Genomic DNA, 57671 nt, shown 5'->3' with positions numbered 1-57671 from the left:
AAACAGACTTTGAGCCCTTGTTATCTTGATAAGGGAAGTGACGACGGAAGCAGTAGCGGCAGTTAATCGCACAGCCACCTTTCACTATCATCAGTGCACGATTTTTATATTTGTGCAGTAAGCCCGGGATTGCGTTCTCTTGCTCTTCCAGTGGATCGGCGGAATAGCCTTGGTGCACCTCAAACTCTTCACTTAGCGGTAAAACCTGTCTTAGCAAAGGATCGTGTGGGTTGCCTTTTTCCATTCGTTCGACAAAGCTAAGAGGTACCCGAAGTGCAAATAGCTCACGAGCAGCGAAGCCTGCTTGCCACGGTGTTGGGTCTATTTCCAATGCCTCAAGCAGTTTTGTCGGGTCAGAGATCGCATTCGATAGTTGTTTGAGCCAGTTTTGCTCAACAGATTCGACTTTTCGGGTTATGATATGCGGCATTGAAATTAACTCAAAGATGTGGAAGAGAAAATCATGGCGTCAGTAAGCACCAATGAATTCAAAGGCGGTTTAAAATTCATGTTAGATAACGAGCCTTGCTCAATTATCGACAATGAATACGTTAAGCCAGGTAAAGGCCAAGCGTTTAACCGTGTAAAACTTCGTAAACTGCTGTCAGGCAAAGTGTTAGAGAAAACATTCAAATCAGGCGAAAGCTTTGAGCTTGCAGATGTTGTTGACGTTGAACTAGGTTACCTATACAACGATGGCGAATTCTACCACTTCATGAACAACGAAACATTTGAGCAAATCGCAGCAGACGTAAAAGCAGTTGCTGACTCTGCAAAATGGTTAGTTGAAAATGACGTTTGTACTCTAACGTTGTGGAATGATAACCCTATCACAGTAACTCCACCAAACTTTGTTGAGATCGCAGTAACAGAAACCGATCCTGGCCTTAAAGGCGACACACAAGGTACTGGCGGTAAGCCTGCAACTCTAGCAACTGGCGCGGTTGTTCGCGTACCTCTATTCATCGCAATCGGTGAAGTTGTTAAAGTTGATACTCGTACTGGCGAATACGTTGGTCGTGTGAAGTAATTTGATTGTGCCCATCTTGTTTTGGATGGTTCAGTACAATGAAAAAGGTCGCTCATGAGCGACCTTTTTTGTATCTGAAGATCGGAGAAGGGCAGATGCGAGTAAACGAGATGCGAGATACGAAGAGCGGGAAGGGCAGATTCGAGTAAGCGGGATGCGGGATACGAAGAGCGGGAAGGGCAGGTTCGAGTAAACGAGATGTGAGATACGAAGAGCTTGAAGGGCAGATGAGAGTAAGCGAGATGCGGGATGCGGGATACGAAGAGCGGAAAGGGCAGATGCGCGTAAACGAGATGCGAGATACGAAAAACAAAAAAAAAGCAGAGCTGGATAACCTAGCTCTGCTTTCGCTTTTCTGCTCTTAAGCTTTTCGCATCTCGATTACTCGAATCCCGCATCTGCTTTAAGCTTTTCGCATCTCGATTACTCGAATCCCGCATCTGCTTTAAGCTTTTCGCATCTCGATTACTCGAATCCCGCATCTGCTCTTAAGCTCTTCGATACTCGATTACTCGAATCCCGCATCTGCTTTAAGCTCTTCGATACTCGTTTACTCGAATCCCGTATCTGCTTTAAGCTCTTCGATACTCGTTTACTCGAATCCCGTATCTGCTTTAAGCTCTTCGATACTCGTTTACTCGAATCCCGTATCTGCTTTAAGCTCTTCGATACTCGTTTACCCGAATCTCGAATCTGCTTTTAAGCTCTTCGCATCTCGATTACTCGAATCCCGCATCTGCTTTTAAGCTCTTCGATACTCGTTTACCCGAATCTCGAATCTGCTTTTAGATCATAAAGATGAAAATAACAGACAATGCGCTGATTAGGCCTGCAACGAAGTAGCAACCCACTTTACCCGCAACACCGACGTGGAACTTAAGGTCGTGCATGCCGTGGTGAAGACGGTGCATTGCGTGCCACATTGGCAGTGCCAGCGTACCGATGATGAATAGCGCACCGATAATGCTGGTGGCAAACTCAGACACACGCTCGTAGCTCATTGCGTCCGCATCGATGATGCCCATTGGCACTAAGATACCTAACACTAAAATCGTGATTGGTGTGATCATCGCGAACCAAGTACCGCCAGCGCCGAATAGGCCCCACCAGATTGGTTCATCAGAGCGTTTCGGATTGTGGTTAACAGGTTTTACTTTGTAATTTGTGTTCATAACGAAAGCTCCTTACACCACAACAAGAACGATTAAAGAAATAAAAGCCACCGCTGCCCACTGGGTCAGTACGATGATTCTTTTATCAACCAATTTGCCTTTAAGACGGATTGGCATTACTTGAGGCATCATGCTGAAGAAGGTCTGAGCGTGCAGCAAGCTGCCAAGCAGTGCCACGATATTAATACCGACAACAATAGGATTCGCCATGAAGCTCAACCAACCAGCCCAAGCTTCAGGGCCTTTCACTAGTGCACCCAAACCGAAGGTTAGGAACAGAGTGAATAGAATCAAAGGCAGTACAGTCGCTTCACGTAGCATGTAGAAGCGGTAGAACGGGTGGTTGCTCCACCACGTTCTCTTCATCTCACGAACATAAGGCTTACGATTGCTCATATTATGCCTCCTCTGCTGTTTTTACTTGCGATCCGTCTGGCTTGAACATCGAGATAACGAAGTCCATTGAAGACTCAACTTTACCTTGGTTCACTGCCGCTGCTGGGTCTACTTTCTTCGGACATACGTCAGAACAGTAACCTACAAACGTACAACCCCAAGCGCCGTTGTCGCCATTGATAAGCTTCATGCGTTCAGCTTTACCATTGTCACGGCTATCTAGGTTGTAGCGGTGAGCAAGAGCAAGAGCCGCAGGGCCGATGAACTCAGGGTTTAGACCGAACTGAGGACACGCTGCGTAACACAAACCACAGTTGATGCAGCCAGCGAACTGTTTGTACTTCGCCATTTGCTCTGGAGTTTGGATGTTAGTGCCGTCTTCTGGCTTACGGTCGTTACCAATGATGTAAGGCTTGATTGCTTCAAGGCGTTCGATGAACGGCGTCATGTCGACAATCAAATCTTTTTCGATTGGGAAGTTAGCCAAAGGCTCAATCTTGAAGCCATTCGGGTAGTCACGTAAGAAGCTTTTACATGCCAGTTTTGGCACGCCATCAACCATGATGCCGCAAGAACCACAAATCGCCATACGACAAGACCAACGGTAAGACAGGTCTTTATCTAGGTTATCTTTGATGTAACCGATCGCATCAAGTACTGACATGGTTTCATCAAACGGAACTTCAAAGGTTTGAAAGTGAGGTTCTGCATCGTGCTCAGGGTCATAACGCAGGATTTCAATTTTTTGGATTCGATTCGCTGACATTATGCTTGCTCCTCTTCGCTCTTCTTCGCATTCTCTTCTGCTGCTTTTTCAGCGGCAGCGGCTTTCTCAGCAGCTTCACCGTACAGACGAGCTTTAGGTTGAGATTTGGTGATCTTAACGCCGCTGTAGTCGATGGTTGGTGCTGCATCTTCGTTGTAGAAAGATAGAGAGTGTTTCAGGAAGTTCACGTCATCACGTTCTGTGCAGTTGTCGTCTAGACGTTGGTGTGCACCGCGAGACTCTTTACGAAGGATCGCTGAGTGAACCATCGCTTCTGCAACTTCAAGGCCGTAACCCACTTCGATAGCGTAAAGTAGGTCTGTGTTGAACACTTTGCCTTTGTCTTTAATGCTGATCTTCTTGTAGCGCGCTTTCAGTTCAGTGATTTTGTCGATGGTCTTTTGCATCAAGTCTTCTTGACGGTAGATACCACAACCCGCTTCCATGGTGTGACCCATTTCAGTACGGATATCAGCCCAGTTCTCATCGCCTTCTTGGTTTAGTAGACCGGCGATGCGATCTTCAACCGCTTTCACTTGCTTAGCGATAGACTCTTCATTCCAACCTTTGAATTCAGCTGCACGTTTCACAGCTTGTTCACCGGCTACGCGGCCAAATACTACGAACTCAGCCAGAGAGTTAGAACCTAGGCGGTTTGCACCGTGTAGGCCAACAGAAGCACACTCACCAACAGCAAATAGGCCTTTGATGCGAGTTTCACAAGTACCGTTAGTTTCAATGCCACCCATGGTGTAGTGAACGGTCGGACGAATTGGGATTGGCTCTTTTGCTGGGTCTACGTTTACGTACGCTTTTGCCAGCTCACAGATGAACGGTAGACGCTCTTGCAGATACTCTTCACCAAGGTGGCGAAGGTCAAGGTGAACTACATCACCAAGAGGGTGCTTGATGGTGTTGTCTTTCTGCTGTTCGTGCCAGAATGCTTGGGAAACTTTGTCACGAGGACCCAGTTCCATGTATTTGTTTTTCGGCTCGCCCACTGGAGTTTCAGGGCCCATGCCGTAATCTTGTAGGTAACGGTAGCCGTTCTTGTTGACGATGATACCGCCTTCACCACGACAACCTTCGGTCATCAAGATGCCAGTACCCGGTAGGCCTGTTGGGTGGTATTGAACGAACTCCATGTCACGTAGTGGCACACCGTGGCGATAAGCCATAGCCATACCGTCGCCGGTCACGATGCCGCCGTTGGTATTACAGTGGTAAACACGACCTGCGCCACCGGTTGCTAGAACAACCGATTTTGCTTTGATGGTAACAAGCTCACCTTCAGACATATGAATCGCGATAAGGCCTTGTACTTCGCCTTCTTCAACGATCAAATCCACCACAAAGTACTCGTCAAATCGTTTGATTTGGTCGTACTTCATCGAAGTCTGGAACAGAGTATGAAGCATGTGGAAGCCAGTTTTATCGGCTGCGAACCACGTTCTTTCTACCTTCATACCGCCGAATCGGCGTACGTTTACTTCACCGTTTTCTTTACGACTCCATGGGCAGCCCCATTGTTCCATTTGGATCATTTCGCGAGTCGCGTTTTCAACAAAGTATTCAACAACATCCTGTTCACATAGCCAGTCGCCACCGCCAACAGTATCGTTGAAGTGGTTATCTAGGCTATCTTCGTCTTTAATTACCGCTGCTGAACCGCCTTCTGCTGCTACCGTGTGCGAACGCATTGGGTAAACTTTAGAAATCAGTGCTACTTCCAAATCAGGATTAGCTTCAGCTGCTGCAATAGCTGTACGAAGACCAGCGCCGCCTGCGCCGATGACTGCGATATCTGTGGTAATTGTCTTCACAGTTATTCTCCAGTGTGATGCGGAGTATTCCGCTTGTTATTATAAAAAGCCTATTTAGAGCGCAGTAAACGGCATCAACCGATTATCATCTCTAAGCCTTAAGTGGTAGGTTCAGTGTATGAGAGGGTGTGATTTCAAATATTGATTTAATTAGGTTTTTGCTTCGGTAATGCATGTGGAGGCATAGAAATTCTAGGTTATGTGATTCTAATCACGGCAAGAGTTTGTTCGTTGCAAGAAGTAAAGAAACGTGTCGACAAATGTATCGATATTGAGTGCATTGATGTTGTTAATTGCTATTGACGTTCATCATCAATATCAGTGTGGTGGGTCGAATTTAAGAAAAGATGATTTTTGGCTAAACAAACGGTATCTTTCGATCCAGTTATTTCAGTGAGTCATTCTAAAATCATGAACCAAGCTAACTGGCAACCAGCTGCGCCGATCAAGCAGTTAAAACAACGTGCTTTACTGATTCGTCAGATCCGCGATTTCTTTTTTGAGCGTGATGTGTTGGAGGTGGATACCCCAGCCATGAGCCATGCTACTGTGACAGATGTGCACTTACATACTTTCAAAACTGAGTTTGTAGGGCCAGGGTATGCGGGGGGGCAAAAGCTGTTTTTCATGACCAGCCCTGAGTTCCATATGAAACGTCTTTTGGCGGCAGGAAGCGGCTGTATTTATCAGATAGCTAAGGCATTCCGCAACGAAGAGAACGGCCGTTACCATAACCCTGAGTTTATGATGTTGGAGTGGTATCGCGTAGGTTTCGACCACCATCAGCTGATGGATGAGATGGATGACTTGTTGCAGCTGGTGCTGAATTCTCGGGCGGCTGAACGAATGACTTACCAAAATGCGTTTCTTGACGTGCTGGGTGTATGTCCATTAGAAGGTTCAATGGAAGCGCTAAAGGTTTGTGCTGGTGCGTTAGGTCTGAGCGATATTGCTGACCCTGAACAAGACAGAGATACTTTGCTGCAGCTACTGTTTAGCATTGGTGTAGAGCCTAAAATTGGTCAAACAGTGCCAGCATTCGTTTATGATTTCCCTGCGTCTCAAGCGGCACTGGCTAAGATTAATCCAAACGACTCGCGAGTGGCTGACCGTTTTGAGGTGTACTTCAAAGGCATCGAGTTGGCAAATGGCTTCCATGAGTTAGATAACCCGCAAGAGCAGTTGCAGCGCTTTGAAGATGACAATGCTAAGCGTATCGAGATGGGCTTATCGCCTCAACCGATTGACCATCATTTGATTGAAGCGTTAAAAGCAGGCCTGCCAGACTGTGCGGGTGTTGCTTTGGGTATCGACCGGTTGATCATGCTTGCTATGGGGCATGATCATATCGATGAAGTCACGGCTTTCCCCTTCCCACGGGCTTAACATTGGTGAGTTAGCAGAAGTTAGCGAGCAGATCGATTAGCTGACAACCAGTGCCACTATCTTACTAGAATGCCAGTACCCACTACGGCAACAATGGCTCCGACCCAAGCATAGGCGTTTGGTCTCTGCTTGGTGTACAGCCATAGAATGGGCAGCAACATGATAGGTGTGGTTGAAGAGAGTAGAGCAACCATGCCGACATTTCCTTCTTGCAGTGCATATAAGATCAGCGTCATTCCCACCGCCATAGCAAGAAAACCGTTCACTGCGGTAATCGCGAATATATGACCATTCATCGGATTCAGTGCGCGTGAAAGCTTAGCGCCCGTTAAGCGAAATGCGGAGTGAGCAACAAAGGCGGTGATCATTCGAATCGCAGAGGCAGCTACGGGATCAATGTTGGTTTGCATCACGGGTTTGGCAATAATACCGCCCAATGCTTGGCAGATTGCGGCCGTGATGCCCAGAGCAACACCAATCCACACGGTGCCCTTGATGGTTTCAAGCTGGTTGTTTGCTTGGCCTCGACGACCAAAGAAGATTGCGGTTAATACGCCACTGAAAACCAAGGCCGAGCCAATTAGCTCGCCAGAGGTCATGCTTTCGCTAAACAGGAAGTAACCGAGAATCGCAGAGAATACGGCGTGACAAGAGAACAGTAAGCCAGCTTGGCGTGGGCCCATTCGGTTCAAACAGGCAAATAGGGCGGTATCACCAATGAAGATGCCAATCAGCCCTGATAGCATCATCGGTGTGACTAGATTGGCTTCGACCGTTGACCAACCTCCGGTAAACCAAGCCATACTCGATAAGATGACCGCAGTGCAGCCCATACGCCAGCGGCTATAGGCAAAAGAGCCTAAGTGTTGAGCAGGCTTTACGGACATTAGGCTTGCGATAGCCCAAAGAAAAGCAGCGGCGAGAGCCAACCATTCGAACCCCATCGATTAACAGTCCTTGTGTCTGGGATAAATTAGCTCATCAATATGCATCAAACCGAACTGAGAACAAAGCGATTCTTGATAAATGCACCGCTTTGCTCCTCAGTGATAGGTTTGCTCCAGCTATCCGTTTCGCTTGTTTGAGTCGCGAGGTTTTATACCTTGAAGCGCTCGACATCTCGACGCATCGACTCTGCTGCACTACTCATCTCATTTGAGCTATTGCGGCTGCTTTCCGCTTGTTGAGCTAGATCGTCAGAGGCATCTTTGATCCCTTGTGTATTGCGGCTGATGTCTTCGCTTACTGCTCGTTGCTCTTCGGCTGCGCTCGCTATCTGTAGTGCCATATCGTTGATTTCACTGATGGCTTGGGTGATTTTAGACAGGCTGTCGTGTGCTTGTTCTGCAAAGCCAACACTGTTTTCTGCCAGTTGAGTGCTGGTGGTCATGCTATCCACCGCATGTTCAGTATTCTTCTGTAGGGTATCGATCATCACGCGGATTTCTTCCGTCGAGCCATGCGTTCTTTGGCTTAGCACTCGAACTTCATCGGCGACAACGGCAAACCCACGACCTTGCTCGCCCGCACGTGCCGCTTCAATGGCAGCATTCAATGCCAATAGATTGGTTTGTTCAGCAATGCCTTGAATGGTGGATAGAATTTGGTTGATGCTTTGCGCGTTGTTTTCCAGCTCTCGGATAACATTGGCCGCGTCTTCTACTTGGGTCGCAAGGCTAGTGATGGCATCGCGGTTCTGTTGAATCACTTCTTGGCCGTCATTACACGCGGTTGCAGAGGCTTGAGAAGCGGATGCGGTTAATTCTGCATGGCTCGCCACTTCGGCTGCGGTAGCCGACATCTCATGAATTGCAGTCGCAATCTGGTTGATATCGTTTTGTTGATTCTCCACACGAATCGAGGATTGCGTTGCCAACTGGTTGGCTTTTTCGGCGTGGTTGTTTAAATCGTGGCTATGCTCAACGACACCTTTCAGCATGCTCTGCATTTGACTTAAGAATTGGTTCACCAGCTCAGCAAGCTTACCTATCTCATCCATGCGGGTGATATCGATTCGTTGAGTAAGGTCACCTCGACCTTGAGCAAGCTGGGTCAGCGCTTCTGACAAGGTTTGTAATGGGTAAAGCAGTCGATTGATGACCATGGTGCTAGCGATTGAAATCACGATGTACAGAATAAGTGAGGTTAGGGCGATGAATTGAATCGCATCAGTGACCGCAGAGAACGCCAGCTCTTTATCGATAACAATGCCCAGAGACCAATCGGTATTCGGCACGTTAGCAATGTAAACCAACTTATCTCCCTGACTCGGCCAAGCCAATGTGGTGATCGTTTGGTTCTGAATCAGTTGTGACACTCGGTTTGCGGTCAGCTCTGGATTTAAGCTTGTGAGTGGTTTTTGACTTAATGCTTCATCGCTGTACGCAACGATGTTGTTGTTACCATCCACCAAGAAGGCGAAGCCATCGTTATCCAGTTTTACGTTGAGAACCGTATCGATAATGCTCGTCACGGTTAAGTCCGCAGCCAGTACGCCCTGCTTTTGGCCGCTGAAGGCTTTCGCAAAGCTGATGACGATACTGCCATCGAAATCTTGATACGGTTCAGTAATGATCAGGTCTGATGCGGTATTCGCATCTTTGTACCATGGACGCGTGCGAGGGTCGTAGTCTGCTGGCCAACTTTCCGTTTTATCACCATAAGCGATCGTGCCATCGCTAAAACCCGCATAAACAGACAAGAACTGCCCGGCTTGTTTGGTGATCAATAATTCGCGGTCTGAGTTACTGTTGCTTGAAATGGTTGGCTCATTGGCCAGCATCATGTCACTGCGAGTCGAGAGCCAGTCGGCAATGTAGTTGGTCGTCCCTACACTGACATTCTTCATTTCTTGGTTGATCGCGACTTCAGTCTCTTGAGTTAGCTGGGTAACCGATATCCAAGCTTGGGTGCCACTCACGACGGCGATAATGATCGCAATGGCGATCTGAATTTTAAACTTAATAGTATGTCTCAAGGTCCATTCCTCTTTTATTAGACAAAAACCTAACTACAGTGACGTACTTGATGGTGAATTGATGTGTCTCTGATAGGCGTATAGTGCCGCTGTCTTAGGCTGAATGACTGTGTTTGAAATCATAAATTCTTAATATATTTACTCTGCTTTTTGTAAAACAGTGAAGTAAAATCACAGTTACCTGTTGATTGAAATGTTAGTTAATTGCTTGGGGTGGAGTGGTATAGATCGAAAAAAGCGCTAAATCTACATTCAGCGCTTTAGTTAGGATTAAAGGGGAACGTTAACGCTTACTAGGTGATGATAAACAGGGCGAGGTAGACCAATAGCAAGCCGACAATACCATCGGCGACTAGCTACAATACATCCCAGTTGATCAGTTTCAGACCTTCTTTACCCATGATGCCTGTCAAAGTGAAGACCGCCAGTGGAATGATAGAGACCACATAGGTGAGCTCTTTTTTAGGACGTACTACAGGACGTCGATAGACAAGTACCACATAACTGCGAGGGCGCAGGGCAAGACGAGTCGTTTCTTTGTCATCCATCACCTTGTATTTATCGGCCTCTTCTCCTTCCAATTCTGGAGCGGAGAGTTCGATAATTTTGCGTGGGGTAGATCCATCAAAGCGTAGACCAATATCGTTGACTTCATCTCCTGAGCACTGAGTTTTATTACGGTGTTTGTGTGATGGGATGGTAATACCAGTATCTTGGTCGACAGAAGTTTCTGGTTTCTTCTCAACCAAGTGCGCTTGTTGGGGGCCAATCTGGAGCTGTTTTTCAGATTGGCGATATACGTAGAAATTAGAAGTGGTGATGTTGTTTTGCCTGCAAAATTCACACGCTTTTAGTCCACTGATTTACGCATAGCTGATTCTTTGTGATACGTCTCTCTTTGTCGAAAGATCTGATCGCAGAGTCAGTTTTTCGTTCCCTTCTTTTTTATCCCGAGTTCAGGTTAACTCAACGCTCTCTATCAAGGCGGTGACCCTTCAGTTATTAGCGTTAATCTTAGTGTCATTTTATAGGCTATTTAAGTGCGCAATAAAATTAGCATTTTAATGAAAATACTTATTAATAATATGTTTACAGGCGAAAGTTGGTGTTAAAAAACACGATTTTTAGATTAATATTTTACTATTTCATACACCGATTAATACAAGGCATAAAAGCTCAGGGCTCAATGCTGTACGAGCCCCACTGATCTGCTCCAGTTAGACTGGACACCGCATTAAGCGACATATTGTTTTTCAAAGTTAACTGGACTTAGATACCCAAGGGCACTGTGCCTTCTTGTTCGATTATAATCAACTTCGATATATTCAAAAAGTGCTTGGCGCATCTCTTCTCGCGTCATTATCGGCTCGTATTGAACGGCTTCTACTTTCATTGAGTGGAAAAAGCTTTCAACACAGGCGTTATCCCAGCAATTTCCCTTCCTACTCATACTTTGTTTTAGATTATGGGCTGAGATTAAGTCTCTGTAATCTTTTGAACAATATTGGCTACCTCTATCACTATGGATAATTACCCCTTCGGGCATGCCTCTACGGAACAATGCCATTGATAGCGCATCACAGACCAGAGTCGCGGTCATTCTGGTGCTCATTGACCAACCAACTACTTGCCGTGAGTACAAGTCGATAACAACCGCCAAATACATCCAACCTTCGCTTGTCGCTAGATAGGTAATATCTCCAGCCCATTTTTGGTTTGGTGCTGTCGCATTAAAATCTTGCTCTAGCAAGTTCGGGGCAACAGGAAGCCTATGCTTGCTGTCTGTCGTACATTTAAACTTACGGGCTGCCTTCGCGACTAAGCTCTGGCGCTTCATGCTCGTGGCAATGGTTTTTACATCGTGCTTATTACCATTTGCCTCAAGTTCTTTTTGAATACGCCTTGCACCGTCGCGTTCCTTTTTATCATCAAAGACTTCTCGAACTTTGCTGTCAAGCTGCTTTCGGTGCTCGTTGCGTTGAGTGACTTTATGGCGATTATCAATCCAATAATAAAACCCACTTCGAGAAACCCCAAACACCTTAGCCATACGGACAATCCTATATTGCATAAGGTGTTCGAGCATAAACTCATAGCAATCTACTTTAGATTTTTCGCGAAGTAGGTGGCGGCCTTTTTTACGATATCTAGCTCTTCAGCTTGCTCAGCCAATAACCGTTTGAGTTTGGCATTTTCAGTGGCGAGTTCCCTTTCTCTATCGCTGATTTTCGCATCTTTTTTGACGGCTTTACGCCATCCATAAATTTGAGATTCATACAACGATAGCTGTCGTGCCGCAGCAGCGACACCGACTTTCTCTGCCAACTTAAGTGCTTCGGATTTAAATTCAGGAGCATGTTTGATTCGTGTTTTCTTAGTTGTCATTGTTCACCTCGTTAGTGATTGTACTCACTTAACTCAGTGTCCAAAACTTCTGGTGCAGATCACACATCGAAACGATGGCGATTCATGTGAACGACTTTCTTAATTGTAATGCTCTGATAGAAAATAAAAAAAATCATTATCTTTTAATCCTGTGACTGAATCCCCTTGGAGCTTTTTGGGGCAATGACGTCGGTCGAGTATGCTTTCATAAATGTATATTTAAAAATGCATCAAAGACGCTCTTGTTTTATTTGGATATGTTACCTATATTTTAGATTCACTATATTATCCACATCATTTATATATCTGAAAATATGAGAGAAATATGAGAAGAATAATATTGCTTACTAGTTTGTTTAGTGCTTCTTTATTAGCCGAAACGGTATCCCCTCAAATTTTTGTCGGTGTTAAGGGAGGGTACCAATGGGCTCTAGACAACAATTATCATCACTCAAATCCACACGGCGCCATTTTAGGCTTCTATAGTGGATTGCAGTTTACTCCATCTTGGAGTTGGGATTTAGGCTATCAACACCATGATAAACTAAAGGCGGATGCCACATCGATTACTGTTAAGACTTGGCTGATTGATAGTGCTCTTCGTTACGATTGGTATCTACAAGATAACCTAAGTGTGTATGGTAGACTGGGTGCTGCTTTTTGGAATATGGAAAAAACACAACGCTCTTTAAATAATAATGATGCTACAGGCGTATCTCCTCTTGGTGAGGTGGGGGTTAACTATCACTTTAACCCTAAGGCCCGGCTATCAACAGGCTATCAATACATTGACGGTATTGGTGATTCAAACTTGGGTCGATATGATAGTCATGCATTATTGGTCAGCCTAACCTACACGTTTGGCGATGCAAATCAACCAATGCTAGTAGAAACTGCGCCGATGAGTGCCGTTGAAGAAACCATCACTATAATCGCTTCCTCTCAACCCCAAGCTTTTTTACCCATCACTATAAATGTAACAACCGGATTTGATTCAGCAAGACTGAACCAAGAGTCTACTGAGCAATTAACTGAGGTCTCTTCAGTATTAAACTCTAACCCACAAGCTAAAGCCATTGTTGTTGGGTACACTGATTCAACAGGTCCCGCATCCTATAATCAAAAACTTTCTGAAGTTCGTGCTCAAGCGGTAGTGAGTCAACTGATTGAATTAGGAGTCAAACCGACACAACTTGAATGGAAAGGTGAAGGCGAATCTCAACCTATTGCAAACAACGATACCGCAGAGGGTCGGGCTAAAAATCGCCGAGTAGAAATCACCATTCCCAGCTTTCAGTTTCAAGAGTAGGTTTTACGATTATGAATAAATGTTTTAAAGCGATGCTTTCAATAGCAGTACTACCACTATTAAATGCATGCAACTCTGAAGGAGCATTCAGCTCTAAATCTGAGCCAACAGTTATTGAAATTGCGGTGACGCCTTCACCCGCTTTAGTACTCGAAGGGCGAACGCAGCAGTTAGTCGCGACGGCTAAATATGACAACAACACCGAAAGTGACGTCAGTGATTCCGTAACGTGGGAGGTTGTTGGAGACCCGACTATAGCGAGCGTATCCGCTTCAGGTATAATCACTGGTAACGTTTTAGGGGATACTGAGCTAACAGCCAGCAAGGATGGCATCACCAGCACCACGGTAAATGTGACAGTGTATAATTTAGCAGGACCTTATATTGATACCTTTGATACAGGTAGTGGCAAGTTATTTACCAATTCACCCTCAGTAGCCTATCTAGACAGCATTGACAATAGTGCTACTACCGATGGTACGTTTACTGAGATCGATATGGACGGCCCAGCTGGTGATTTTTACCAATTCACATGGGCTAACGTAGAGACACCGTGTAATATCTACAACACAAATAGTATTGGTGGACGAACTAACTGGCGTTTACCAAGTCGAGACGAGTTAGAAATGGAGTTATTTGATGTATACGACAATATGTTTACTGAGCGCGGTTGGCCGACCACCAGTAGATATTGGTCGACGACACCTGACGGTAGTTTCGCTTATTTTGCCGTGAGCCTTATTGATGGAGTCGTATCCGGCAACCTTCAAGGCGCCACGAACTACGTGTCCTGCGTCTCGAATCCAGAAAGTTGATCTTTTAGGCTGTAGACTTTCAAATCTAGTTTTGAAGAGCCAGAGTTATATCTGGTTCTTTTTAACTATCACTTCTCAGCTAACTCTAAAGCTGAAATAAAGATATACAACGGCTGTTTAATCCTCATATTCTCATTCATCACTTTCCAAAACGAGGCAATAAGTAATGCTCTTTTAGGACGCATTACTGGATGTCGATAGACAAGTACCACATAACTGCGAGGGCGCAGGGCAGACGAGTCGTTTCTTTGTCATCCATCACCTTGTATTTATCGGCCTCTTCTCCTTCCAATTCTGGATCAGAGAGTTCGATAATTTTGCGTGGAGCAGAACCATCAAAGCGTAGACCGAAAGTGCACACCTTTGTCGGAAATCATCACCAGCTCAAGTGCAATGATCAGTATCGAGGTGGCGAAAACCGGAACGGGTTCAAGTACCCAAAGCAGGGCAGCAAGTAGGAATATCGCTAGCAGGCGGTGTTGAATCAGCGTCAGGTCATCGATAGGTATTGAATCTATCGGCATGAATAGCACACCTAAGGGAATCGCAAAACAAATCAACAGCTTGACCAGAACGTCAATATTGAGTTTAGATATGTACAAAGACCCTATGAATAAAGCGTCTTCAAATAGAGTAAGTTATCGGGATTTTTGGTACTTGGAGGCGGGTTGGAAAATCAAAAAGTTGTTTAAGGTTTCGGCAACTGTTTTGTTTTTGGTCAATCTTTTATAGCGCTGATTTATGTATTGCTCTTTTAGGTCAGGGTTAGGGGTATTGGAAGGTTAGAGTGCTGGGTAATAAAAAGGCGCGTTATTCATTCAAATAACGCGCCTTGAAAGCTAAATGAGTTACTCAAATTATTACGCTTGGCCTGTGTTCTCTACTGAATCAACAGCTTCGGTCTCAACGTCTTTACCAGCGATGTGCGCGTAAGGCGTACCAAGAACCGTTTTCTCGCCATTTTGCATCGTGTCGTCGAACTTGATTGCATCTTTCGCAAATAAGTTGATCACGGTTGAGCCCAGTTTAAAGCGACCCATTTCTTCGCCTTTCTTCAAGATGATCGCTTTATCACCTTGTGCTGGGTAATCCCACTTGTAAACCGAGTTGCCACGAGGTGGAGTAATCGTGCCAGCCCATACTTGCTCGATGCTACCTACGATAGTCGCACCAACTAATACTTGTGCCATTGGGCCAAAGTCCGTATCAAAGATACACACTACGCGCTCGTTACGTGCGAATAGGTTTGGAACGTTCTCTGCCGTTAGCGGGTTTACAGAGAAAAGGTCACCTGGAACGTAGATCATCTGACGCAGTGTACCGTCACATGGCATGTGTACGCGGTGGTAATCACTTGGAGATAGGTAAAGCGTTGCGAATTCACCATCTTTAAACTCTTCAGCAAGACTAGCATCACCACCTAGCAGTTCACGTGCAGAGAAGTCGTGGCCTTTCGCTTGAATCAGCTGACCGTCAGTGATTGGGCCAAATTGGCTTACGCGAGCGTCAGCTGGGTGAACGATAACAGAGTCACCTTCAGCGATAGGGCGCATGCCCTCTTTCAATTCACGTACGAAGAATTCATTGAATGTTTTAAAGTGTTTTGGATCGCTATGTAGCGCTTCATTCATGTTCACTTTGTATTGTTTGATGAACCAATTGATGATCGCTGTCGTTAAGCCGCCCGCTTTAGCAGACGCCAGTTTGCCGACTAGACGAGTTAGTCCATGTTGTGGAATCCAGTACTGCAATCCAACTTTAATCTTATCCATTGTATTAATTTTCCAATGCTAATTGTGTTTCAATTAAATCTGTCGATGACGGTTTAGGGCGCGAGATGTTACTTAAATTCGCGCCAATTGTCAGTAAATGCACACATTTGTTCACAAAAACGCGATTAGAGATCGGCTTTTTTGTTGCGTGAATACTGACGGTTATCTTTGTTACTCGCCATGCTTTCAATGATGCGGTGGTAGTTGTCGAAACGTAATCGACTGATCTTGCCGTTTTCTACCGCTTCGCGCAGGATGCAGCCTGGGTCATCGTTGTGTTTACAGTCGCGGAATTTACAACCGCCAAGGTAAGGCTTGAACTCGATGAAGGCTTCCGTGATTTCATCGGCTTCTAGGTGCCATAGGCCGAATTCACGAACTCCTGGTGAATCAATCAGATCACCACCAGAAGGGAAGTGGTATAAACGAGCTGCCGTGGTGGTATGCTGGCCAAGACCTGAGTTCTCAGAGACTTCGCCTTCTTCAATGTCGAGCGTTGGCATCAATGCATTCACTAGGCTTGATTTACCCACACCTGATTGACCAACAAAGATGTTGATACGGTCTTTAAGTTCAGCTTCTAGCTCTTTGATGCCGTAGCCAGACTCTTTACTCACGAACATCACTTTGTAGCCGATCTTCTCGTACTCTTTAAGTGTTTCACGGTATTCAGCAATCTGCTCATCAGTCAGCAGGTCGACCTTATTCAGCACAACAAGCGGCGCGATGTTCACTGTTTCTGAAGCGATCAAATAGCGGTCGATAATATTAAGTGATAGCTCTGGTAGCACAGCCGATACGATAACCATTTGGTCAACGTTCGCAGCAACCGGCTTTAGGCCATCGTAGTAATCGGGGCGAGTCAGCATTGAAGTTCTCGGTTCAACCGCTTCCACAACGCCAGAAATGCCGGCCATGGATTCTAAGCCTGCGCGCCAAGTCACTCGGTCACCAGAAACTAAAGTCTCGATACTACGGCGTAAGTTACAACGATGAACTTCGTTAGTTTCAAGATCTTCGATATCGGCATGTTGGCCAAAGCGCGTAATTACGAGTCCGCTTTTGGTTCCACCAAGCATGTTCTCATCCCACTGGATAGAATCTTCTTTCTTGAGTCGCTTGTTCTGGTTGCTACGTACTCGACGTACTTGACCTTTGGTTAACTTCTTTTTTTTAGCCACAATTTTTCACTTAACACATCTAACTTGATGATTGGGGACTCAAACTGGATGTTGCTGGTACCACATGATTTCGATGGTCCTAAAGCTAGTTTGAGTATAGTTATTTGGGTATAGTACCTCTTTTACACATAAACAAATAGGCGACGCCTTATGTCCTTTAGCGATCAGAACCTTATTTGGGTTGATCTAGAGATGACAGGACTTGATCCTGAAACTCATAAAATCATTGAAATTGCTACTATCGTTACTGATAGTGAGCTTAACATCCTGGCTGAAGGACCTGTTTTGGCTATTCACCAACCTCAGAGTGAATTGGACAAGATGGACGAGTGGTGCACAACGACTCACACTGGTAGCGGTCTCGTGAAGCGAATTCAAGAAAGCACCGTTTCAGAGCAAGATGCCATCCAACAAACGATTGAGTTTCTTGAAAAATGGGTACCAAAAGGTAAGTCACCGATTTGTGGTAACAGCATTGGTCAAGACCGCCGTTTCCTATACAAGCACATGCCTGAGTTGGAAGAGTACTTCCACTACCGTTATGTTGACGTTAGCACTCTGAAAGAGCTGACTCGTCGTTGGAAACCTGAAGTGTTAGATGGTTTTTCTAAGTCGGGAAGTCACCTTGCGTTAGACGATATTCGAGAGTCGATCGCCGAGCTGCAGTACTACCGAAAAACGATTATTAACATCTAGTCGAATAAAATGATCACGTTTATCTAACTTTTCAGGGACATAAGAGCTGTTTTTTTTGCAAATCTGTGTGCTTTTACAGCAGTTGAGTAAAAAGTTTCGTAATTTTGCATTAAGGACTTGCATCACAAAAAAATGCTCTTATAATTCGCAGCCCTGAACGGCGAAAGACGTTTTCAGATTGCGATACTAGCTCAGTTGGTAGAGCGCAACCTTGCCAAGGTTGAGGTCATCGGTTCGAACCCGATGTATCGCTCCAATTTGTAGGTTACGGCGAAAGCGGTAATCGAAAGGTGAAAGACCTTTTATAATGCGATACTAGCTCAGTTGGTAGAGCGCAACCTTGCCAAGGTTGAGGTCATCGGTTCGAACCCGATGTATCGCTCCAAATTAGCCTTTTAAAGGCAAGATTCATTGACTTAAACAATGCATCCGGACGCGGGATGGAGCAGTTTGGTAGCTCGTCGGGCTCATAACCCGAAGGTCGTCGGTTCAAATCCGGCTCCCGCAACCACATTACAGTTAAGCGCTATCTGTTGCCCAAGGCGGTAAGAGCTGCCCAATGCAGTAAGAGCAGCGATTAACTAATGCGATACTAGCTCAGTTGGTAGAGCGCAACCTTGCCAAGGTTGAGGTCATCGGTTCGAACCCGATGTATCGCTCCAAATTAGCCTTTTAAAGGCAAAATTCATTGTCTTAAACGATAATGATGCGAAAAGAAAAACATCCGGACGCGGGATGGAGCAGTTTGGTAGCTCGTCGGGCTCATAACCCGAAGGTCGTCGGTTCAAATCCGGCTCCCGCAACCACATTACAGTTAAGCGCTATCTATTGCCCAAGGCAGTAAAAGCAGCGAATAACTAATGCGATACTAGCTCAGTTGGTAGAGCGCAACCTTGCCAAGGTTGAGGTCATCGGTTCGAACCCGATGTATCGCTCCAAATTCTCTCTTTTTAGAGAACAGAGTCATTAACTTAAATAATGCATCCGGACGCGGGATGGAGCAGTTTGGTAGCTCGTCGGGCTCATAACCCGAAGGTCGTCGGTTCAAATCCGGCTCCCGCAACCACATTACAGTTAAGCGCTATCTGTTGCCCAAGGCAGTAAGAGCAGCGAATAACTAATGCGATACTAGCTCAGTTGGTAGAGCGCAACCTTGCCAAGGTTGAGGTCATCGGTTCGAACCCGATGTATCGCTCCAAATTAGCCTTTTTAAGGCAAGACTCATTGACTTAAACAATGCATCCGGACGCGGGATGGAGCAGTTTGGTAGCTCGTCGGGCTCATAACCCGAAGGTCGTCGGTTCAAATCCGGCTCCCGCAACCACATTACAGTTAGGCGCTATCTTTTGCCCAAGGCAGTAAGAGCAGCGAATAACTAATGCGATACTAGCTCAGTTGGTAGAGCGCAACCTTGCCAAGGTTGAGGTCATCGGTTCGAACCCGATGTATCGCTCCAAATTAGCCTTTTAAAGGCAAGATTCATTGACTTAAACAATGCATCCGGACGCGGGATGGAGCAGTTTGGTAGCTCGTCGGGCTCATAACCCGAAGGTCGTCGGTTCAAATCCGGCTCCCGCAACCACATTACAGTTAAGCGCTATCTGTTGCCTAAGGTAGTAAGAGCAGCGATTAACTAATGCGATACTAGCTCAGTTGGTAGAGCGCAACCTTGCCAAGGTTGAGGTCATCGGTTCGAACCCGATGTATCGCTCCAAATTAGCCTTTTAAAGGCAAGATTCATTGACTTAAACAATGCATCCGGACGCGGGATGGAGCAGTTTGGTAGCTCGTCGGGCTCATAACCCGAAGGTCGTCGGTTCAAATCCGGCTCCCGCAACCACATTACAGTTAAGCGCTATCTGTTGCCCAAGGCAGTAAGAGCAGCGACTAACTAATGCGATACTAGCTCAGTTGGTAGAGCGCAACCTTGCCAAGGTTGAGGTCATCGGTTCGAACCCGATGTATCGCTCCAAATTCTCTCTCACGCTTTATGCTGAAGATGAAAATGGTTTAGTCTCATTGTCTTAAACAATGCATCCGGACGCGGGATGGAGCAGTTTGGTAGCTCGTCGGGCTCATAACCCGAAGGTCGTCGGTTCAAATCCGGCTCCCGCAACCACATTACAGTTAAGCGCTATCTGTTGCCCAAGGCAGTATGAGCAGCGAATAACTAATGCGATACTAGCTCAGTTGGTAGAGCGCAACCTTGCCAAGGTTGAGGTCATCGGTTCGAACCCGATGTATCGCTCCAGCTTTCTTCTAAAAAGCTACTAAGACTCTTTAAACCACCGTGTTTTTCTTTAGATCACAGAGTTTAAAGGCGACCTTAAAGGTCACGCTCTTTCTTTAATGCTGCGAAGCATAATCCCCCCAAAAAGCAAATAATCCTCCATCATGGTGGATATTTTTTTGTCTTAAATTTTTCTTAGCAACTGGAATGCTAGTAAACATCAGGTCTCTGAAGCAGACACTTGAGGTTTTTCACATCTATAAACAGACTTATCCACAAAATGTTAGGTGTGGATAACTTGGTTGATAAAGTTATTTCAGGCTTAATTCTCTACCTATCCCTAAAAGATCTTTCTTGTTTTCAATATATTAGATGAACTGTGGCGATCGTAACTTATTGTTTTTTATCAAGTTGGATGATTATCTTGGATTTGATAAAAGATCGTTAACTTGTTGTTTTTTGATCTTAATCATTTATCGGTACTGTGTTTAACTTTGCGCGGGTGTCGGAAGTTTACGAGAGTTCTGAATTTTTTCCACATTGCTAGAATTGAGAACAAGGTCAAACATTGTTCTAAAATTATGTGCAACGAGTTGTCTTAAATGTTGGACTGTTAGTGGGGGCTCGCCTGCCATACATTGGTATATAAAGCGTTAAGCGTCTCTTGGTAGTCCTTTCTCAACAATACGTATCAGTCTGTGCTTTTTGGTGGAGATTTTGCTGTTACTTTTTTGCACACAGTTATCTTGTTGCACGCCGCTAGCGTTAGGTAACTGTTGTAGTTGTTTATTCAAAGCCCACTCAATATGGACATCTAGCATTTCGTTTTTGCCTTGATGGGACTCCAGGGTTTCAACAATGCGTTGTTGAAATGGCGCATTGCCCATCGCAACAAAGATATTGCGCAACCACTGGGTGTGGCCGATACGTCTTATTGCGGAGCCTTCCATTTTCTTTAGGAAGGTCGCTTCGTCCCAACTTGAAAGTGCAACCAGGTCAGCCTCTTGGAAGTCTTCTCTTCGGTGAAAGTCGGTTTGTTCTGTGAGTTCGGCATGACGGTTCCATGGGCAAACTAACTGACAATCATCACAACCGTAGATACGGTTACCAATGGCGTCTCTAAACTCTTCCGGGATCACACCATCATATTCAATGGTTAAGTACGATATACATTTGCGCGCATCCACCACGCCATCATCAATAATGGCACCCGTTGGGCAAGAAGTGATACATGCGGTGCATTTGCCGCACTCATCGACACTGGGTTCATCCGTTGGAAGAGGGATGTTAACTAACAGCTCCCCGAGAAAGAACCAAGAGCCAGCGTCTTTATCAAGAATTAATGAGTGTTTACCTGTCCAACCCAACCCTGCTTTTTGAGCGAGCGGTCTTTCCAAAATAGGCGCTGAATCAACGAAAGGTCGTGAGTCTAAACCTTCGACCTCTTTTTCAATTCTTTGTCCCAGCTTTTTCAACTGGTTACGGAACAATTTGTGATAGTCGCGGCCTAAAGAATAGCGGCTGATGTAGCCTTGAGTAGTATCGCTTAGGTTAGAGGCAAACTGAGCTTCCGGTGGTAGGTAGTTCATTCGAGCGCTGATCACTCGAATTGTACCAGGGTGAAGTTCATCAGGGCGTGCACGCATCATCCCATGCCGAGCCATCCAATCCATTTCGCCGTGGTGACCCGCATCTAGCCATGCTTGAAGGGGGGCTTCGTGTTCACTTAAATCAATATCGCAGATGCCAACTTTTTGAAAGCCTAGCTCTTTTCCCCAGATTTTAATTTTTTCAGCAAGATGGTCTAGATTCATGGCTTAATTCTTATTTTCTCTGTTTTACAATTAGAGATAAGGCTAATTAAAATTAGGTTCGGCAAAAATGGGGGCGGATCTTAACGGATCTTAGTGGTGTTGACCAGAACAGACGCGTTTTGAGCAGTATTTTTCATAGAACTTACACTTGAGTGCTTGTCTCCCAAAAGCATCACGGTTTACTATTCTTGTTCTTTTGATTTTTATATAGTCAACGATCGATTTTTAGAGAACGTATTCATGAGCACGAAACAATTTACTTTGAAAGATGAACAAGCAACGATTCAATTAGGAACGGAGCTTTCTAATCTTTGCTCACAGCAGACGACGATTTATCTGCATGGTGATCTTGGCGCAGGTAAAACGACCTTCAGTCGTGGCTTTGTAAAAGCACTTGGCCATCAAGGAAATGTAAAGAGCCCAACGTATACTCTAGTCGAACCTTATCAACTTGCCGATTGGCAGGTGTACCACTTTGACCTTTATCGCCTAGCCGATCCTGAAGAGTTAGAGTTCATGGGAATTCGTGACTACTTTACTCCGGATGCTATCTGTTTGGTTGAATGGCCTGAGAAAGGTTATGGGATGCTACCAGAAGCCGATTTGGATATTGATATTCGTTACCAAGACGATCACCGTATTGTTTCTTTAACCGCTAATAGTGAATACGGACAGCGCTTACTTAGTCAGTTGGAGTTATGTTGATTTCTAAACGCCTTATTTCAGCAGTGGCCATAATGGCTGCTGTTTTTTCTATACTGTTTTCTTCACTTGTTTCTGCAAACTCACTGAAAAGTTTAAGGGTTTGGCCTTCTCCAGAAGAAACTCGTGTGGTGATCGACTTAAAATCAGAAGCGGACTTTAGCTATTTCACCCTGAGTAGCCCGAGTCGTTTAGTGGTCGATTTAAAGAACACTAATCTTGCGACTAAGTTACCGGTCGTGGTGAAAGATAGCCCTGTTCTATCTAAGATTCGTAAGAGTTCACCGCCAGACAAAAACACCTATCGCTTGGTTTTTGAATTAAAGAAGTCGTCTAAAGCAGAGTTGTTCAAACTGAGCCCGACTCCGGGTGGTCAGTATGGGCACCGTTTGGTGATCGACTTACCTCATGGTGCGGCAAGTAAAGCGACGTCGAAGCCGAGTAAACCAACGGTGAGCAAAAATATTAATCAGGTTAAACGTCAGAAAGACATTCTGATCGTGATTGACCCTGGTCACGGTGGTGAGGATCCAGGCTCTATTGGTCCAAGTCGTAAGTATGAAAAGAATGCGACTCTGAGTATTTCTCGTAAGCTTGCTGCACAGTTGAATGCGGTTCCTGGGATTAAAACTCGTATGACCCGTAACGCCGACTACTTTGTAAACCTTAACCGACGTGTCGCGATTGCTCGTGAAAACGAAGCTCATCTGTTTATCTCTATTCACGCGGATGCTTTTACGACCCCTCAACCAAGAGGTGGTTCGGTGTTTGTGTTGAATACTCGACGCGCCAATACGGAGATCTCGCGCTGGATCGAGAACAAAGAGAAACAGTCTGAATTACTCGGTGGTAGCGGTGCGGCTTTCACTGGCAATATTGATGATAAGAACGTAAACCAAACTCTGCTTGATTTGCAGTTCAGCCACTCACAGAAAGAGGGCTATAAGCTTGCAACAACCATTCTGTCTGAGATGGGTAAGGTTGCTAAGCTTCATAACAGTAAACCAATCAATACCAGTTTGGCGGTATTACGTTCACCACAGATACCATCGGTCTTGGTCGAGACGGGCTTTATTTCGAATCCGACCGAAGAGAAACTGCTCTTCCAACGTTCGCACCAAGATAAATTGGCACGAGCAGTGACCAAAGCGGTCGTTAAGTATTTGAAGGCTAACCCGCCAGAAGGGATTATCTTGTCTAACGCAACGTCATCAACCGGTAGCGTGAGCCAACATAAAGTGTCTCGTGGTGAGTCTTTATCGGTGATTGCGAGTAAATATGGCACCTCGACGCAGACCTTGATGAAACTCAACAATCTGAAATCGAGCAGCCTAGCGATCGGCCAAGTGCTTAAGATCCCAAGCAGTGCTTCAGGCTCATCATCAAGCAGCGCAGTGAAAACTAAGACCATCACTCACACGGTTAAGTCTGGAGAGTACCTAGGCAAGATAGCCAGCCGTTACAAAGTACGGGTGGCAGATATCAAACGTGAGAACCGCTTGAAGTCTGAAACCGTTAGAGTGGGTCAGAAGCTACGTATTACGGTTGAAGTGAAAGATGTCCCTCTGCGTAAACATAAAGTCGCAAGAGGTGATTATCTCGGCAAGATTGCTTCTAAGTACGGCGTGAGTGTTAACAGTATTCGCCAAGCGAATAAGCTACGATCTGACAGCCTAGCGGTGGGGCAGGTGTTGATTATTCCGCACAAGTAAGCTTTTTAACGCAGACATGTTTCCATCAATGGCAGTAAGGTAGCTATAAATATGACGATCAAAATACTGCCAGCTCGATTAGCTAACCAAATCGCAGCGGGTGAAGTGGTAGAAAGACCAGCTTCTGTTGTAAAAGAGCTGGTTGAGAACAGTTTGGATTCAGGTGCCACACGTATCGATATCGATATCGAGAAAGGTGGCGCTAAGATGATTCGCGTTCGTGACAACGGCAAGGGCATCGTTAAAGATGAGCTCGCCTTGGCGCTGAGCCGTCATGCTACCTCTAAGATCCATACCCTTGATGACCTTGAGGCGATCGTCAGCCTCGGTTTCCGTGGTGAAGCGCTGGCGAGTATTAGTTCAGTTGCGCGCTTAACCATGACTTCACGCCCTGCTACTCAAGATCAAGCTTGGGCAGCACACAGTGAAGGCCGTGATATGCAGGTGAAACTGCAGCCTGCGGCGCATCCCATTGGTACTTCGGTTGAGGTGTTGGACCTGTTCTTTAATACGCCAGCACGCCGCAAGTTTTTGCGTACTGAGAAAACCGAATTCACGCATATTGATGAACTGCTTAAACGCATCGCATTGAGTCGCTTTGATGTGACGATCAACCTCCGTCATAACGGTAAAATGATTCGTCAGTACCGCGCTGCCAAAACACAAGTTCAAGCAGAAAAGCGAATCGCAGCGGTATGTGGCAATCCTTTTGTTCGTCATATGCTTAAGATTGAGCTAGAACATCAAGGTCTAAAACTTCATGGCTGGATCACCACGCCAGAAGGAGCAAGACAACAAAGCGATCTACAATACTGCTATGTGAACGGTCGTATGATGCGCGACAAACTGATCAATCATGCGATTCGTCAAAGCTATGAGACCAGCCTACGCCCAGACCAATTTGCAACTTATGTGTTGTTCATTGAGCTAGACCCGCATCAAGTCGATGTGAATGTTCACCCTGCAAAGCATGAAGTACGTTTCCATCAAGCGCGCCTTGTGCATGACTTTATTTACCAAGCATTGAGTGACGGTTTAGCACAGAGCAAGCAGATCGATGCGGCGCCTATTAATCAATCCGCTTTCCACCAATCAGAAGCCCCTAATTATCAACAGAATAGTTCGGTGCCTGAAGTGGAAGAGACGACGAGTTTTAGCGCTTCAGTAAGCGATGCCCCAGCTCATTCGGAACAATCGCAGGTTTCTGAAAGAGTGCGACATGCGATTGAGCAGACGCCAGCCTACCCAAGAAAAGCCGAATCTGAGCAGGTTTATGATAACTCTCAGCACAGCGTTAATGATGGCGGTCAGCACTATAGCTCACCAGAAAACCGAGGTTCATCGTCTAGCAGAAGCTCTTCAACCAACTTAGATTCGTCAACTAAGATGAGTTCAGCTAGCACAGGCTCGTCGGCTCGTGAAACCAGTTTTACCGGTTCTCCTCGCCAAGAGTGGATAGAGTCTCGACCTGTTCCGAGAAAAGAAAAAGAACCCAACCAACATCATGCTGAACCCGCGCCCTCAAAGCGCGAAGTTAAGGCCTATAAAGAGCTTTTAAAAACGCCAGACTTTGATGAGCACACCGTGGATCTCACCCCTCCTCAAGAACAGGTGGCACAAACAGCGCCAACAGAAGCTAAGCCTGCCCAACAGAATCCCGTTAACTCGAAGCCAAGAGCACCTGTAACGGACTTGGGCAAAGCCGTCTCGATTGTGGAACGTCAGTATCTGGTGATGGGTAATAAGAACGGCAGTGTGTTGGTTTCTTTGGCTAAGGCTGAATTGTTGCGTGTTGTTGGTCAGCTTGATACTCGAGGGGGGGCGTTAAAAAGCCAACCACTATTGGTGCCCTTATCGATTAAGCTTGGCAGTGAGCTTGTCGAAGTTGCGAAGGCGTTGAGCCAAACACTGGCATTACTGGGGATTGAGCTTAAGGCGCGAAACAGTGAGGCGGTAATGGTAATGGGCGTACCTTCTCCTTTAAGGCAGCAAAACTTACAAATTCTGATCCCAGATCTGTTATCTTACGCGGCTTCATTAAATGCTCAGATTGTCGATAATCACTCGGCTAATGTTTCCAGTGACCTGTTGCCATCATTGGTTAACTGGATCGGGATTCAAACCGCACAAGTAAAAAGCGACTACACTTTATCTGAAGCGGTTCAACTAGTTGGGGAACTTGAACAACTTTGGCATGGTCTACTTCCATTAGATGATCCTGAGTTTGTTAATCCTATCGACTTTTCAGCGACTATAGCCGCGTTTACGGTTTAATTTTTTCGCGACGACATTTGTCTTTTTAGCTGAATACGTCGCGACACAAAGCCCTTTGCTAAAAAGCGCTAAAACAGAGAAGCAAATACAAAATATCATGACTGAAAAATTACCTTTAGCGTTGTTTTTAATGGGCCCAACGGCGTCAGGAAAAACAGATTTAGCTATCCGCTTACGTCAGAAATACCCAGTAGAGATCATCAGCGTCGATTCGGCACTTATCTACAAAGACATGGATATCGGCACCGCTAAACCGGATGCGCAAGAGCTTGCACTTGCACCTCATCGTTTGATTGATATTTTGGATCCAAGCGAAGCATATTCTGCGGCAGATTTTCGTCGTGATGCGATCAATGAAATGAATAAGATTGTAGCGGAAGGCAAAATTCCGCTACTTGTTGGTGGCACAATGCTTTACTACAAAGCATTGTTGGAAGGTTTATCGCCATTACCCGCAGCGGATCAAGAGATTCGTAAGCAGATTGAAGCGGAATCTATCGAACAAGGTTGGCAGGCATTGCACGATCAATTAAGAGAGATAGATCCCGTATCCGCTGAAAGAATACACCCAAATGATCCACAAAGGCTTTCAAGGGCATTGGAAGTTTACCGAATTTCGGGTAAAACATTAACAGAGCTAACTCAAACGAAAGGCGATAGCCTGCCATTTCGTGTAAAACAATTTGCAATAGCTCCCAAGGAAAGGAAAGAACTCCATCGCCGTATTGAGCTGCGTTTCGAGAAGATGATAGAAGCAGGATTTGAAGAGGAAATGAAGGCGTTGCACGCCAGAGAAGATCTTCATCCTGAACTGCCATCGATCCGATGCGTTGGTTATAGGCAGATGTGGGATTATTTAGACGGTAATTGTGATTTAGACGAAGCGGTTTTCCGTGGTGTTTGTGCAACCCGTCAGTTGGCCAAGCGACAAATCACCTGGTTGCGCAGTTGGGATGATTTAACTTGGTTAGATAGCGAAAACATTGATCAAGCGTTAGAAACTCTTTCAGATGCAATAGCATCTGATTAGTATTGCTGTGTATAATGTGATCGCTTTTGCGTGAATATACTCTGGAAAGGATCCGTTATTGAGGCTTTTAAAAAATCACAGCCTTTCAATAACAACGGAGTTTTTTTATTCATTTAGCTCAGATGCAAAGGCCGCACCTTTTTGTGCACCACTAGCTAAATAATTACAACAAAATACAAATAAGGAAAATAAAATGGCTAAGGGGCAATCGCTACAAGACCCATTCCTAAATGCACTCCGTCGTGAGCGCATTCCAGTCTCTATCTATCTTGTCAACGGCATTAAGCTGCAAGGTCAGATCGAGTCTTTCGATCAATTCGTGATCTTATTGAAGAACACAGTAAACCAAATGGTTTACAAGCATGCGATTTCTACTGTGGTACCTGCACGTGCAGTTAGTCACCACAGCGGCGAGCAACGCACGCCATCTGATCGTCCAGAGAAGACTGAAGATTAATCGTTCAATTGATACAGCTTACGCTGTAATAAGGAGTTGGTTGCTTGTTTGACCGTTATGAATCCGGCGAGCGAGCCGTACTTGTTCATATCAACTTCACGCAAGAGGGAGAGTGGGAAGACCTAAGTGAATGTGAAATGCTGGTCTCCTCAGCGGGGGTAGAAACGTTACAAGTGATTACTGGTAGCCGACAATCCCCACTCCCTAAATACTACGTTGGAGAAGGTAAAGCCCTAGAAATCGCACAAGCTGTTCAGCTAACCGGTGCTGAAATTGTGATTTTTAACCACTCCCTATCTCCTGCCCAAGAGCGAAACCTCGAGCAATTGTGTAAATGTCGTGTGATTGATCGCACGGGTTTGATCTTAGATATCTTTGCACAACGTGCGCGAACTCATGAAGGTAAGCTACAAGTTGAGCTCGCTCAGCTTCGTCATATCTCTACCCGATTGATTCGTGGTTGGACTCACCTTGAAAGGCAGAAAGGTGGTATTGGTCTTCGTGGTCCAGGTGAAACTCAACTGGAAACCGATCGACGTTTGTTGCGTGACCGTATAAAGGCAATACTGCGTCGTTTAGCGAAAGTCGCTAAGCAGCGTGAACAAGGACGACGTGCTCGTAATCGAGCTGAAATCCCAACAATTTCTTTGGTTGGTTATACCAACGCAGGGAAATCAACACTTTTCAATCGCATCACAAGTGCGGGTGTTTATGCGGCAGACCAACTGTTTGCAACCTTAGACCCAACACTACGTAAGATTGATTTGGCAGATGTCGGTCCTGCAATTCTCGCAGATACCGTAGGTTTTATCCGTCATCTACCACACGACTTGGTCGCTGCGTTCAAGGCAACATTACAAGAGACGCAGGAAGCTGACATTTTGTTACATGTTGTTGATGCCAGTGATGACCGTTTTCGTGAGAACATTCAGGCTGTTCATGAAGTATTAGAAGAAATCGATGCTCATGAAGTGCCAACCCTTGTAGTCATGAACAAAATTGACTGCATGGAAGACCAAAAACCTCGAATTGAAAGAGACGAAGAGGGCGCACCTCGCGCTGTTTGGGTTTCTGCAATGGAAGGAGAAGGTATTGAACTGCTGTTTGAAGCTTTAACTGAGCGTTTAGCTAGCCAGATGGTTCAATTCCGGTTGTGTATTCCACATCAACATCAGGGCCGTATTCGCAGCTTATTCTTTGAGATGAAATGTATTCAACAAGAAGAGTATGATGAAAATGGTAACTTGTTGATAGATATCCGAATGCAACAAATAGATTGGTCTAAACTTGAAAAAAGAGAAGGGGCGCTCTTAGGTGACTTTATCGTTACCAAAGAGACTGCTACAGTATAACGTCATATCAAATGATGGAGCTTTCTAATGGCGTGGAATGAGCCTGGAAATAATAACAACGGCGATAATAACGGCCGCGATAATGACCCTTGGGGTAATAAAAATAATCGCGGCGGCCGAGATCAAGGACCGCCAGATCTAGACGAAGTGTTTAGTAAACTAAGTCAAAAGTTAGGTGGCAAGTTTGGTAAAAAGGGTGGCAACGGTAACGGGCCATCTATCGGTGGTGGCGGTGCAATTGGCTTTGGTGTCATTGCCGTTATCGCGATTGCTATCTGGTTCTTCGCTGGTTTCTACACCGTTGGCGAAGCAGAAAGAGCAGTAGTACTTCGACTGGGTCAATTCGACCGTATCGAAGAACCTGGTCTTAACTGGCACCCACGCTTCATCGATGAAATCAAAGATGAGCAGCTAGTAAACGTTCAAGCGATTCGTTCTCTACGCGCGTCAGGCACCATGCTGACTAAAGACGAAAACGTTGTGACCGTTGAAATGGGTGTTCAATACCGTGTTTCTGACCCATACAAGTACTTGTATCGTGTAACTAATGCGGATGACAGTTTACGCCAAGCAACCGATTCTGCGCTTCGTGCGGTAATTGGTGACTCACTAATGGATAGTATCCTAACAAGTGGTCGTCAGCAGATTCGTCAAAGCACTCAAGAAACGTTGAACCGTATTATTGATAGCTACGACATGGGTATTCTGATTGTTGACGTGAACTTCCAGTCAGCACGTCCACCTGAGCAAGTGAAAGATGCATTTGATGATGCTATCGCGGCTCGTGAGGATGAAGAGCGTTTTGAACGTGAAGCTGAAGCTTACCGAAATGATATTCTTCCAAAAGCAACAGGTCGTGCTGAGCGTTTGAAGAAAGAAGCGGTGGGTTACTCAGAGCGCACAGTTAATGGTGCTCTAGGTCAAGTAGCTCAGTTCGAGAAACTGCTACCTGAATACCAAGCAGCTCCTGAAGTAACACGTAACCGTATGTATCTAGATACAATGGAAAAAGTGTACTCAAGCACATCGAAAGTCCTGATTGATTCTGAATCAAGCGGTAACTTGCTATACCTACCAATTGATAAGCTAGGCGCACAAGGTGGTTCTCAGTCGGGCACTCGCCCTGCAAAAGCACCATCAACTTACGATCAAATTGAATTAGAAAAACAAGCGGATCCAAAGTCTAGCACTCAAACTCGTTCAGACAGTTCACGTCAAGGGAGATACTAATAATGCGTAAATTAATGATCCCTGTATTAGTTGTGACGATTGCCCTTCTATTGATGTCACTGTTTGTGATTCAAGAAGGCGAGCGTGGCATGGTAATTCGTTTTGGTCGAGTTCTCGATGACAACGGCGTATCACGAATCTATGAACCAGGCCTGCACTTTAAGCTGCCACTGTTTGATCGCGTAAAAGTACTTGATGCTCGTATTCAAACGATGGATGGTCGTTCTGACCGTTTCGTAACGTCAGAGAAAAAAGACGTTCTAATTGATACCTACGCAAAATGGCGTATTGCTGATTTTGGACGTTTTTATCTGAGTACTGGCGGCGGCAATATCATGACGGCAGAAGCACTTCTTGAGCGTAAAGTGACAGATGTTCTTCGTTCTGAAATTGGTTCTCGTGAAATTAAGCAGATCGTGTCAGGTCCTCGTAATAAGGACATCCTGCCAGACTCTGCTGATAGCGAAGTCGTCACAACGGTAGCGGCTGCAGAAGCTCTAGAAGTTGATGGCGAACGCGATAAGATCATGGAAAACGTTTTGTCTGGAACGGCAGAAAGTGCGATGGCTGATTTAGGTGTTGAAGTTGTTGATTTCCGAATGAAGAAGATTAACCTTCCTGATGAAATCAGTGAATCTATCTACCGCCGTATGCGTGCAGAACGTGAGTCGGTTGCTCGTAGACACCGTTCACAAGGTCGTGAGAAAGCGGAAGTTATCCGTGCTCAAGCTGAGCTAGAAGTGGCAACAGTTCTTGCTGAAGCTGACCGTACAGCTCGAATCACTCGTGGTGATGCTGATGCAGAAGCTGCGAAGATCTACTCTGATGCGTTCAGCAAAGATCCTGAGTTCTACGGCTTCATGCGTTCATTGCAAGCTTATGAGACATCATTTAGCGATAAGAGCGACATTCTAGTACTGGATCCGAAGACTGACTTCTTCCAATACATGAATCAAGCAAGCGGCGCTCCAGCGAAATAAGCTGATGCGTTAGCGAATGCTTAGCTCAATAAGCAAAATGCGTTAAAACTTAAAAGGCTCCCATTATGGGAGCCTTTTTGTTTTCTATTGTTTTCAGGTCTACGATTGGGGGCGCGAGGGAAGGCGCTCAATAGCGTTCTACTTATAGAAACCTAAACCTAGCGGTAGGTCATGAAAGCGATAACCGCTCCTGCCACCACAAGACAGCCGCCAATGCGACGCAGTTGTGTGTCTGGTTGTTCGCTCAGTTGCGCGACCATGTTTCTCCAGCCATTGGGTGCAATTAAGGGGCCGAGCCCTTCAACAATAAGTACGAGCCCAATAGCGAGCCAAATTGATTGAGACATGGTTCTGCCTTTTGTCTGTAAAAAAGCAATGATATCAGTATCTTCATACATTCGCCCTCAGTTATCACTGGTTTATTTTTGTACAGCGTTAACGTTTATGGACAAAAAGTGACTGCAAGAAGTGTGATTCAGTGCTAGAATCCATTTTTAATTAGCAACAGAAATTGGAAAGATGGGAAATAACGTAGTCGTTCTAGGCACCCAATGGGGTGATGAAGGTAAAGGTAAAATCGTTGACCTTTTAACTGAAGATGCAAAATACGTGGTTCGCTACCAAGGCGGTCACAATGCAGGTCACACACTTGTAATTGACGGTGAAAAAACCGTTCTTCACTTAATTCCATCAGGTATCCTACGCAATAACGTTAAATGTGTTATTGGTAACGGTGTAGTATTATCGCCTGACGCACTTCTAAAAGAAATGAAGCCTCTTGAAGATCGCGGTATCCCAGTACGTGAGCGTCTTTTCATCTCTGAAGCTTGTCCTCTAATTCTTCCGTACCACATTGCAATCGACAACGCGCGTGAAATCGCTCGTGGCGCTAAAGCTATCGGTACAACGGGTCGTGGTATCGGTCCAGCTTACGAAGATAAAGTTGCTCGTCGCGGTCTACGCGTTGGCGACCTTTTCGATAAAGAAGCATTTGCTGAGAAGCTAAAAGAAGTTATGGAATTCCACAACTTCCAACTAGAGCACTTCTACAAAGCTGAAACAGTAAGCTACGAAGAAGTTCTTGAGCAAGCGATGAGCTACGCAGACATGTTAACTGCGATGGTTATCGACGTAACTGACGAACTAGACGCAGCACGTAAGCGCGGCGACAAGATCATGTTCGAAGGTGCTCAAGGTACGCTACTAGATATCGACCACGGTACTTACCCATACGTAACGTCTTCTAACACGACTGCTGGTGGTGTTGCTGCAGGTTCTGGTTTCGGTCCTCGTCACATCGGTTACATCCTTGGTATTACTAAGGCTTACTGTACTCGTGTTGGTTCAGGTCCATTCCCAACTGAGCTATACGATGGCCTTGAGAAGCAAGACCCAGTTGGTAAGCACCTAGGCGATGTTGGTCACGAGTTTGGCGCAACAACTGGTCGTCTACGTCGTACTGGTTGGTTCGATGCTGTTGCTATGCGTCGTGCAATCCAAATCAACTCTCTATCTGGTATGTGTCTAACTAAACTAGACGTTTTAGATGGCCTAGAAGAACTAAAAATCTGTACTGGTTACAAGATGAAAGATGGTTCTATCCTAGAGGTTTCTCCAATGGCTGCTGAGTCATTTGAAGAAGCGACGCCAATCTACGAAACCATGCCTGGTTGGTCTGAAAACACATTTGGTGCTAAATCTATCGACGCGCTTCCACAAGCTGCTCTAGATTACATTAAGCGTATCGAAGACCTAACTGGCGTTCCAATTGATATCGTATCAACTGGCCCAGATCGTAACGAAACTATCATCAAGGTTCACCCATACGGCGCGTAATGCCCGCTGAGTGATTACCACAGCATCAATATTGCTTTGACAATTAAAGTGCTTTGATAATTAAATCGTTTCTAAAAGCCGACTTTATTAAGTCGGCTTTTTTGTACCTGTAATTTGAAAACGAAGCCGTCTTTGGTGATCTTTTGAACGCCATCTGGCAAAATATTGCCCATTAGCGGCAAGTTTTGTCTAAAGCCATCAGGGTTATTGCCGATACAGATATCATGGAAAGTGAAGTTCACCCTGTTTTGTGCGTGTAGAAATCCTCTGCACCCCTCAATAGATAACTTTAGCGACAGATAATAGAGTGCAGGTATGAAGCTACGAATTGTAGCAGCTTCATTGATAATGGCGCTGAGCTCATCCTTGAGTCATGCTAATTTGGCTGATGTGGGAGAGCCCGTTCCAATATATACAGAAGCTGAACTGATTAATTTAATCGAAAATAATCAACATCTAGAGCGAGTGAAAGCTGATAAGTGCCAGTTAGTTGAAGATATCGTTGCTCGTGCAACGCGTATTAGCTTGCCTTCTTATGAGTTTTTATACGGCGATATGTTGGCTTGGGGTGTGTGTGTTCCACAAGATGTAGAGCTTGGCCTTTACTATATGGAAAACGCGGCACATCAAGGTTTACCCGCTGCATTAGAGCAGTTAGGTCGTTATTACTCTCGTGGTACTTTGGTACAACAAGACAAAGAGCGTGCGATTCCGTATCTACGTGAAGCGGCTTCGATGGGGAATCTAAGTGCGAGTATTCACTTAGCTGAACTCTTGTTACGTGACTACGGTAGTCCATTGGATTATGAAGATGCTTACCGTTGGTTGTATAACTCGGTAACGGCAGACCAAAGACAACACAGACGTATCACTGTGCTTCGTAGTGGTCTGGAACAGAGAATGCCAGACAATATTATTGCTCGAGCAAAACGTCGAGACGTGTTCTGGTAATACCGAGCAAAAAAACTGTAATGATCCCTGCACTCATTGTTACAGGAAATAAGATTTAAAAAGCCCCGCCTAATTGAATTAGTGCGGGGCTTTTTACGTTTAGATGGTCATGCTATTCGATAGCGAGCTTATTGAACAACCTCACCAGACTCAATGACCGTTTCACGAACAACCTTGGTGAAATCGAGTGCTTCTTGACGAATCTTGTCTTCGTCTACCGTTAGCATGTCGCGGTCTTGCATGATGATCTTGCCATCAACGATGGTGTGGCGAACGTTACCCGAGTTAGCAGAGTAAACTAATGCTGAGTATGGGTTGTACACTGGAACCATGTTTGGTGCCTTGGTATCGATCACTATGATGTCGGCGAGTTTGCCTGCTTCAAGAGAGCCAATCTTATCTTCCATGTGTAGCGCTTTTGCTGCGCCCATGGTCGCCATGTCGATCACTTTGATCGGCGGCATCGCAGCACGATCTTTATTAACTAGCTTGTGAACCTTAGCGACTTGGTTGAACTCATCAATCGTGCTCAGTGTGTTACCAGACATTGGGCCATCGGTACCTAAACCGATACGCACGTTCTCGTCATACATCTTAAGCGCAGGTGATACGCCTTTTGCTGACTTGATGTTAGCACTCATGTTGTGAGCTACGCCCATATCCGATTTCTTCACCAGTTCGATATCATGATCGTCTACTAGGATCATGTGTGCACCCACCAAGTTTTTGTTGAGTGCGCCAATGCTGTCCATGTATTGAACTGGAGATAAGCCACCTGAGCGTTCTGCAATTTTCTCTTCTTCACGGTGTGACTCTGCAAGGTGAATCATTACTGGAACATCTAACTCTAGAGAGAGCTTAGATATTTTCTGCAGGATCTCTGTGGTGTTGGTGTAAGGAGCATGCGGTGCAAACGCTGGTGTGATGCGTGGGTGATCTTTATATTCTTCAATGAAGTTCAACGCGTACTTAATACCTTCTTCGGCGTTAGCCGCATCGGCTACAGGGAACTTAATCACCGTTTCACCTAGGATGGCACGCATACCAATCTTATCGACGGTTTTTGCGACTTCATCTTCGAAGTAGTACATGTCGGCGTAAGTGGTCACACCGCCTTTTACCATTTCAACGTTACCTAGGTTCGCCCCAATACGTACCATGTCTCGCGATACTAGCTTTTTCTCTAGTGGGAAGATGTAGCGGTGCAGGCGATCTGGCACATCATCGGCCAACGAACGGAAAACCGTCATTGATACATGAGTATGAGTATTGATAAGACCCGGCATAACGATATCGCCATCAACGTCTAACACTTGCTTAGCTTGGTACTGCTTCTCTAGTGAAGCATCACCCACCGCAATGATTTTGTTGTCTTTGACGACAACAGTACCGCTTTCATAAACCGTTTTGTCTTGGTTCATGGTCAGAACCATGGCATCGGTAATCATCAGGTCAGCTTTTTCCATTGCCGAACTCGCAAATGGAAATAGAGCGAGGCTTGCCATTGCTGAAGCCAATAAAGTGCGTTTTAGTTTCATATCATACTCAGAACAGGAGTTGGTAAAGTGCGTGGATAATAGTGTATTTCATTCATGGCGCAAACGTTTGTTTTATCGTTTGCTTGAAATTTTGATGATAGTCCACGTCTATGAAGCGATGTTTCACAAAGTGAAAATACGTATCAATCTGAGGTTATTTGAGTGTTTTCCAAAGCATATCTGTAGCTTACCCCTAGCATCAGATATACTAGGGGTATATACCTTCCTTGCTTAAGCAGGCCCGCCTATGTCAAAAAACACACCAACGTCAGAAAACACGACAGCGACAACCACTGTTGATCCTTTTGCCGACCGAGAGTCGAAAAATTACGATAACCCAGTACCAAGCCGAGAGTTCATTATTTCGTTTCTAACAGACGCGAATATTCCGATGAACCGCAACGATCTATTCGAAGCTTTGGGTCTTGCTGGAGAGGAACAATATGAAGGGCTGCGTCGTCGTTTACGTGCAATGGAGCGTGATGGACAGCTTATCTTTACTCGTCGTCAGTGCTACGCATTGCCTGAGAAGATGGAACTGATCAAAGGCTATGTGATTGGTCATAAAGACGGTCATGGTTGGGTTCGCCCAGATGGCAGTGTGGGTAAAGACAATGATATCGTGCTGCCACATCACCAGATGAAAACCATCATGCATGGTGATTACGTATTGGTTCAGCCTACTGATAACAGTAAGCGTGGCCGTCGTGAAGGTCGCTTGGTTCGTGTGCTTGAAGAGCGTAAAACGCCACTTGTTGGTCGCTTCTTCCTAGAATACGGCCATTCTTACGTTGTTGCTGATGATTCGCGTATTAGTCACGACATCCAGATCCCAACTGAGCATAAAGGCGGTGCTCGAATGGGTAATGTGGTTGTGATTGAGATTACGGATCGCGGTGGTCGTTCTCGTAACATGATGGGTAAAGTAACCGAAGTTCTTGGTGAAAATATGGCGCCGGGTATGGAAACGCAGATTGCGATCCGTACTCATCAGATCCCACAAGAGTGGCCTGAAGCGGTAGATAAGCAAATCGAAAACCTCGGTGAGCATGTTCCTGAAGAAGCAAAAGAAGGACGTGTAGACCTGCGTAAACTGCCATTGGTTACCATTGATGGTGAAGATGCGCGTGACTTCGATGATGCGGTTTACTGTGAAGCGAAGAAAGGCGGCGGCTGGCGTCTATGGGTAGCGATTGCTGACGTAAGTTACTACGTTCGCCCAGATACCGCGCTAGACAAAGAAGCGATTAACCGTGGTAACTCGGTATACTTCCCGTCACAAGTTGTACCAATGCTGCCAGAAGTACTTTCAAATGGCTTATGTTCATTGAACCCACAAGTAGACCGTTTATGTATGGTGTGTGAGATGACTATCTCAGACAAAGGTAAGCTGTCGGGTTACAAGCACTATGAAGCAGTCATGAACTCTCATGCTCGTCTTACTTACAATAAAGTAGGCGCGATCTTAGATGGCAATGAAGAACTTCGTGAGCGTTACGAGCCAGAAGTACCGCATCTAGAAGAACTGCACAAGATGTACAAAGTTCTGAAGAAAACGCGTGATGAGCGTGGTGCGATTGAGTTTGAAACGGTAGAAACCAAATTTATCTTCAATGCGGATCGTAAGATCGACCGCATTGAACCGGTAATCCGTAACGATGCACACAAGATCATCGAAGAGTGTATGATTCTGGCGAACATCGCATCGGCATCTTACGTAGAGAAAGCGAAAGAGCCTGCTCTGTACCGTGTTCACGAAACTCCGGGCGAAGAGCGCCTAATGGGCTTCAAGAGCTTCTTAAGTGAATTAGGTTTAACACTGGAAGGTGGTCTGTCGCCATCACCTGTAGACTATGCACAATTGATGCAACAGATTAACGAACGTGAAGACCGTGAATTAATCCAAACCATGCTACTTCGTTCAATGAAGCAAGCGGTCTACAACGCGGATAACGCGGGTCACTTTGGCTTAGCCCTTAAACGCTATGCTCACTTTACCTCGCCGATTCGTCGTTACCCTGACTTGCTATTGCACCGTGCGATTAAGTACCTTATTGCGAAAGAAGGCGGTCGTAACAGCGAACGTTGGACGCCAACCGGTGGTTACCACTACACTTTCGATGATATGGACTTCTACGGCGAGCAGTGTTCAATGACTGAGCGTCGTGCTGATGACGCAACGCGTGAAGTAAACGACTGGTTGAAGTGTGAATACATGCAAGACCATGTCGGTGAAGTGATGGATGGTGTAATTGCCAACGTGACTGGCTTCGGCTTCTTTGTTCGTCTAACTGAACTGCACATCGATGGCTTGGTACATATCTCAGCGCTAGCGAACGATTACTACCAATTTGATGCTGTTGGTCAGCGTCTCGTGGGTGAAAGCTCTGGTAATATCTACCGCTTGGGTGATTCGGTTAAAGTGAAAGTTTCTGCGGTTAACTTAGAAACTCGCCAAATCGACTTTGACTTAGAAGACACTGATCGTCAGCCGCGTGGTAAAGGCAAAACAGCCAAGAAGCGTGCAGCCGAAGCGATGAAAAAGGCGAAAAGCAAGAAGCGCTCAGCAGTGAAGAGTAATAAGCCAGGTGTATCAGCGAAGCCTATGGTTGAGCCAACTAAGCGACCTGACGGAAGCAGCGAAGGCCCGGCTAAGAAGAAAAAGCCAGCGAATAAAACCGGTGCTGCTAAAGCTCGCGCTAAGAAAAAGCGTGCTGCAAGCCGTAAGCCAAAGGCTGATAAGTCTTAAGACTGATAAATCTTAAGATTAATAAGGCGCTCTGCTAATCAGGTTTAGCGCCTAACTGATTTAATACGAAATGACTTTAATGCGAGAGTATCAGGCGCAAGACGCATACTCTCGAAATAAACAATACAGAGATGAATGCGTCGGGTTTGATGTCATTCTTCTCTGAGCAATAAGAGTAAGTTGAGACAATGAGTAACGAATTTATTTACGGTATTCACGCGGTGAAAGCCGTACTAGAAAAAGATCCTGCACGTTTTATCGAAGCGTATGTACTGAAAGGTCGCCAAGACGAGCGTCTTCTTCCATTACTGAACCAACTGCAACAGTTTGGTGTGTCGATTCAACAGATGGGTCGTAAGCCGCTGGATGAAAAAGCACAAGGTGCGAATCACCAAGGCCTTATTGCTAAGGTGAAGCCTGCTAAGCAGCTTAATGAAACTCACCTAGACGATATCCTAGCGCAGCACGAACAGCCTTTGCTGTTGGTTCTAGATGGCGTAACAGACCCTCACAACCTAGGAGCTTGTCTACGTAACGCGGATGCCGCAGGTGTTGCTGCGGTTATCGTACCGAAAGATCGCTCTTCGCCGTTAACAGCAACGGTAAGCAAGGTTGCGTGTGGCGCAGCGGAAACAGTTCCTCTTGTGCGTGTAACCAACCTAGCTCGCACAATGCGAGCACTGCAAGAGCAGGGCGTATGGTTTGTGGGCACGGCAGGTGAAGCAACGCATGATATCTACCAAGCGAAACTAACAGGCCCACTTGCGGTTGTGATGGGTGCAGAAGGTGACGGTATGCGTCGTCTAACTCGTGAAACCTGTGATGATCTGATTAAGATCCCAATGGCAGGTAGCGTATCAAGTCTGAACGTTTCGGTAGCTTCTGGTATTTGTTTGTTTGAAGCGGTACGTCAGCGCTTAGCTCAATAGCGTTAAGCTGAGTCAAAAGGAAAAACGACTTTAAGTCTATGAATTGATTAACGCCTACCACTTGCTGGTGGGCGTTTGTTTTTAGGCTGCTACGAAAGAACGGGTTGGTTTGTCAGATGGCAAGGGGTTGTTGCTCTTTCGTGGTTGAATTTTGTTCGAGATAAAATCGTTTTAGGCGCGGCGAAGAGTATGTAGCCTAGTCATTCTAAGCAAATATTCTTCAACAAAGCATAAAACGATTTTAGCCGAACCCTTCGGGCAGCCTTTGTGGTTCATTTCTACTGCGTTATCGGCTTTTTATGTAGGCTAGCTACACGTCAAAGCCTCTGTCTTGTATAAATTTCCCACAAAGAGCTGCAAAAGCCAGCTCGAAAGATTAACAGCCCCTAAATGGCGAAAGAAAAACTGTTTCATTATTCGCCAAATATCACTTGCCAATACAGGGTTCTTTCTATAATATTTGCCGTCCTTAAAACTCGGTCATTTATCTTTAGTTCCTTGCTTCCTCTGGACGACCGGGCCACTCGTGGAAGCTAATAATCCGTAAGGAGCAACCAAATGCGTCATTACGAAATCGTATTCATGGTTCACCCTGATCAAAGCGAGCAAGTTGCTGGCATGATCGAGCGTTACACTGGTTCTATCACTGAAGCTGGCGGTACTATCCACCGTCTAGAAGACTGGGGTCGTCGTCAAATGGCTTACCCAATCAACAAGCTTCACAAAGCTCACTACGTTCTTATGAACGTTGAAGCTGGTCAAGAAGTGATTGACGAGCTAGAAACTGCTTTCCGTTTCAACGATGCAGTTCTACGTAACATGATCATGCGCACTAAAGGCGCTGTGACTGAGCAATCTATTATGCTTAAGCAAAAAGAAGAGCGTGCAGAGCGTGCTCCTCGTCGCGAAGAGCGTACAGAAGCTAAACCAGAAGCAGCTGCTGAGTAATTCTTTTTTGGCTTAACGCCTTAAAAAATTCTCAACTTGTTTTAGGTCGTTGATAGTTATTTCGATAATTGTGAAAGACCGCTTTACTAAATTTAAGATCAGGAGATAGCCCATGGCTCGTTTCTTCCGTCGTCGTAAATTCTGCCGTTTCACTGCAGAAGGCGTACAAGAGATTGACTACAAAGACGTAGCAACTCTTAAAAACTACATCACTGAAGCTGGTAAAATCGTACCTAGCCGTATCACTGGTACAAGCGCTAAGTACCAGCGTCAACTAGCTCGCGCTATCAAGCGTTCTCGTTACCTAGCTCTACTACCGTACACTGACAAGCATCAGTAATCGGTAATAGTTAATAATAGTTTAAGAGGACTAAGATAATGCAAGTTATTCTACTTGATAAGATCGGTAACCTAGGTGGCCTTGGCGACCAAGTAAACGTTAAATCTGGTTACGCTCGTAACTTCCTTATCCCACAGGGTAAAGCAGTTATGGCAACTAAAGACAACGTTGCTATGTTCGAAACTCGTCGTGCTGAACTAGAAGCTAAAGTTGCTGAGCAACTAGCTGCTGCTGAAGCTCGTGCAGAGAGCGTTAACACTCTAGAAGGCGTTACAATCGCTTCTAAAGCTGGTGACGAAGGTAAACTATTCGGTTCTATCGGTACTCGTGACATCGCTGACGCTATTACAGCGGCAGGTGTTGCAGTAGCTAAGAGCGAAGTACGCCTACCTGAAGGCGCTCTACGTAACATCGGCGAATTCGAAGTAAGCATCCAACTTCACTCTGAAGTTTTTGCTACTGCGAAAATCGCTATCGTTGCAGCTGAGTAATTTCAGTACCAAGACGAATTCTTTCTTTTGAAAGTTTTAAACACCAGCCTCGGCTGGTGTTTTTTTATGTCTGGAATATAGGAAAGTACAAGGAAGGGTTGTGGTAAGTAAAAAGCTTACCGTGATCCATAAGCTGTTATTGCTGAACTGGTCGTTCTCAAGGTTAGAAGTGATCTTAAGATTAGAATTGGAATAGCAGGTTTATAGATAGAACAGAGTCTTCTTTGCTTAATCCTTCAGGCACTTTATCGTGGTATTGGCGAGAGTGAGCGATCTTCAGCGCGATATTGTCAGTAATATCATTGATGGCTTCGAGTTCGGTATCAAACTTTAGGTTACTGTGGCCAGACACTAATGTCACATCCGCTTTTAGCTGCAGATTCTTCAATACCTGCCAAGACGTATTCACGTTGCCACGAAAAATCGCTTCTTCAACAATCTCTGGGAAGATGATGTCATCATCGTCTAGCTCATCGAGATTCGGCTCTTGGTAACGAAAACCCGGACCGACTTCGACTTCCAATACAAACTCTTCTGTATTTGAAAACTGGTAACCCAGACCGCTCGAAACAGTGTAGTCCTTAAAGTAGGCGCTGTATCGTGAATCGACACCTTTGAAACTGCCGTAAAGGTAGGTTTTAGGGCTTAACTTGTAGTCACTTTGAGCCGAGTAAGTCGATTGCCTTTTATCTTCTTCGCCATCTTTGTAGAGGTTGTAGTATTTCCATTCACCACTGGTTCTATGACGGCCAGCCGTGTACTCACCGTTAAGGCGTGCGTTAAGCGATCGTGAATCAGAATTACCAGTATGCGACTGATATCCAAATTCGACTTCCGTTTTTAGCGGGCTCGGCAGCTCTGTATCACTTGTATCACTCGGTGCGATATCCATATCTTTTTCTTCAGGTGCTGGTGCAACGACGATCGGCTCAGCAGTAGGTTCTGGAACTACTATAGAGTCGAGAATTGCATCAACAGAGGCTTTAGCATCATCAGCTAAGGCCAACGGAGCGCTCAGGAGACCAGTGCTTAGAAGACCAGTGCTCAGAGCCAATAATTTGGACACGCATACCTCTAGTTATACAGTGAGTGAATGGCAGGATCGTAATGCTACCCTTGGTTAATTCCGTCAGCAATAGGTAAATTCTTCCTGAAGAATAAAACAAACTCATAGGATCGGATTACAAACGGATGTTCTTGGGTATAATGAACGATCATTATTAGTTATTGAGTGTAGTCATAGTGGATACCAAAAGTCAGAAATCAGCCAACGATCAGGTGGACGCCATCAAGGTCCCGCCACATTCATTAGAAGCTGAGCAATCTGTTATTGGCGGTTTGTTATTGGATAACGAACGCTGGGATACGGTTGCCGAAAAGGTTGTGGCCAAAGACTTTTATAGCCGTCCTCACCGTCTGATCTTTGAAGCGGTAAAGGATATCCTTGAAGAGAGCTCTCCTCTGGATCTTATTACACTCTCTGAACATTTAGAGCTGCGTGAGCAACTTGAAGAAGTGGGTGGCTTTGCTTACCTAGCTGACTTAGCGAAAAACACCCCAAGTGCGGCAAACATCAATGCGTATGCGGATATCGTGGCGCAACGTGCACTCGTTCGTAGCCTGATCGGGGTGGCGAATGAGATTGCGGATTCTGGTTATGACCCACAAGGTCGTACATCGGAAGAGCTGGTTGATCTTGCTGAAAGTAAAGTCTTCGCGATAGCCGAAGGCCGTGCAAGTGAAAACGAAGGTCCGCAAAACGTTGATAGTATTCTAGAAAAGACGCTAGAGCGTATCGAGATCCTATACAAAACGCCACAAGATGGTGTGACAGGTGTCGATACCGGTTTCAACGACCTCAATAAAAAGACTGCTGGCCTACAAGGTTCTGACTTAATTATTGTTGCTGCTCGTCCATCGATGGGTAAAACCACGTTTGCGATGAACTTGTGTGAAAACGCAGCGATGAAGCAAGACAAACCTGTTTTAATCTTCTCGCTAGAGATGCCAGCCGAACAGCTGATGATGCGTATGCTTGCGTCACTTTCTCGCGTAGACCAAACCAAGATTCGTACTGGTCAGTTAGACGATGAAGATTGGGCTCGTATCTCGTCGAGCATGGGTATTCTTATGGATAAGAAGAATATGTATATCGATGACAGCTCGGGTCTAACGCCAACAGAAGTACGTTCTCGTGCTCGACGTATTGCTCGTGAACACGATGGTATCTCTATGATCATGATAGATTACCTTCAATTAATGCGTGTACCTTCGTTATCTGATAACCGTACTCTTGAAATCGCCGAGATTTCTCGCTCATTGAAAGCGCTGGCAAAAGAGCTCAACGTTCCGGTTGTAGCACTTTCTCAGCTTAACCGTTCCCTAGAGCAACGTGCTGATAAGCGCCCAGTAAACTCGGACTTGCGTGAATCAGGTTCGATTGAGCAAGATGCCGATTTGATCATGTTCATCTATCGTGATGAGGTTTATAACCCAGACAGCTCACTGAAAGGTATTGCTGAGATCATCCTTGGTAAGCAGCGTAACGGTCCTATCGGTTCGGTTCGTTTGACATTCCAAGGTCAACACTCCCGATTTGATAACTATGCAGGTCCTGCATTTGATGATGAGTAATCGCTAATGACTTACATGAAAGCGGCGACGGCGAGCATTGATTTAAACGCGCTCGAACATAACCTGAACCAGATAAAGTCGAAGGCTCCTCAGTGCAAGGTAATGTCTGTTGTAAAAGCCAATGGTTACGGACATGGCTTACTGCATATCGCCAAGCATTCAAAAAGCTCTGATGCTTTTGGTGTGGCGCGTATTGAAGAAGCGTTACAACTGCGTGCTGGTGGCATTGTTAAACCTATTTTGTTGCTGGAAGGGTTTTACTCTTCGGGCGATTTACCCATCTTGGTGACCAATAACATTCAAACGGTAGTGCATTGTGAAGAGCAATTAAGCGCGCTAGAGGATGCGGATTTGGAAACCCCCGTTGTGGTATGGCTAAAAGTCGATAGTGGTATGCATCGATTAGGTGTTCGCCCTGAGCAATACCAAAACTTTGTTGAGCGTTTGCATCAATGTGCAAACGTAGCTAAACCTCTGCGTTACATGAGCCATTTCGGTTGTGCTGATGAACTAGATAGAACCACCACCGTTGAACAGACTGAGCTTTTCTTGTCTCTTACCGAAGGTTGTGAAGGTGAGCGTTCACTTGCTGCTTCTGCGGGTTTACTCGCTTGGCCTGACAGCCACCTTGATTGGGTTCGCCCAGGAATCATCTCTTACGGTGTATCTCCGTTTGTGGATAAATCAGCGCAAGAGCTTGGCTTTTTGCCAGTGATGACTTTGACCTCACACCTGATAGCGGTTCGCGATGTGAAATCCGGTGAAAGTGTTGGTTATGGCGGAAACTGGACCAGTGAACGTGATACCAAGGTTGGAGTTATCGCGATTGGTTACGGTGATGGCTATCCTCGTACAGCACCTAACGGCACACCAGTGTTCGTTAACGGTCGAAAAGTACCGATCGCAGGACGAGTATCGATGGATATGCTAACGGTTGACCTAGGCCCTGATGCGGCTGATAAAGTCGGTGATGAGGCGACGCTATGGGGTAAAGACTTACCTTCAGAAGAAGTGGCGGAACATATTGGCACTATCGCTTACGAGTTGGTTACGAAACTGACTTCGCGTGTTGCGATGGAGTATGTGAAGTAATCATGGATCTTATAAAGTAAATGATGTTCAAGCGAACGACTCGACACTTAGTGATGTCAGTGATGGCGCTACTTGGTGTCAGCTTTTCTTCCTCTGCTTTGAGTGAAGAAAAAGATTCAGCCTTTGTCCCTTTCTACTTCAGCACCGAAACAATGGGTAACACCTTTGGGGTTGCGGGTGTCGCAAAGGGTGTTTGGCAACCTCAAGCCGCTCTGTTTGGTATGGCACTTTATTCAGATAAAGATAGCTACGTCGGTTTCTTATCAGCCTTTAATTTTGCATTGTCTGAGAGCGTACTGTTCAGCACTCAGATGTATCAAGCTCGCTTCAACGACAACCCGTATTACATTGGCTCTCAAGGCGATAATGATTCATCCATTGATGACAAAACCATTGCCGATGGCTTAGAAGAAAACTATCAGTTTGAGTTTAAGTACCTGCTGCCTTGGGGCAATGTTGCAGAATATGGCTTGTTAGGGGGATTTCAACCGATCAAAGACGTGAGCCTTGCTTCGCCCGTTGAGTCGGGTGTCAGCTCGATTGTCTTTACACCTTTTTATACTTCCCGAGAGTTAGAAGGCTTAAACAATTCTGAAGAGGCGACGGGCTTTAGTTTGGCGTTTGATTGGGATAACCGTGATAGCACACGTAACCCAACCAAGGGCTCTCATACTAACTTAGAATTCACCACCGGAGCAGAAAGCTGGTCTAATGATGACTTGTGGCTCAAGTGGACCTTCCAAAATAGTCAGTACTTTGCTTTAGGTCCTTTAGGGGACTTATTCGATCAACAAGTTTTAGCATTCGATTTCTATACGGCTGACACGCCTACATGGGATAACTGCTCTGGGCAAGATTGTGCTCGTCCACCGGAGACCGAGCAAGCTCGATTAGGTGGCTTGTATCGATTACGAGGTTATACCGGAGGCCGTTATCACGGTCGCTCTGCAGTGCATTACTCTGCAGAGTATCGAGTGCTTCCTGACTGGCAACCTTTGGGCGATATCCCACTGATTAACTACTACGACTTGCCTTGGTGGCAATGGGTAGCGTTTGCTGAAGTAGGGCGTGTTGCCGATGAGTACGACATTAAAACACTGCATACAGACATGAAGTGGAGCTTAGGTGGCGCAGTTCGTTTCCAAGTGGAAGGCATTGTTGTTCGTGCTGAATTAGCGCGAGGTGGTGATGAAGGGACCTTTAGGGTCATGATAAATCAGCCCTTCTAAAGCTTTCGGCCTACAGTAGGCCAAATACTATTTTTATAAGAGTGGTTGTGGAAACGCACCACTCTTTTTTATTAACAAGATATTGTTTTTATTAAGGAGATCTTGTTTTCAAGCAGTCTACTCACCTTGCATCGTAGCAATCACAGTTCGGCTTCCACCACAATCCCGGTGCTCTCCTAAGTAAATGCCCTGCCATGTTCCTAAAGCTAAACGACCATTGCTAATTGGTATTGTCACACTGGTGCCAAGTGTCGATGCTTTAATGTGGGCAGGCATGTCATCATCACCTTCATAGGTGTGTCTGTAGTAGGGCGCTCGCTCTGGGATAAACTTATTGAAGTGCGACTCCATATCGGTACGGACGGTAGGATCTGCGTTTTCATTTAATGTGATGCTGGCAGAGGTATGTTGGATAAAAAGATGTAATAAACCAACAGATAGAGAATTGATATCGTGTATCTGTTGTTCAATTTCATCAGTAATGAGATGAAATCCACGCTTTCGTGCATTTAGGTGTATAGTCTTCTGAATCCACATACGCCATCCTTTATAATGTATTTGGAAAAAAAGTGGTTTAACGCTATCTTTTGAACTTGAATTTATCAGGTATCGCTCACATTTAATTATGTTAGAGCTAGAGTCTGTACCGATTCTTCTGTCAGGAAATCTAATCCTGATTTATCTCAAGGTACAGCTCTTCATATGCGGCATAATACGTCGTGAAAAAAAATTACAAAGAATCTTTCAGTGGTGGCGCGGTTTGGTCATCACAGAAAAATATAAACTTTCGCCTAATCGGGGGTTCTATTCATCACCTAGGTGACGTTTAGAATAAAACCTACAGTAACATCGGGATAGATACCATGTTGAAAAATATCAACCCAACGCATACACAAGCGTGGAAAGCTCTAACGGCACATTTTGAGTCTGCTCAAGATATGGATATGAAAGAGCTGTTTGCTCAAGATGCAAAGCGTTTCGAGAGCTTTTCTACTCGTTTCGGTTCTGACATCTTAGTCGATTACTCTAAGAACCTTATCGATGCTGAAACTATGCAGCACCTATTTGCTCTTGCGAACGAGACTGAAGTTAAGTCTGCAATTGAAGCAATGTTCGGTGGTGATGCAATCAACAAGACTGAAGGTCGTTCAGTACTTCACACAGCTCTACGTAACCGTAGCGACAACCCAGTAATGGTTGATGGCAAAGACGTAATGCCAGCAGTGAACGCAGTACTAGCAAAAATGGAACTGTTCACGCACCGCATCGTTTCTGGTGAGTGGAAAGGTTACACAGGTAAAGAGATCACTGATGTAGTTAACATCGGTATCGGCGGTTCGGACCTTGGTCCATACATGGTGACTGAAGCTCTAACGCCATATAAAACTCGTCTAAACATGCACTTCGTTTCTAACGTAGATGGCACTCACATCGTTGAGACACTTAAGCCTCTGAACCCAGAAACAACGCTATTCTTAGTGGCATCTAAAACATTCACTACTCAAGAAACAATGACTAACGCACACTCTGCACGTGATTGGTTCTTGGCTGAAGCGGGTGACAACGCACACGTAGCTAAACACTTCGCAGCACTATCAACTAATGCAACTGCAGTTGCTGAGTTTGGTATCGATACTGACAACATGTTCGAATTCTGGGACTGGGTTGGTGGCCGTTACTCACTATGGTCTGCGATCGGTCTTTCTATTTCTCTTTCTGTTGGCTTCGATAACTTCGTTGAGCTACTAGAAGGTGCTCACGAGATGGATAACCACTTTGCTTCAACTGAGTTTGAAAGCAACATTCCAGTCATCCTTGCGCTTATCGGTATTTGGTACAACAACTTCCACGGCGCTGAGTCAGAAGCAATTCTACCTTACGATCAATACATGCACCGTTTTGCTGCTTACTTCCAGCAAGGTAACATGGAATCAAACGGTAAGTTTGTAGACCGTGAAGGTAACCCGGTAGAGTACCAAACTGGTCCTATCATCTGGGGTGAACCTGGTACAAACGGCCAGCACGCTTTCTACCAACTGATTCACCAAGGCACTAAGCTGATCCCATCAGACTTCATCGCGCCTGCTATCAGCCACAACCCAGCATCTGATCACCACCAGAAGCTAATGTCTAACTTCTTTGCTCAAACTGAAGCTCTAGCTTTCGGTAAGACAAAAGAGGCTGTAGAAGCTGAATTCCTAGCTGCGGGCAAAACAGCTGAAGAAGTTGCTGAGCTAGTACCTTTCAAAGTGTTTGAAGGTAACCGCCCAACGAACTCAATTCTTGTTAAGCAAATCAACCCTCGCTCTTTAGGTAACCTAATCGCGATGTACGAGCACAAGATCTTTGTTCAAGGTGTTATCTGGAACATCTTCAGCTTCGACCAATGGGGTGTAGAACTTGGTAAGCAACTAGCAAACCAAATTCTTCCAGAGCTTGCTGATGATGCTCAAGTAACATCTCACGACAGCTCAACGAACGGTCTAATCAACGCATTTAAAGCGCTTAAAGCTTAATTGAGTCGATAGCATCCAAAAAACGCCAACCTTCGGGTTGGCGTTTTTGTATCTGTAGAGCAAGCAATGGTTAAATCGCAGGTAATAAAAAAGGCTGGCATTATGCCAACCTTCTTTGATACTCAGTACTGCTAGAAATAAACAGCTGTTATTCGAAACAGATCTCGATGAAAGCATTACCCCATTGAGATGAAAAAGGCATGATGATGATTGCCCCATCACACTTGTGACGAATCGTATGACCTTTACCGGAAACCACGATTGGCGTTGCCATATCGAAGTCAAAACCGCTTTCCGCAAGAATACGTTTTGCACCGCCAGTCACCATGTTAGTGATTTCACCCACCATATCGGTCACTTCTTCGTTGAGGCCGTTTGGTCGTTCACCGAGCATGTTTTCCATGATTTCGAGAGCGAGACCTTCATCAAAGGTGATCGACATAGAGCCACGAGATTGTGTACCCACCATACCAATTAGGCCGGATACATCGCCACGAGCGATTTCATCTTTCTTAACTCTTGGTTTTTGTGGCTTCAATTCTAGAGAAGCCATCGTTTTTAGTACGTTCATCAAAGAAGCTAAAAACGGGTTTACAAATTCAGCGCGCATAATGTTCTTCTATAATCTTATTCTTTCATCTCGGAGGAGCAAGATTGGCAAATGCCATGCGATTCAATGACATGATTAGTCAATTGAAAGCCATGCTTCTCAGCGTTACTGGCGAGTAGGGTGACAAGCGCATCGTCTTGCAGTTCGATCACAGTGCCACATTTATCGCAGATCAGTAGTTGGGAGAAATGTTTGTTGGCATTGCAAGAACAGCAGCATATGAAGCTATTGGTTGACTCAACTCGGTGAATGAAACCTTGCTCTAACAAGAAATCTAAAGCGCGATAAACCGTAGGAGGCTTGGCTTGTGGTTCACTGACTTTCAACTGCTCTAACAATTCATAAGCACTAGAGGCTTTTTTATTAGAGAGAATGAGCTCAAACACTCGCTTTCTCTGAGGCGTCAATCTAACGCCTCGCGATGCGCATATCCCTTCAACTTGCTCTATTAATGTGTGGTCCAAATTTTTCACCATTCAATCGGCCATCCCTAATTAAACCCTATTTCTAGGTTACTACGTTTTGGGGGCCAATGATTTCTATTAAAGTCAGGTACAGAGCGTATTGTGACCCACGACTTTGAATAAGACAAGGTAACTCAAAATGACAGTGTGACTCAAGGCATAACTGATTAATGAGGCTGAATTAGAGATCTGGTGAATAGGTTTATAAAAAAGTGTGAGGCAAAGTTCATATAGCACAAACAGGGCATAGCATTTACAATAGCCGACCTTGCTTTTGCTGGGTATTCCAGCATATTTTTTTGACTCGCTACTAGGGTACTTTGCCATGACACATTCATGTAGGTTGTCTGTCGCTCCAATGCTCGATTGGACTGACCGCCACTGTCGTTACTTTCACCGTTTGCTTTCTCAGCAGACTCTTCTGTACACGGAAATGGTAACAACGGGCGCGATCTTACATGGTAAGGGCGACTTTCTAGAATATAACGAGCAAGAGCATCCTCTTGCTCTTCAACTCGGCGGTTCTAATCCGGTTGATCTGGCTGCTTGTGCCAAACTGGCTGGTGAACGTGGTTATGATGAAGTAAACCTTAACGTCGGTTGCCCTTCAGACCGAGTTCAGAATGGTCGCTTTGGTGCGTGCCTAATGGCTGAGCCTGAGCTGGTGGCAGATTGTGTTTCAGCGATGAAAGAAGTCACTGATATTCCAATTACCGTGAAAACGCGTATCGGTATCGATGACCAAGACTCTTATGAGTTTCTAACTAAGTTTGTTTCGACGGTTTCTGAAAAAGGTGGCTGTGAGCAATTTACTATCCATGCGCGTAAAGCGTGGTTGAGTGGCCTGAGTCCGAAAGAGAACCGTGAGATCCCACCTCTAGATTATGATCGTGCATATCAAATCAAGAAAGATTTCTCTGATCTGGTGATTGCCGTGAATGGTGGCATTACTACTCTTGAGCAAACTAAAGAGCACTTACAACACCTTGATGGCGTGATGATTGGTCGTGAGGCTTACCATAGCCCATTTATCTTGGCTGAAGTCGATCAGCAGATCTTTGGTTTAGACTCGCCAATCAAGAAGCGCTCACAAGTGGTTGAAGAAATGTACCCGTACATCGAACGTGAACTTTCAAATGGCGCAAGCTTAGGACATATCTCTCGTCATATGCTTGGTTTGTTCCAAAGCATGCCTGGTGCAAGACAATGGCGTCGCTACATCAGTGAAAACGCACATAAGAAAGGTGCAGGTATCGAAGTGATGCAAACAGCATTGGCTAAGATCCCTAAAGAGCTAAATGTCTAACCTCCCTCTAAGTTAAAAACCTTAAGGTTAAATTCGCCATTAGAGGCTAAATTTACCACTACAAGTTTCCGAAAAGCTACGCATGAAGATGTGTGGCTTTTTATTTATCTGATAAATAAGGATTTTCTTGGGTTGGCATACTTGGTATGGAAGCTGCAATGTTAGAAAGTAGGAAAGATAGGTCATTAACTCATTAGGGAGACCATTATGTTTGAATTAATCTTTGTTCTTATTTTCGTTGCAACTCTGCTTGTCACAGGTATCACGTTTATGACGATATTGGCCGCAACCGGAGTAGCGTTATTAGTCATGTTGGTCTTAGGTATGATGGGCGTTGTGTTTAAGTTACTGCCTTGGTTGATCGTGATTGCAATCGGTGTGTGGTTTTTCAAAAACTTTGTACACAGTTCTAACCAGAGACGTTACTAAGGTCATAGTGCCGTCAAATCTTTACTCGTCAGCGGTTTATCGTTTTAGAATTTAAGATGTGTGGTAGAATTTTCCCCAATAATCTATGAATGTGCATACAATTAGCACTACGATATGGAATTGGAGCTATCTCAAATGAATAAAATGCCATTAATTGCTTTAGTGGGAATGCTATCTTTAAGTTCAGCAGTGTCTGCTGCTGAAGAGTTTTCTTACACGGCTAAAGTCGGTGCTGATATGTGGTGGGGAAGTACAAAGTTAAACGAAGTTAGACAAGATGACGATTCTAACTCACCTTCGTTGTATTTCGCATTTGAGCATAATGCCCCAGTGCTCCCAAATGCTAGCTTCCGTTATACCTCTGTTGATGCGGACTCGTTGGCTTTTGATAAGTACGATTATACGTTTTACTACACACTGCTAGAGCACAAGTTGATGAACTTCGATGCTGGTGTGACGTTTACTCAGTACTCGAACTCTAATTATATCGAACCAAAAACGACGGGTGCGAAAACATCAACGTTTGATGAATTCACGTGGAGCTTCTACGGTAACGCAGAGATCAATGTGCCGGACACCAACTTCGATATCATTGGTACGATGGAGTTCGGTGATAGCAGTGGTATTAAGAGCACTGACTTGATGGCGGGTGTTCAGTACCGAATCCCTGTATCAGAATCTGAAATTGCCCTGCGTGGTGGTTACCGTGTTATCGACCTAGATTCGGATGAGTTCTTTAGCTCGGAACTAGGTAAGAGCTTTGTCATGGTCGATGGTTGGTTTGCTGGTGCTGAAGTGCGCTTCTAGGCCATATAAAGCAAATTTAGAACGAATTTTAAGAACGCCACTTTATTAAGTGGCGTTTTTTTATATCTATTGATTATATCTTTCTGGAATTAGTTAGCACATTCATCACTTTCGACCATCCTTAATACAAAGAGCTAATTAGCGTCTATTCTTAGAAGGTCTATGTTGTGAGGTCAAAGCAAGGGATGGAATATGACACTCAATGAATTACGAAATTTATATAGAGAAAACTTGTTAGTTGAAGCCATCATAGAGCCCTCAATTCAAGAAGGGTCTTGGGTTGTGGAGTTTCGCCATATGGGAGGTGGCTTTGTTCTGCTTACTGATGTTCATGGTGAAGAATGTCATTACGCGGATTTAGACCTAGCATCTAAGTCAGCAATGGCGGTTGGCTTTCAGCAAGTACGCATTGAAGACCAGTAAGGCAATTTACGTTTCAATCGGTTTTTACTTCCAAAAAGTTATAAAACATACTTTTCTATTCTTTCTTGTTATTAAAAGGAGTGGTTAATCTATCGTCACGCAATGATTAGGGATGTCGTGACCATGTCTTTAAATAAGAAAGAGTCTTCACAAAATAATAATGCACAGTCTGGGGCTAATGAGTTACCTGGGCTAGCAGCACCACTTAATGACCAACAATTGGGTCATCTTCAGCAAACTGTTTCTGAACTGTCTTCACAGCAACTGGCGTGGGTCAGTGGTTATCTTTGGGGAGTGAGCCAAGCTCAGCCTGTCGGTGCTGCTGCGCCAATCGCTCAAGCGGCCGCTGCATTAGCGGCTAAGCCTGCGGGTAAGCTCAGCATTATCTTCGCTTCTCAAACGGGTAATGCAAAAGGCGTCGCTGAATCGCTAGAGGCAGAAGCCAAAGCCTTAGGAATCGCGGTCGAGCTTTTCGATGCGAGTGATTATAAAGGTAAGAACTTAGCCAAAGAGACACACGTCATTTTCGTCGCTTCAACCAATGGTGAGGGCGAAGCCCCTGATAACGCTATTGAGTTGCATGAATTCCTTCAATCGAAGAAAGCGCCAAAATTATCGAATCTACAATACGGTGTGATTGGTTTAGGTGACTCCAGCTATGAGTTCTTCTGCCAAACGGCTAAAGATTTCGATAACTTCCTCGCTAAGCTTGGTGCTAAATCGTTTGTCGATCGCCTTGATTGTGATGTTGATTACGAAGAGTCAGCAACGGAATGGCGCGCTAAAGCATTAGAGCAAGTAAAAGAGACGCTATCGACAGGCACTGAAGCCGATGTGGTTCAATTACCTGTAGGTCAAGCGGCTGCTGGTCATTCGCAATACACCAAACAAAACCCATACACAGCGACACTATTAACCAGCCAAAAGATCACGGGTCGTGACTCGGGTAAAGATGTTCGTCATATCGAGATTGATCTTGATGAGTCGGGTATTACTTACCAACCGGGTGATGCACTGGGTGTGTGGTATGAAAACAGTTCAGAACTCGCGAATCAGATCCTTTCTAAGGTTGGGTTATCTGGCATCGAAAGTGTCGATGTCGATGGTGACAATCTATCTATCCATAGTGCGCTAGTGAGTAAATTTGAGATTACCACTTCAAACCCTCAGCTTGTGACCAAGTTTGCTGAGTTATCTGGCAGCAAGAAGTTAATCAAGTTGGTGGAAGATAAAGACAAGCTTCGTGAATACGCGGGCAATACTCAGATCGTTGACGTACTAGCAGAGAAGAAAACCAAGCTATCGGCTGATGAGTTAATTGGCCTGTTACGTAAGCTGACTCCGCGCCTCTATTCTATTGCATCAAGCCAAGCGGAAGTGGATGAAGAAGTTCACTTAACGGTTGGTCTGGTTGAATACCAAAAAGGTGAAGAGTCTCGTTTAGGTGGAGCATCAAGCTTCTTGGCTCAGCGCCTTGAAGAAGGTGGCGAAGTGAAGGTGTTTGTAGAGAACAACAATAACTTCAAGCTACCACAAGACGACAATACACCAATCATCATGGTCGGCCCGGGTACAGGTATCGCTCCTTTCCGCAGTTTCGTTCAAGAGCGTGAAAACAATGATGCTGAAGGCAAAAGCTGGTTGTTCTTCGGTGACCGTACCTTTACTCAAGATTTCTTATACCAAGTTGAATGGCAGAAGTACCTTAAGTCTGGCGCGCTAACTAAGCTAGATGTTGCCTTTAGCCGTGACCAAAAAGAAAAGGTTTATGTTCAGGATCGTTTAATCGAACAAGCAGAGCCGGTTTGGCAATGGCTCCAAGAGGGCGCGTACCTTTATGTTTGTGGCGATGCGACTCGAATGGCGAAAGATGTCCATGAAGCGTTAGTTACTATTGCGGAAAAACATGGCAATCAGAGCCGCGAACAAGCTGAACAATATATTAATGATTTACGTAAAGCGAAACGTTACCAAAGGGATGTCTACTAATGAGCAAGCAAGTAATAGAGCAAGAAGTGCTAGGTCAAGTACTTGGACCTTTGGCTGACAATGAACGTCTTAAGCGTGAAAGTAATAACCTACGCGGTACGATTGAACAAGATCTCCAAGATCGAATAACTGGTGGCTTTACTGCTGATAACTTTCAGTTGATTCGTTTCCACGGTATGTATCAACAAGACGACCGTGATATTCGCAACGAACGTACCAAGCAAAAGCTCGAACCGTTACATAACGTAATGCTGCGTGCTCGTATGCCTGGTGGCATCATTACCCCTAAGCAGTGGTTGGCGATTGATAAGTTCGCAGACGAAAGTACCTCTTACGGTTCAATTCGTCTAACAACTCGTCAAACGTTTCAGTTCCACGGTGTCTTGAAGCCGAACATTAAGTTGATGCACCAAACGCTAAATAACATTGGCATTGATTCAATTGCGACAGCGGGTGATGTAAACCGAAATGTTCTGTGTACGACAAACCCGGTTGAGTCTGAGCTTCACCAAGAAGCTTATGAGTGGGCGAAAAAGATCAGTGAACATCTATTACCGAAGACTCGTGCTTATGCAGAAATCTGGTTAGATGGTGAAAAACTAGAAACAACGGATGAAGAACCTATCCTTGGTAGCAACTACCTACCGCGTAAGTTCAAGACGACGGTTGTCATTCCTCCGCAAAATGATGTGGACGTCCATGCTAACGATCTTAACTTTGTTGCTATTGCTGAAGACGGAAAGTTGGTGGGCTTTAACGTGTTAGTCGGTGGCGGTCTTGCTATGACACATGGTGATACCTCTACTTATGCACGTAAAGCTGACGACTTTGGTTTTGTGCCATTAGATAAAACGTTAGATGTAGCAGCGGCGGTGGTAACGACTCAGCGTGACTGGGGTAACCGTTCAAACCGTAAGAATGCAAAAACCAAATACACGCTAGACCGTGTTGGTATTGATGTATTCAAAGCAGAAGTAGAAAAGCGTGCAGGCGTAGAATTTTCTGAAAGCCGACCTTATGAGTTTACTGGCCGTGGTGATCGCATTGGTTGGGCGGAAGGCATTGATGGTAAGCACCACTTGGCGTTATTCATCGAGAATGGTCGTTTACTTGATTTTCCGGGTAAAGCTCTGAAAACAGGTGTTGCTGAAATAGCGAAGATCCACAAAGGTGACTTCCGCATGACTGCAAACCAAAACCTAATTGTTGCGGGTGTGTCGACGAGTCAAAAGGCCAAGATTGAAAAACTGGCGCGTCAATATGGCTTGATGGACGATGCTGTTTCAGAGCAACGTAAAAACTCAATGGCGTGTGTGGCTTTCCCAACATGTCCTTTAGCAATGGCAGAAGCTGAGCGTTTTCTTCCTGAGTTTGTAACGGATGTTGAAGACATTCTGAAAAAACATGGATTACCAGAAGAAGATAACATCATCCTTCGAATCACAGGTTGTCCAAACGGTTGTGGTCGTGCAATGTTGGCTGAACTTGGTTTAGTGGGTAAGGCTCCGGGGCGTTACAACATGCACCTAGGTGGCAACAAGGCCGGAACTCGTATCCCTAAGATGTATAAAGAGAACATCACATCAGCTCAGACCTTAGAAGAGATTGATGCGCTGGTGGGACGTTGGGCTACAGAACGCAACGACAATGAAGGGTTCGGTGATTTTACAATCCGAGCTGGCATCATCGAAGAGGTGATCATTTCCAAGAGGGATCTGCATGCATAATTCTGTCGCTTCAAAATTGAAGTTAGCAGAGCTACTCGCATTGACTAAGACGGAGCAAATACTTCGTCTTGGGCAAATTAATGCTGAGTTAGAACAGCTAACAGTATTAGAAAGAGTTAAATGGGCATTAGAAAACTTGGAAGGATCACATGTTGTGTCTTCAAGTTTCGGCATTCAAGCCGCGTTAATGCTGCACTTAGTGACTCAAGCAAAACCAGATATTCCGGTTATTCTGACGGACACAGGGTATCTATTTCCTGAAACATATCGCTTTATCGATGAGTTAAGTAAGAAGTTGACTCTAAACCTTCAAGTCTTTCGTGCCCAACAGAGCCCTAATTGGCAAGAAGCGCAATATGGAAAACTTTGGGAGCAAGGTATAGAAGGGATAGAGAAGTACAACAAGCTTAATAAAGTTGAACCGATGAGAAGAGCGCTAGATGAGCTCGAGGCTGGGACATGGTTTTCCGGTTTAAGAAGAGAGCAATCTCAATCGCGTGCAAACTTGCCAATCTTATCTATTCAAAATGGTGTGTTTAAATTTTTGCCGGTAATCGATTGGACGAATAAAGATGTTCACTATTACCTAGAAGAGCATGGTCTCGGTTATCACCCGCTTCGAGAGCAGGGTTACCTTTCTGTTGGAGATACACATACAACTAAGAAGTGGGAACCGGGTATGACTGAAGAAGAAACTCGTTTTAATGGGCTGAAACGCGAATGTGGTCTCCATGAAGATGATGGAGAGCAATATGGCTCTGGGATTTAGACTCATTGTTATTTAAAAAGCTGCCATAAGGCAGCCTTTTTTGTTTCTAGGGGATAAAATTAGAGCGATTGTGGGTAAGTCTGTGGTTATTGTGTAGTTACTTTGTAGTTAAAGTTGAATAAATAAGGCTTTGAGTGTTTATTCGTCATGTAATCGTTATTTTTGCATTTTTCTTTAATAAACACTTGCCAATGTGATGAACATCTCTATAATGCCGCCTCACTGACACGGCAGACGCCACAAGGCTTCAGCGCAGAATGTTAGTTAGGCAACTAGCTTTAAGCGATTATTCGCTCCTACTTTTAGAAAGTAGAAATTAATTTTCAAAAGTGTTTGACACTGAGAATTAAATCGCTAGAATGGCCGCCTCTTCCGAAGTGATGCAAGTCACAACGAAGAGAAGCT

At 45.1% G+C, this 57671-nt stretch carries 49 protein-coding genes, 16 tRNA genes and 1 pseudogene (1 of these 66 running past the window's edge); 47 read left to right on the top strand and 19 right to left on the bottom strand.

Annotation, left to right across the window (positions count from 1 at the left end; translation table 11 throughout):
* On the bottom strand, nucleotides 1-430 hold the start of the coding sequence (epmB, locus tag BCU34_RS21505) for an EF-P beta-lysylation protein EpmB (protein WP_102479621.1). The gene continues 593 nt to the left of window position 1, outside the view; 430 of the gene's 1023 nt are visible here — the first part of the coding sequence; the start codon lies at nucleotides 428-430; its stop codon lies beyond the left edge, outside the window.
* A gap of 33 nt (nucleotides 431-463) precedes the next feature.
* Here epmB and efp point away from each other — a divergent pair, with 33 nt between their 5' ends.
* The gene (gene efp / locus BCU34_RS21500) at nucleotides 464-1030 is read left to right on the top strand and encodes an elongation factor P (RefSeq protein ID WP_048661402.1); all 567 of its coding nucleotides are present in this window, start codon (nucleotides 464-466) and stop codon (nucleotides 1028-1030) included.
* A gap of 785 nt (nucleotides 1031-1815) precedes the next feature.
* On the opposite strand, the gene frdD is transcribed toward efp, so the two are convergent.
* From frdD to frdA, 4 genes are read right to left on the bottom strand one after another with little or no spacing between them, the layout of a single operon-like run.
* Nucleotides 1816-2202: a fumarate reductase subunit FrdD gene (frdD, locus tag BCU34_RS21495; protein WP_059021694.1), complete on the bottom strand. Its 387-nt coding sequence runs from the start codon at nucleotides 2200-2202 to the stop codon at nucleotides 1816-1818.
* 12 nt (nucleotides 2203-2214) lie between these two features.
* Complete coding sequence (gene frdC, locus BCU34_RS21490; RefSeq protein WP_048607793.1) at nucleotides 2215-2598, bottom strand: fumarate reductase subunit FrdC; 384 nt, start codon at nucleotides 2596-2598, stop codon at nucleotides 2215-2217.
* Nucleotide 2599: 1 nt separating this feature from the next.
* Nucleotides 2600-3364, bottom strand: a complete 765-nt coding sequence (locus BCU34_RS21485) for a succinate dehydrogenase/fumarate reductase iron-sulfur subunit (RefSeq protein ID WP_009847917.1) — start codon at nucleotides 3362-3364, stop codon at nucleotides 2600-2602.
* The gene (frdA, locus tag BCU34_RS21480; protein ID WP_102478590.1) at nucleotides 3364-5187 is read right to left on the bottom strand and encodes a fumarate reductase (quinol) flavoprotein subunit; all 1824 of its coding nucleotides are present in this window, start codon (nucleotides 5185-5187) and stop codon (nucleotides 3364-3366) included. Before frdA ends, BCU34_RS21485 begins: the two co-directional genes overlap by 1 nt.
* A 411-nt stretch (nucleotides 5188-5598) precedes the next feature.
* On the opposite strand from frdA, the gene epmA reads away from it, so the two are divergent.
* Nucleotides 5599-6573 (top strand): elongation factor P--(R)-beta-lysine ligase, encoded by a 975-nt coding sequence (gene epmA, locus BCU34_RS21475; RefSeq protein WP_102478593.1) that lies wholly within the window; start codon nucleotides 5599-5601, stop codon nucleotides 6571-6573.
* A 56-nt stretch (nucleotides 6574-6629) separates the two neighbouring features.
* Here epmA and BCU34_RS21470 read toward each other — a convergent pair whose 3' ends face one another.
* The 4 genes from BCU34_RS21470 to BCU34_RS21455 all read right to left on the bottom strand — a co-directional run bounded on the left by BCU34_RS21470 (nucleotide 6630) and on the right by BCU34_RS21455 (nucleotide 11935).
* On the bottom strand, nucleotides 6630-7517 hold the full coding sequence (locus tag BCU34_RS21470) for a DMT family transporter (RefSeq protein ID WP_102478591.1): 888 nt from the start codon (nucleotides 7515-7517) through the stop codon (nucleotides 6630-6632).
* Between the two features lie 152 nt (nucleotides 7518-7669).
* Nucleotides 7670-9550, bottom strand: coding sequence for a methyl-accepting chemotaxis protein (locus BCU34_RS21465; RefSeq protein WP_102478592.1), 1881 nt, complete (start codon nucleotides 9548-9550; stop codon nucleotides 7670-7672).
* Between the two features lie 356 nt (nucleotides 9551-9906).
* On the bottom strand, nucleotides 9907-10299 hold the full coding sequence (locus BCU34_RS21460) for a hypothetical protein (RefSeq protein WP_102530497.1): 393 nt from the start codon (nucleotides 10297-10299) through the stop codon (nucleotides 9907-9909).
* Between the two features lie 485 nt (nucleotides 10300-10784).
* A protein-coding gene (locus tag BCU34_RS21455) for an IS3 family transposase (RefSeq protein WP_102480628.1) occupies nucleotides 10785-11935 on the bottom strand; the annotation gives its coding sequence in 2 pieces (ribosomal slippage) (nucleotides 10785-11692 and nucleotides 11692-11935; 1152 coding nt in all).
* A gap of 325 nt (nucleotides 11936-12260) precedes the next feature.
* On the opposite strand from BCU34_RS21455, the gene BCU34_RS21450 reads away from it, so the two are divergent.
* A complete protein-coding gene (locus tag BCU34_RS21450; RefSeq protein ID WP_102479386.1) occupies nucleotides 12261-13244 on the top strand; it encodes an OmpA family protein in 984 nt (327 codons plus the stop codon).
* Nucleotides 13245-13255: 11 nt separating this feature from the next.
* On the top strand, nucleotides 13256-14059 hold the full coding sequence (locus BCU34_RS21445; protein WP_102479387.1) for a DUF1566 domain-containing protein: 804 nt from the start codon (nucleotides 13256-13258) through the stop codon (nucleotides 14057-14059).
* A gap of 353 nt (nucleotides 14060-14412) precedes the next feature.
* Here BCU34_RS21445 and BCU34_RS21440 read toward each other — a convergent pair.
* The 3 genes and pseudogenes from BCU34_RS21440 to rsgA form a co-directional block, all read right to left on the bottom strand.
* Nucleotides 14413-14655 (bottom strand): annotated as a pseudogene (locus BCU34_RS21440) (dihydroorotate dehydrogenase); the annotation flags it as partial.
* 264 nt (nucleotides 14656-14919) lie between these two features.
* On the bottom strand, nucleotides 14920-15831 hold the full coding sequence (gene asd, locus BCU34_RS21435) for an archaetidylserine decarboxylase (RefSeq protein ID WP_102479389.1): 912 nt from the start codon (nucleotides 15829-15831) through the stop codon (nucleotides 14920-14922).
* A 125-nt stretch (nucleotides 15832-15956) separates the two neighbouring features.
* Nucleotides 15957-17012 carry a small ribosomal subunit biogenesis GTPase RsgA gene (gene rsgA / locus BCU34_RS21430; protein WP_048663217.1) on the bottom strand — a complete coding sequence of 352 codons (1056 nt, stop codon included), beginning with the start codon at nucleotides 17010-17012 and terminating at the stop codon, nucleotides 15957-15959.
* Nucleotides 17013-17162: 150 nt separating this feature from the next.
* On the opposite strand from rsgA, the gene orn reads away from it, so the two are divergent.
* From orn to BCU34_RS21345, 17 genes are all read left to right on the top strand, one after another.
* Complete coding sequence (gene orn, locus BCU34_RS21425) at nucleotides 17163-17708, top strand: oligoribonuclease (protein ID WP_010434065.1); 546 nt, start codon at nucleotides 17163-17165, stop codon at nucleotides 17706-17708.
* Between the two features lie 180 nt (nucleotides 17709-17888).
* Nucleotides 17889-17964: transfer RNA gene (locus BCU34_RS21420), tRNA-Gly, on the top strand.
* A 53-nt stretch (nucleotides 17965-18017) separates the two neighbouring features.
* Nucleotides 18018-18093, top strand: a tRNA-Gly gene (locus tag BCU34_RS21415).
* A 49-nt stretch (nucleotides 18094-18142) separates the two neighbouring features.
* Nucleotides 18143-18219: transfer RNA gene (locus BCU34_RS21410), tRNA-Met, on the top strand.
* 75 nt (nucleotides 18220-18294) lie between these two features.
* Nucleotides 18295-18370, top strand: a tRNA-Gly gene (locus tag BCU34_RS21405).
* 67 nt (nucleotides 18371-18437) lie between these two features.
* Nucleotides 18438-18514: transfer RNA gene (locus BCU34_RS21400), tRNA-Met, on the top strand.
* Nucleotides 18515-18570: 56 nt separating this feature from the next.
* Nucleotides 18571-18646: transfer RNA gene (locus tag BCU34_RS21395), tRNA-Gly, on the top strand.
* A gap of 51 nt (nucleotides 18647-18697) precedes the next feature.
* Nucleotides 18698-18774 (top strand) — tRNA-Met (locus BCU34_RS21390).
* A 56-nt stretch (nucleotides 18775-18830) separates the two neighbouring features.
* Nucleotides 18831-18906: transfer RNA gene (locus BCU34_RS21385), tRNA-Gly, on the top strand.
* A gap of 49 nt (nucleotides 18907-18955) precedes the next feature.
* Nucleotides 18956-19032: transfer RNA gene (locus BCU34_RS21380), tRNA-Met, on the top strand.
* A gap of 56 nt (nucleotides 19033-19088) precedes the next feature.
* A tRNA-Gly gene (locus BCU34_RS21375) sits at nucleotides 19089-19164 on the top strand.
* Nucleotides 19165-19213: 49 nt separating this feature from the next.
* A tRNA-Met gene (locus tag BCU34_RS21370) sits at nucleotides 19214-19290 on the top strand.
* Nucleotides 19291-19346: 56 nt separating this feature from the next.
* Nucleotides 19347-19422 (top strand) — tRNA-Gly (locus tag BCU34_RS21365).
* 49 nt (nucleotides 19423-19471) lie between these two features.
* Nucleotides 19472-19548 (top strand) — tRNA-Met (locus BCU34_RS21360).
* Nucleotides 19549-19604: 56 nt separating this feature from the next.
* Nucleotides 19605-19680 (top strand) — tRNA-Gly (locus BCU34_RS21355).
* Nucleotides 19681-19750: 70 nt separating this feature from the next.
* Nucleotides 19751-19827 (top strand) — tRNA-Met (locus tag BCU34_RS21350).
* A 56-nt stretch (nucleotides 19828-19883) separates the two neighbouring features.
* Nucleotides 19884-19959 (top strand) — tRNA-Gly (locus tag BCU34_RS21345).
* A gap of 632 nt (nucleotides 19960-20591) precedes the next feature.
* On the opposite strand, the gene queG is transcribed toward BCU34_RS21345, so the two are convergent.
* Nucleotides 20592-21752, bottom strand: coding sequence for a tRNA epoxyqueuosine(34) reductase QueG (queG, locus tag BCU34_RS21340; protein WP_048661594.1), 1161 nt, complete (start codon nucleotides 21750-21752; stop codon nucleotides 20592-20594).
* Nucleotides 21753-21992: 240 nt separating this feature from the next.
* Here queG and tsaE point away from each other — a divergent pair, with 240 nt between their 5' ends.
* The 8 genes from tsaE to hflC all read left to right on the top strand — a co-directional run bounded on the left by tsaE (nucleotide 21993) and on the right by hflC (nucleotide 31489).
* The gene (tsaE, locus tag BCU34_RS21335; RefSeq protein ID WP_004735870.1) at nucleotides 21993-22457 is read left to right on the top strand and encodes a tRNA (adenosine(37)-N6)-threonylcarbamoyltransferase complex ATPase subunit type 1 TsaE; all 465 of its coding nucleotides are present in this window, start codon (nucleotides 21993-21995) and stop codon (nucleotides 22455-22457) included.
* Nucleotides 22451-24166: an N-acetylmuramoyl-L-alanine amidase gene (locus tag BCU34_RS21330; RefSeq protein WP_102478976.1), complete on the top strand. Its 1716-nt coding sequence runs from the start codon at nucleotides 22451-22453 to the stop codon at nucleotides 24164-24166. The genes tsaE and BCU34_RS21330 overlap by 7 nt, the downstream gene beginning before the upstream one ends.
* A 51-nt stretch (nucleotides 24167-24217) precedes the next feature.
* Complete coding sequence (gene mutL, locus BCU34_RS21325; RefSeq protein ID WP_102478975.1) at nucleotides 24218-26440, top strand: DNA mismatch repair endonuclease MutL; 2223 nt, start codon at nucleotides 24218-24220, stop codon at nucleotides 26438-26440.
* A 97-nt stretch (nucleotides 26441-26537) separates the two neighbouring features.
* The gene (miaA, locus tag BCU34_RS21320) at nucleotides 26538-27470 is read left to right on the top strand and encodes a tRNA (adenosine(37)-N6)-dimethylallyltransferase MiaA (RefSeq protein WP_048661597.1); all 933 of its coding nucleotides are present in this window, start codon (nucleotides 26538-26540) and stop codon (nucleotides 27468-27470) included.
* A 193-nt stretch (nucleotides 27471-27663) separates the two neighbouring features.
* The gene (hfq, locus tag BCU34_RS21315) at nucleotides 27664-27927 is read left to right on the top strand and encodes an RNA chaperone Hfq (protein WP_017059927.1); all 264 of its coding nucleotides are present in this window, start codon (nucleotides 27664-27666) and stop codon (nucleotides 27925-27927) included.
* 44 nt (nucleotides 27928-27971) lie between these two features.
* Nucleotides 27972-29279: a ribosome rescue GTPase HflX gene (hflX, locus tag BCU34_RS21310; protein WP_017059928.1), complete on the top strand. Its 1308-nt coding sequence runs from the start codon at nucleotides 27972-27974 to the stop codon at nucleotides 29277-29279.
* Between the two features lie 27 nt (nucleotides 29280-29306).
* Nucleotides 29307-30509, top strand: coding sequence for an FtsH protease activity modulator HflK (hflK, locus tag BCU34_RS21305; protein WP_048661598.1), 1203 nt, complete (start codon nucleotides 29307-29309; stop codon nucleotides 30507-30509).
* A gap of 2 nt (nucleotides 30510-30511) precedes the next feature.
* The gene (gene hflC / locus BCU34_RS21300) at nucleotides 30512-31489 is read left to right on the top strand and encodes a protease modulator HflC (protein ID WP_102478974.1); all 978 of its coding nucleotides are present in this window, start codon (nucleotides 30512-30514) and stop codon (nucleotides 31487-31489) included.
* 158 nt (nucleotides 31490-31647) lie between these two features.
* On the opposite strand, the gene BCU34_RS21295 is transcribed toward hflC, so the two are convergent.
* Complete coding sequence (locus BCU34_RS21295) at nucleotides 31648-31836, bottom strand: DUF2065 domain-containing protein (protein ID WP_010434105.1); 189 nt, start codon at nucleotides 31834-31836, stop codon at nucleotides 31648-31650.
* Nucleotides 31837-32008: 172 nt separating this feature from the next.
* Here BCU34_RS21295 and BCU34_RS21290 point away from each other — a divergent pair, with 172 nt between their 5' ends.
* Together BCU34_RS21290 and motX are read left to right on the top strand one after the other, a co-directional pair.
* Nucleotides 32009-33325 (top strand): adenylosuccinate synthase, encoded by a 1317-nt coding sequence (locus BCU34_RS21290; RefSeq protein ID WP_010434108.1) that lies wholly within the window; start codon nucleotides 32009-32011, stop codon nucleotides 33323-33325.
* Between the two features lie 315 nt (nucleotides 33326-33640).
* Nucleotides 33641-34276: a flagellar protein MotX gene (gene motX, locus BCU34_RS21285; RefSeq protein WP_048661600.1), complete on the top strand. Its 636-nt coding sequence runs from the start codon at nucleotides 33641-33643 to the stop codon at nucleotides 34274-34276.
* 128 nt (nucleotides 34277-34404) lie between these two features.
* Here the strand turns inward: motX and BCU34_RS21280 are convergent, their stop codons facing one another.
* Nucleotides 34405-35814 (bottom strand): amidohydrolase, encoded by a 1410-nt coding sequence (locus tag BCU34_RS21280; RefSeq protein ID WP_102478973.1) that lies wholly within the window; start codon nucleotides 35812-35814, stop codon nucleotides 34405-34407.
* 247 nt (nucleotides 35815-36061) lie between these two features.
* On the opposite strand from BCU34_RS21280, the gene rnr reads away from it, so the two are divergent.
* From rnr to rplI, 5 genes are all read left to right on the top strand, one after another.
* A complete protein-coding gene (gene rnr / locus BCU34_RS21275; protein ID WP_050647227.1) occupies nucleotides 36062-38563 on the top strand; it encodes a ribonuclease R in 2502 nt (833 codons plus the stop codon).
* A 188-nt stretch (nucleotides 38564-38751) separates the two neighbouring features.
* Nucleotides 38752-39492, top strand: a complete 741-nt coding sequence (gene rlmB, locus BCU34_RS21270; RefSeq protein WP_017063180.1) for a 23S rRNA (guanosine(2251)-2'-O)-methyltransferase RlmB — start codon at nucleotides 38752-38754, stop codon at nucleotides 39490-39492.
* Between the two features lie 558 nt (nucleotides 39493-40050).
* Nucleotides 40051-40440, top strand: coding sequence for a 30S ribosomal protein S6 (gene rpsF, locus BCU34_RS21265; RefSeq protein WP_004741278.1), 390 nt, complete (start codon nucleotides 40051-40053; stop codon nucleotides 40438-40440).
* A 112-nt stretch (nucleotides 40441-40552) separates the two neighbouring features.
* Nucleotides 40553-40780 carry a 30S ribosomal protein S18 gene (rpsR, locus tag BCU34_RS21260; protein WP_000090472.1) on the top strand — a complete coding sequence of 76 codons (228 nt, stop codon included), beginning with the start codon at nucleotides 40553-40555 and terminating at the stop codon, nucleotides 40778-40780.
* Between the two features lie 38 nt (nucleotides 40781-40818).
* Nucleotides 40819-41271 carry a 50S ribosomal protein L9 gene (gene rplI / locus BCU34_RS21255; RefSeq protein WP_010434182.1) on the top strand — a complete coding sequence of 151 codons (453 nt, stop codon included), beginning with the start codon at nucleotides 40819-40821 and terminating at the stop codon, nucleotides 41269-41271.
* Between the two features lie 181 nt (nucleotides 41272-41452).
* Here rplI and BCU34_RS21250 read toward each other — a convergent pair whose 3' ends face one another.
* Nucleotides 41453-42337, bottom strand: a complete 885-nt coding sequence (locus tag BCU34_RS21250; protein ID WP_102433514.1) for a DUF481 domain-containing protein — start codon at nucleotides 42335-42337, stop codon at nucleotides 41453-41455.
* Nucleotides 42338-42513: 176 nt separating this feature from the next.
* Here BCU34_RS21250 and BCU34_RS21245 point away from each other — a divergent pair, with 176 nt between their 5' ends.
* The 3 genes from BCU34_RS21245 to BCU34_RS21235 are packed head-to-tail and all read left to right on the top strand — an operon-like array spanning nucleotide 42514 to nucleotide 46226.
* Nucleotides 42514-43905, top strand: coding sequence for a replicative DNA helicase (locus tag BCU34_RS21245; RefSeq protein WP_016767560.1), 1392 nt, complete (start codon nucleotides 42514-42516; stop codon nucleotides 43903-43905).
* Between the two features lie 6 nt (nucleotides 43906-43911).
* The gene (alr, locus tag BCU34_RS21240; RefSeq protein WP_048661604.1) at nucleotides 43912-44997 is read left to right on the top strand and encodes an alanine racemase; all 1086 of its coding nucleotides are present in this window, start codon (nucleotides 43912-43914) and stop codon (nucleotides 44995-44997) included.
* A gap of 23 nt (nucleotides 44998-45020) precedes the next feature.
* The gene (locus BCU34_RS21235; protein WP_413286283.1) at nucleotides 45021-46226 is read left to right on the top strand and encodes a BamA/TamA family outer membrane protein; all 1206 of its coding nucleotides are present in this window, start codon (nucleotides 45021-45023) and stop codon (nucleotides 46224-46226) included.
* A gap of 117 nt (nucleotides 46227-46343) precedes the next feature.
* Here BCU34_RS21235 and BCU34_RS21230 read toward each other — a convergent pair whose 3' ends face one another.
* Nucleotides 46344-46763 carry a secondary thiamine-phosphate synthase enzyme YjbQ gene (locus BCU34_RS21230; RefSeq protein WP_048661605.1) on the bottom strand — a complete coding sequence of 140 codons (420 nt, stop codon included), beginning with the start codon at nucleotides 46761-46763 and terminating at the stop codon, nucleotides 46344-46346.
* A 326-nt stretch (nucleotides 46764-47089) separates the two neighbouring features.
* Between BCU34_RS21230 and pgi the strand changes: the two genes are divergently transcribed.
* Complete coding sequence (pgi, locus tag BCU34_RS21225; protein ID WP_102478972.1) at nucleotides 47090-48742, top strand: glucose-6-phosphate isomerase; 1653 nt, start codon at nucleotides 47090-47092, stop codon at nucleotides 48740-48742.
* Between the two features lie 148 nt (nucleotides 48743-48890).
* Here the strand turns inward: pgi and BCU34_RS21220 are convergent, their stop codons facing one another.
* Complete coding sequence (locus tag BCU34_RS21220) at nucleotides 48891-49352, bottom strand: chemotaxis protein CheX (protein WP_017059940.1); 462 nt, start codon at nucleotides 49350-49352, stop codon at nucleotides 48891-48893.
* A 17-nt stretch (nucleotides 49353-49369) separates the two neighbouring features.
* Nucleotides 49370-49828, bottom strand: a complete 459-nt coding sequence (gene zur, locus BCU34_RS21215; RefSeq protein WP_017059941.1) for a zinc uptake transcriptional repressor Zur — start codon at nucleotides 49826-49828, stop codon at nucleotides 49370-49372.
* A 313-nt stretch (nucleotides 49829-50141) separates the two neighbouring features.
* Between zur and dusA the strand changes: the two genes are divergently transcribed.
* The 7 genes from dusA (at nucleotide 50142) to BCU34_RS21180 (ending at nucleotide 57266) form a co-directional block, all read left to right on the top strand.
* Nucleotides 50142-51122, top strand: a complete 981-nt coding sequence (gene dusA, locus BCU34_RS21210) for a tRNA dihydrouridine(20/20a) synthase DusA (RefSeq protein WP_102478971.1) — start codon at nucleotides 50142-50144, stop codon at nucleotides 51120-51122.
* A gap of 207 nt (nucleotides 51123-51329) precedes the next feature.
* Complete coding sequence (gene pspG / locus BCU34_RS21205; protein WP_102478970.1) at nucleotides 51330-51551, top strand: envelope stress response protein PspG; 222 nt, start codon at nucleotides 51330-51332, stop codon at nucleotides 51549-51551.
* Between the two features lie 135 nt (nucleotides 51552-51686).
* Nucleotides 51687-52358 carry a TIGR04219 family outer membrane beta-barrel protein gene (locus BCU34_RS21200; RefSeq protein WP_102478969.1) on the top strand — a complete coding sequence of 224 codons (672 nt, stop codon included), beginning with the start codon at nucleotides 51687-51689 and terminating at the stop codon, nucleotides 52356-52358.
* A 192-nt stretch (nucleotides 52359-52550) separates the two neighbouring features.
* Nucleotides 52551-52781 carry a hypothetical protein gene (locus BCU34_RS21195; RefSeq protein ID WP_102478968.1) on the top strand — a complete coding sequence of 77 codons (231 nt, stop codon included), beginning with the start codon at nucleotides 52551-52553 and terminating at the stop codon, nucleotides 52779-52781.
* Between the two features lie 123 nt (nucleotides 52782-52904).
* Nucleotides 52905-54770, top strand: a complete 1866-nt coding sequence (locus tag BCU34_RS21190; RefSeq protein ID WP_102478977.1) for an assimilatory sulfite reductase (NADPH) flavoprotein subunit — start codon at nucleotides 52905-52907, stop codon at nucleotides 54768-54770.
* Nucleotides 54770-56497 (top strand): assimilatory sulfite reductase (NADPH) hemoprotein subunit, encoded by a 1728-nt coding sequence (gene cysI / locus BCU34_RS21185; RefSeq protein ID WP_102433532.1) that lies wholly within the window; start codon nucleotides 54770-54772, stop codon nucleotides 56495-56497. The genes BCU34_RS21190 and cysI overlap by 1 nt, the downstream gene beginning before the upstream one ends.
* Complete coding sequence (locus tag BCU34_RS21180; RefSeq protein ID WP_102478967.1) at nucleotides 56490-57266, top strand: phosphoadenylyl-sulfate reductase; 777 nt, start codon at nucleotides 56490-56492, stop codon at nucleotides 57264-57266. Before cysI ends, BCU34_RS21180 begins: the two co-directional genes overlap by 8 nt.
* The last annotated feature ends 405 nt before the right edge of the window (nucleotides 57267-57671 follow it).

This window comes from Vibrio sp. 10N.286.45.E10, from assembly GCF_002874195.2.
Lineage (GTDB): Bacteria > Pseudomonadota > Gammaproteobacteria > Enterobacterales > Vibrionaceae > Vibrio > Vibrio crassostreae.
This window is presented reverse-complemented; position numbering and strand designations above follow the sequence as displayed.

Excerpts from the sequence above, each read along its gene's own strand:
- motX (WP_048661600.1), top strand. The coding sequence starts at position 33,641 with ATGAAGCTACGAATTGTAGCAGCTTCATTGATAATGGCGCTGAGCTCA.
- alr (WP_048661604.1), top strand. The coding sequence starts at position 43,912 with ATGACTTACATGAAAGCGGCGACGGCGAGCATTGATTTAAACGCGCTC.
- BCU34_RS21290 (WP_010434108.1), top strand. The coding sequence starts at position 32,009 with ATGGGAAATAACGTAGTCGTTCTAGGCACCCAATGGGGTGATGAAGGT.
- BCU34_RS21470 (WP_102478591.1), bottom strand. The coding sequence starts at position 7,517 with ATGGGGTTCGAATGGTTGGCTCTCGCCGCTGCTTTTCTTTGGGCTATC.
- BCU34_RS21180 (WP_102478967.1), top strand. The coding sequence starts at position 56,490 with ATGCATAATTCTGTCGCTTCAAAATTGAAGTTAGCAGAGCTACTCGCA.
- epmA (WP_102478593.1), top strand. The coding sequence starts at position 5,599 with ATGAACCAAGCTAACTGGCAACCAGCTGCGCCGATCAAGCAGTTAAAA.
- BCU34_RS21220 (WP_017059940.1), bottom strand. The coding sequence starts at position 49,352 with ATGCGCGCTGAATTTGTAAACCCGTTTTTAGCTTCTTTGATGAACGTA.
- queG (WP_048661594.1), bottom strand. The coding sequence starts at position 21,752 with ATGAATCTAGACCATCTTGCTGAAAAAATTAAAATCTGGGGAAAAGAG.
- BCU34_RS21445 (WP_102479387.1), top strand. The coding sequence starts at position 13,256 with ATGAATAAATGTTTTAAAGCGATGCTTTCAATAGCAGTACTACCACTA.
- frdD (WP_059021694.1), bottom strand. The coding sequence starts at position 2,202 with ATGAACACAAATTACAAAGTAAAACCTGTTAACCACAATCCGAAACGC.
- frdC (WP_048607793.1), bottom strand. The coding sequence starts at position 2,598 with ATGAGCAATCGTAAGCCTTATGTTCGTGAGATGAAGAGAACGTGGTGG.
- BCU34_RS21450 (WP_102479386.1), top strand. The coding sequence starts at position 12,261 with ATGAGAAGAATAATATTGCTTACTAGTTTGTTTAGTGCTTCTTTATTA.
- rplI (WP_010434182.1), top strand. The coding sequence starts at position 40,819 with ATGCAAGTTATTCTACTTGATAAGATCGGTAACCTAGGTGGCCTTGGC.
- rpsR (WP_000090472.1), top strand. The coding sequence starts at position 40,553 with ATGGCTCGTTTCTTCCGTCGTCGTAAATTCTGCCGTTTCACTGCAGAA.
- zur (WP_017059941.1), bottom strand. The coding sequence starts at position 49,828 with ATGGTGAAAAATTTGGACCACACATTAATAGAGCAAGTTGAAGGGATA.
- orn (WP_010434065.1), top strand. The coding sequence starts at position 17,163 with ATGTCCTTTAGCGATCAGAACCTTATTTGGGTTGATCTAGAGATGACA.
- cysI (WP_102433532.1), top strand. The coding sequence starts at position 54,770 with ATGAGCAAGCAAGTAATAGAGCAAGAAGTGCTAGGTCAAGTACTTGGA.
- hflC (WP_102478974.1), top strand. The coding sequence starts at position 30,512 with ATGCGTAAATTAATGATCCCTGTATTAGTTGTGACGATTGCCCTTCTA.
- pgi (WP_102478972.1), top strand. The coding sequence starts at position 47,090 with ATGTTGAAAAATATCAACCCAACGCATACACAAGCGTGGAAAGCTCTA.
- miaA (WP_048661597.1), top strand. The coding sequence starts at position 26,538 with ATGACTGAAAAATTACCTTTAGCGTTGTTTTTAATGGGCCCAACGGCG.
- efp (WP_048661402.1), top strand. The coding sequence starts at position 464 with ATGGCGTCAGTAAGCACCAATGAATTCAAAGGCGGTTTAAAATTCATG.
- rnr (WP_050647227.1), top strand. The coding sequence starts at position 36,062 with ATGTCAAAAAACACACCAACGTCAGAAAACACGACAGCGACAACCACT.
- hflK (WP_048661598.1), top strand. The coding sequence starts at position 29,307 with ATGGCGTGGAATGAGCCTGGAAATAATAACAACGGCGATAATAACGGC.
- BCU34_RS21195 (WP_102478968.1), top strand. The coding sequence starts at position 52,551 with ATGACACTCAATGAATTACGAAATTTATATAGAGAAAACTTGTTAGTT.
- BCU34_RS21295 (WP_010434105.1), bottom strand. The coding sequence starts at position 31,836 with ATGTCTCAATCAATTTGGCTCGCTATTGGGCTCGTACTTATTGTTGAA.
- dusA (WP_102478971.1), top strand. The coding sequence starts at position 50,142 with ATGACACATTCATGTAGGTTGTCTGTCGCTCCAATGCTCGATTGGACT.
- pspG (WP_102478970.1), top strand. The coding sequence starts at position 51,330 with ATGTTTGAATTAATCTTTGTTCTTATTTTCGTTGCAACTCTGCTTGTC.
- mutL (WP_102478975.1), top strand. The coding sequence starts at position 24,218 with ATGACGATCAAAATACTGCCAGCTCGATTAGCTAACCAAATCGCAGCG.
- BCU34_RS21230 (WP_048661605.1), bottom strand. The coding sequence starts at position 46,763 with ATGTGGATTCAGAAGACTATACACCTAAATGCACGAAAGCGTGGATTT.
- BCU34_RS21330 (WP_102478976.1), top strand. The coding sequence starts at position 22,451 with ATGTTGATTTCTAAACGCCTTATTTCAGCAGTGGCCATAATGGCTGCT.
- tsaE (WP_004735870.1), top strand. The coding sequence starts at position 21,993 with ATGAGCACGAAACAATTTACTTTGAAAGATGAACAAGCAACGATTCAA.
- rlmB (WP_017063180.1), top strand. The coding sequence starts at position 38,752 with ATGAGTAACGAATTTATTTACGGTATTCACGCGGTGAAAGCCGTACTA.
- hfq (WP_017059927.1), top strand. The coding sequence starts at position 27,664 with ATGGCTAAGGGGCAATCGCTACAAGACCCATTCCTAAATGCACTCCGT.
- BCU34_RS21190 (WP_102478977.1), top strand. The coding sequence starts at position 52,905 with ATGTCTTTAAATAAGAAAGAGTCTTCACAAAATAATAATGCACAGTCT.
- BCU34_RS21235 (WP_413286283.1), top strand. The coding sequence starts at position 45,021 with ATGTTCAAGCGAACGACTCGACACTTAGTGATGTCAGTGATGGCGCTA.
- asd (WP_102479389.1), bottom strand. The coding sequence starts at position 15,831 with ATGGATAAGATTAAAGTTGGATTGCAGTACTGGATTCCACAACATGGA.
- BCU34_RS21280 (WP_102478973.1), bottom strand. The coding sequence starts at position 35,814 with ATGAAACTAAAACGCACTTTATTGGCTTCAGCAATGGCAAGCCTCGCT.
- rpsF (WP_004741278.1), top strand. The coding sequence starts at position 40,051 with ATGCGTCATTACGAAATCGTATTCATGGTTCACCCTGATCAAAGCGAG.
- BCU34_RS21485 (WP_009847917.1), bottom strand. The coding sequence starts at position 3,364 with ATGTCAGCGAATCGAATCCAAAAAATTGAAATCCTGCGTTATGACCCT.
- BCU34_RS21200 (WP_102478969.1), top strand. The coding sequence starts at position 51,687 with ATGAATAAAATGCCATTAATTGCTTTAGTGGGAATGCTATCTTTAAGT.